This is a genomic window from Paenibacillus sp. GCM10023250, from assembly GCF_042653205.1.
Lineage (GTDB): Bacteria > Bacillota > Bacilli > Paenibacillales > Paenibacillaceae > Paenibacillus_Z.
In genome coordinates this window covers 1-56919 of the sequence record NZ_JBHSHY010000014.1, presented here as the reverse complement: position 1 = coordinate 56919, position 56919 = coordinate 1, and the positions used below count along the sequence as shown (strand labels likewise).

Sequence of the window (56919 nt, the reverse complement as noted above, 5' to 3'; positions counted from 1 at the left end):
CGGACGGTGTAGCAGGCGCGCAGGATGCCCGTTTCGTCCGTTACGATATCGAACTAACCGCGAATCCGTACGGTCGCGAGGCCATCGGCCATATTCCGGATTTGCGCCAGGCCGCAGAGAAGGCCCTCGCAGCCTCCGGCAAGACCGAAGCGGCCGATCACGTGTGGATCGCCGGGCCGACCGCGGAGCAATACGACACGCGCAACGTGACGAATGCCGATGCCAGGCTCATTATTCCGCTCATCGTCGCGCTGATCGCCCTGCTGCTCGTGCTCTATCTGCGCTCGATCGTCGCGATGCTCTATCTCGTCGCGACCGTGCTGCTCTCGTATTTCAGCGCCCTCGGCCTCGGCTGGATCGTGCTTCATTACGGGTTCGGCGCGGACGCGATTCAAGGACTCATTCCGCTCTATTCGTTTGTCTTCATCGTCGCGCTCGGGGAAGATTACAATATCTTCATGGTATCGAGCGTTTGGAAGAACGCCCGTCGCATGCCGCTTCGCCAAGCGGTCAAGGAGGGGGTCTCCAGTACGAGCGCCGTCATTACGTCCGCCGGTCTGATTCTGGCCGGTACCTTTGCCGTGCTCGCCACGCTCCCGATTCAAGTGCTCGTCCAATTCGGCACCGTCACCGCGATCGGCGTATTGCTCGATACGTTCCTGGTCCGGCCGTTTCTCGTCCCCGCGCTGACCGTGCTCTGCGGGCGGTTCGCGTTCTGGCCGTCCAAAGCGGCTCGTGCTGAAACGTCCGCCGACTGAAACGGGGCGGAGGGTGAAAGGATGGATAACCGCTCTCTCCTGACGCTTGAAAAGAAGGATTCCTTACATGAATATAGTAACTTTTAAATGTAAGGAATATTGACGCCTATATGTTAGGTAGGTATACTAAGCTTACTTATGGTTCGATTCGTTAAGCGGCCAATCACCATCACGCCACAACTCCAGCCAATTCGAAACGTACCTGTAAATCATGCCAGTAAGCGAGGGAAGTAAATGTGGGAATTCATTATTCGTAGGACGCTTCAATCTGTGTTGGTGCTGCTGATCGTATCCGGTGTATGCTTTTATGTGAGCCATAAAATGCCGGGCGACATGTGGACGCAGCTTGGAGCGACGCCGGAGCAGAGGCTGGCCGCGGAGGCTCAGAAGCATGCGCTGGGACTCGACCTGCCTATCCATGTGCAATACTGGAATTGGCTTAAGGGTCTCCGTCATGGCGGGTTTGGCCTTGATTACTTCATGCAGCCGATCAGCAACTACATCTGGAAGAATGCGGAGAACAGCCTGATCTTGATCGGCACGGCATGGATTCTGTCGTTCATGATTGCATTCCCGTGGGCGATCTATAGCAGCGTCCGCTCGGGAGGCTTGTCGGACCGGGTGGCGATCATGCTGGCGCTGGTCGGATTTGCCGTGCCCGGCAGCGCCGCCGCGATATGGCTTCAACAAATGTTTGCGTTCAACTTGTATTGGCTTCCCCCAAGCAGCATGCATGAGCCAAGCAAGCAGGACAGCCTGCTGGATCTCATTCAGCATATGATTTTACCCGTGGGAACCTTGATGCTCGGCATCGTCGCCTCGTACCTCAAGTTTATTCGCTCTAGCATGCAGGAGGTGCTTCCGCTGGAATTCCTGCAGACTGCCCGGGCGAAAGGGATATCCGAACGTCGGGTCATCCTCAAGCATGCTCTCAAAAACGCGATGATACCGGTCGTAACCATTGCCGCATTGGATTTGCCGACGCTGATCGGCTCCTCGGCGATCGTCGAGAACGTGTTTAATTGGGGCGGACTCGGATCGTTAATGGTGTTTTCCGCATCACATCGCGACCTTCCGGTACTCATCGCCATCATCATCATTATTACGGCTGCGGTCGTCTTGTTCACTTGGCTGGCCGATATTCTCTCGCTCCTGCTCAACCCGCGGATTCGTTTGGGCAAGAAGGCCGCTTGAACCGCGAGGCTTCTGGTCCTCGAATCCACTATAACTAGGCGAAGATAAATTAGAGGAACAACGCAAAGCGCGGCGCTTTCATCCGGAAAGCGCCGCGCTTCGTTGGCATGCGTTCATTCCTCGTCCGCCTCGATGCGGACGACCGTTTCGGTGGATGCCGCTGCGAACTCGTGCCGCAGGCCGTTCACGTCGTACTCGTACGCGGCGCGGACGCGGAAGCGAATCCGGCTCTGCAGCGGATGGAGGGCGACGCGAAGCGCGTACGCGACCGAGGCCGCGGCTCCCGCGGGGACCGTGCCGACCGGGATGCGGCTGCCGGACGCCGCGCCGACGGCGGGATGGCCGTTGACGAGCACGCTCCCGGGCTCGAGCTCCGTCTCGCGCGGCACGAAGTCGGTCAGGGTCACGTACGCGGGATAATTGCCGTCATTCGTAATGCGAACGCGGGCCAGGATGCTTCCGCCGGCTTCGACGAGCTGCGGAGCGGCGTCCAGCGTCAGGCCGATGTGCGGGTAGACGATCTCCGTCACGGCGCCGTTCGAGAGCAGCGTATCCGTGACGGCAAGGGCGCTCGGCAGCGCGAAGACGTAATCGACGATCGCGCGATTGACGATTTGGGATAGCGCCGGCCGCAGCACCTCCCGCGTGACGGAGGCGGCGAACGTCAGGTCGAAGGTCTGGCCCGGCAACAGCGAGCCGAGCGCGATGCCCGTCGCCGGATCGGCGTTCGGCAGCGAACGGCCGTTCAATGCGGCGGTGCCTGTGAGGAAGGAGGTCCCAACCGGGATCAAATCCTTCACCGTGACGTTCGTCTCCAATGTGCCCGCGTTCGCGACCGTCAAGGTATAGGCGAGCTCGTCGCCGATCGTCGCCAGCACCGGGACAACGGTGAGGACGGCCGTCAGCGACGGGCCGGAGACGATGACCGTGACGCTGTCCGAATGCACGGACTGCTCGAACCGGCCATAGCGGAACGCCAGCCGCGCCCGGTTGGCGAGCCGCGTCTGCACCGGCACTTCGAGCACGACGGCGTTGAACGTGACGAGGCTGGAGGAACCGGGCTCGATCGTGCCGAGCGCGATGCCGGCCCCCGGCGACGACGAAGGGCTGCGGACGCCGTTAATGGTTACGCTCCCGGGCACAAAGGCGGTTCCGTCCGGGAGCGGGTCGTACAGCACGGCTTGCCCGATGCTGGCAGAACCTTCGTTGGCCGCGAGAACGGCGTAAGAGATCATGTCCCCGACGAACGTTACGGCGCTCGATACGCTCTTGGCCAGCGTGACGGCCAGCGCGGCGACGGGCACCGACGCGACGTTCGAGAGCGCCGATCCGGTGATCGTTCGATGGTCCAGCGTCACGAACGCATAGTCGGCGCGCGCTTGATTCTCGATGCGGCCCGATGGGGGAACCGAGGTCAGGATCAGCTGGAACACGATCGTAATCGCCGTGCCCGGGGCGACCTCGCCTAACGGAATGCCGGCTTCCGGCGTAATGCCGGGAACGGGCGCTCCGTTGACGAGGATGCTGTTAGCGACGAAGACGGTGCCGGACGGCGGCGTGTCGGTTACGGTTACGTTCGCGGAGCGGTTGCCCGTATTGGTGACCGAGAGGCGGAACGTCAGCGGAAGCGCCAGTCCCGCCTGCGCCGTAACGGACGTCTTGACAATGCCGATCACGGGTCCGTTCACGACGGTATTGACGACGTTGGAATAGGCGAAGCCTGAAGTCGAGCCGGAGTCGAAGGAAACGACCGACTGGTTGCGGATCGTCATTGGCAGGCTGTGGTACTCGATCATTGCACGAGCACCTGGAACGAAACGGTGGCGGCGGCGCCGGTGGCGATCGTGCCGACTTGAATGCCGGTGTTCGGATTCGCGTTCAGTTGTGTCGCGCCGTTCACGGTCACGCTGCCCGCGATGAACGTGACGTCCGCCGGCACGGGGTCGACGACGATAACGTTATCGACGGGCGAGATGCCGTTGTTCGTGACGACGATCGCGTACGTGATCGTATCGCCGCTGACGGCGTCGATTGCATCGGTCGATTTGACGGCGGATACATTTGGCGAAGAGACCGGGATGACGACGGTGTTCGATTGAACCGAGCCCAACAGCGTTCGGCCGTCCGGCGGCGAGAAGGAATAGTTCGCGGTCGCCGTGTTGGACAGCTGCTGTGGCGATGGCAAGGCGTCGACCGTGACCTGCAGCGTGATGATGACGTGTACCGTCGCGCCCGGCTGCACGGGACCGATCGGGATGCCGGTCGCCGGATCGGCGCCCGGCGTGGGCACGCCGCCGACGGTCACGCTGTTCGGCACGAAGAGCGCTCCCGTCGGAATCGGCTCCACGACGGTGACGTCAGCCGCGAGATTGCCGGTATTCGTGACGTCGAGCGAGTACGTGATCGTGTCGCCGACGGTGGCGTTGGCGGTGCTGGCGCTCTTCAGCACGCCGATAATCGGATTGAAGACCGGCGTCGTGAGGGTGTTCGATTGGCTCGTTCCGGAGAAGGCGCCGGACGTGAAGCTGACCGTCGCGAGGTTGCTGATCAAGCCGCTGGCCGGCAGCGAGTTGACGACGATGTTGAAGTTGACCGTCACGGAGGTATTCGGCGCGATGGCGCCGATCGGGAAGCCGACGCCCGGATCCGCCCCCGGCTGCGGCACGCCGCCGACGGTGACGCTGTTCGGCACGAACGACGTGCCCGCCGGCACGATGGCGCTCAGCACGGCGCTGTTCACGGAGGCGACGCCCACGTTCGTGACTAGGATGGAATACGGGACGATATCGCCGATGACGGCGTCCGTCGCGGTCGTGCTTTTCGCGACCGTCAGGTTCGGCGAGCTGACCGGAATTTGCAGGATGTTGGACAACGACGTCTGCGAGAACGAGCGCGTATCCGGCAAGGTGTAGAGGTAATTGCCCGTCGCCTGGTCGATCAGCTGCTGCGTGGCCGGCAGCGATTCGATCAGGAAATTGAACGTCGCGGTCGTGCTGGTGCCCGGCGCCACGATGCCGATGCTGAAGCCGGCGGACGGATCGGCGCCGGCTTGCGGCGCGCCGTTCACGACGACGCTGTTCGGCACGAACGAGGTGCCGGCTGGCACGTCGTCGGAAAGCGTGACCGTCGCGGGATAATTGCCGGTGTTGCTGGTGACGACGGAATAGGTGATTACGGACCCGACGCTGGCGGTTGCCGTGAGCGTGCTCTTGACGAGCTCGATGACCGGCTGATAGACCGGAGTCGTGACGGTATTCGAGAACGTGACGGCCGAGAACGCGCCGGACGTGAAGCTGACCGACGAGCGGTTGCTGATGGTCAGAGCGTCGGGGACGGACGTGACGGTGACGCTGAAGGCGACCGTGACCGAGCCGCTTGCCGGAATGGAACCAAGCGGAAAGCCGGCAGCGGGGTTGGCCCCTGGCTGCGGGACGCCGTTAATCGTGACGCTGTTCGCCAGGAAGGACGTTCCCTGCGGGATGGGGTCGGAGAAAATAACGTTGTCGACCGGCGCGATGCCGGCGTTGGTGACCGCGGTCGAGTACGACAGTGTGTCGCCGACCGTGAGCGCCGAGCTGCCCGTGCTCTTCGCGACCCGGACGTCCGGGGGCGATACCGGGAAGGACAGCGTGTTCGAGACGGCAGAGCCGGTCAGCGTCCGGTTATCCGGCAGCGTATACGCGTACGACGCGGTCGCCGTGTTGGACAGCTGCTGGCCGGGCGGCAGCGAATTGATGACGACCGAGAACGTAACGACGGTCGTCGAGTCGGGGGCGATGACGTTCAGCGGGATGCCCGCGACGGGATCCGTGCCCGGCCGCGGAACGCCGTTCACGATGACGCTGTTCGGCACGAAAGAGACCGATGGATTGATCGTGTCGGTCAAGGTTGCCAGTGCGGCGTAGTTGCCGGTATTGGAGACGTTGAACGTATAGACGACCGTGTCGCCGACGGTCGCGTTCGCCGTGTTCGCCGACTTCTCGACGGTGATAACCGGCTGGAAGACGGGGATATTCACGGTGTTCGAGAACGCGAGGCCCGAGAACGCGCCGGACGTGAAGGATACCGATGACGTGTTCGTGATCGTCGGCGGCGCCGGCACAGAGATGACGGTCAGCGCATACGCCACCGTCGCGCTGTCGCCGCTCGCGATCGTACCGATGCTGACGCCGGCGGAGGGGTTCCCGCCGGGCACGACGATGCCGTTCACCGTCACGCTGTTCGGCACGAGCGCCGTGCCGGCGGGAGTGCCGTCGATGAAGACGGCGTTCGCGACGGGCGCGATGCCGGTGTTCGTGACCACCGCCGTGTACGGAATGACGTCGGCGATCGAGACGGCCGTCATCGTCGACGATTTCGCGATTTGGACGTTCGGCGACGAGACCGGAATCGACAGCGTGTTGGACAGCTGAGAACGCGTCAGCAGCCTGCCGTCCGGCGGCGTGAACGTGTACGTCGCCGTCGCCTGGTTGACGAGGAACTGAGGCGTCGGCAGCGAGTCGATGACGACGGAGAACATGACGAACGCGGTGTCGCCGGGATTGATCGTCCCGGTATTGATCCCGCCCGTAGGCGTCGCGCCCGGCTGCGGCGTGCCGTCGACGATGACGCTGTTGGCCAAGAAGGTCGTGGTCGGCGGGTCGGCATCCGTCACGGTGACATTCGCAGGCAGATTGCCCGTGTTGCCGACGGCAATCGTGAACGTCACGGTATCGCCGACGGTCGCGTTCGCCGTGTTGGCCGACTTCGCCACGCCGATGACGGGCTGCGTGATCGGCGTCGTCGTCACATTGGACGACGACGTGGCGGCAAAGGTGCCCGACGTGAAGCTGACCGTCGATTGATTGAGAATCTGATCGGAGACAGGCATGTTAATATTCACCTCGTAGGTCACGGTCGCAGAGGCGTCTGGCGCCAAGGAACCGATCAGAATGCCGGCGGCCGGATCCGCCTGGGGCCTTGCCGCTCCGTTCACCGTCACGCTGCCGGGAACGAAGGTGGTGCCTGGAATCGGAGGGTCGACGAAGACGACGTTGTTGACGGTCGCGATGCCGTTGTTCGTCACGATAGCGGCATATGGCACGTTATCGCCGGCGACGGCATCGATGGCGGTCGTGCTGAGCACGACCGGGACGGTGGGCGCGGAGACGGGAATCGTGACGACGTTCGACGGCGAGCTTCCGTTCACGACCCGTCCGCTCGGCAGCGTATACGCGAACGTCGCGCTGCCTTGATTCACGAGCTGCTGCGGGTTCGGCAGCGAGACGACGGCGACCTCGAAGGTGACGACGGCCGAGCCGCCAGGGGAGATGGTAAAGATCGGGATGCCGGTCGGCGGCGAGGTGCCTGGCTGGGGCTGGCCGTTCAGCAGTACAGAATTCTCGGTGAAGACCGCGCCGGCCGGAATATTGTCCATCAGGTTGGCGTCGACGGAGATGTTGCCCGAATTCTCTACCTGCAGCGTGTACACGACGGTATCGCCGAGCGTCACCACTTCCCGGTTCGCGCTCTTCTGGACCGTAATGACGGGCTGGAAGACCGGGATGGTAATCGTGCTCGAGAACGACGATCCCGTGAACGCGCCGGACGTGAACCCGACCGCCCCGCGGTTGCTGAGCGCGCCGTCGTCGGGGACGGAGACGATGGCGGCTTGGAACGACATCGTCGCGGAGGCACCCGGCGCGAGCGTGCCGACGGGGATGCCCGACGCGGGATTCGCGCCCGAGGCAGGCGCGCCGTTGACGAGCACGCTGCCGGCGACGAATTCGGAGCCGGCCGGAATGGGGTCCGACACGATGACCTGAGTGACCGGCTCGAAACCTTCGTTGGCCGCGACTAGCGTGTACGTGACGATGTCCCCGACGGCGGCGTCCGGTTCGCTGGCGGACTTCACGACCGTCACGTTCGGCGCGGAGGCGGGAATCGAGACCGGGTTGGAAGCGGCGCTGCCGTTGAACGTCCGGTTGTCGGGCAGCGTGTAGGCATACGAGGCCGTACCCTGGTTCACGAGATTCGGCGGATTCGGCAGCGACTGGAGCAGCACGGAGAAGTTCACGGCCGCGGAGCTTCCGGCGGCTATGACGCCGACCGAAATGCCGGTCTGCGGTGTCTCGCCCGGCCGCGGCGCGCCGTTGACGGCGATGCTGTCGGCCACGTAGGCCGTGCCTGCGGGCAGCGAATCGGTCAGCGTCAGCAGCGCGGCGTAATTGCCGGTATTCTGGATCGCGAACGCGTACGATATCGTGTCGCCCACGGTCGCCTGCGTGTGGCTGGCTGTCTTTTGCGCGGCGATGGCCGGCGCGGCGGCCGGGACGTTGACCGTGTTCGACAGCGACACGCCGCTGAACGTGCCGGAGTTGTAAGTCGTGGTGGACCGGTTGCTGATTTGGGCCGGATTGGGGATCGATGTGACGAGCACCAGGAAGACCACCGTTACCGAACTTCCCGCGGCGATCGTGCCGAGCGAGATGCCGGCGGCCGGCGACGCGCTCGGCCTGGCGACCCCGCCGACGACGACGGAGCCGGACACGAAGACGGAGCCGCTCGGAATCGGATCGGTGAATACGGCGCTCGTGACGGCCGCGACGCCGGTATTGGACACGATGGTGGTGAAGGCGATCGTATCGCCGATGGTCGTATTCGCGCGGTTCGAGCTCTTCGCCGAGATCAAGTTCGGCAGCGTGACGGGAATCGTCAGCGTATTGGACGCGGCGGAACCGCTCAGCGTTCTGCCGTCCGGCGGACTGTACGTGTAGGCCGCGGTCGCCTGGTCGGTCAGCTGCGGCGGCGACGGCAGGCTGTTCACGAGCACCTGGAACGCGACCGTTCGCGAGCCGCCCGCGGGCACGGAGCCGATATTAACGCCCGTGGCCGGATTGGCGCCGGGCTGCACGACGCCGTCCACGGTGAAGCTGTTCGCCACGAACGCGCTGCCCGCCGGAATATTGTCCGTGAACGTCGTGTTCGCGGCGATGGTACCGGAGTTGGCGACCGCGACCGTATACGTGACCGTGGAGCCGACGGACGCGTTCGCGGTGCTGGCGGTCTTGGTCATGTTCAGAACCGGAGCGTAGACCGGCGTGTTAACCGTGTTCGAAGGGATGACGCCGCTGATCGTGCTGCCGCCTGCGACGCTTTGGAATGTGAACGCGGCTCTCGCCTGGTTCGAGATTTGACCGGGAGCGGGCAGGGTGGCGACGCTGGCGCGATATGTAAGCGTGACGGAGCTGTTAAGCGCCAATGTCCCGATCGCCACGCCGGCCGTGATGTCTGCCTGTGGACGCGGGATGCCTGCGACGGTGACGCTGCCCGCGACGAAGGCGGAACCCGCCGGCAAAATATCGCTGACGACGACATTCGCCGCGTTGGCGGTGCCGGTGTTGCCGACGGTGACGGTGTATACGATCTGGTCGCCGATAACCGTGCCGGTCACGTTCGCGCTTTTCGTCACGCCGACGTTCGGCGAATTGATGTTGACCTGAAAGGCGACGCCGTTGACGACGTACGCGTCTCCGGAGGTCGTCAGTTGGAGGATGGCGGACGACTGGTTGTTGGTGAACCGGGAGGAGACGTCGACGTTCGTGATGTCCCACCCTTGCCGGCCGCCGACGATATTGCTGCCAGGGGCGCCGTTCGTCTGATTGCGCGTGCCGAACGTGCCCGTCGTGTCGAGCAGGCCCGCGTCGTTGTTGATCTGCGAGGCGAAGAAGTTGTTGGCGAAGTTGTTCGGTCCCGACAGCGCGACGAGCGAACCCATGTTCGGGCCGAGCAGCGCCTGGTCGCCCGACCGGTTGGCGTCGCCTTCCTGCGCGCTGAGCAAGGCTCTGGCGCCGAGCGCTCCGGAAGTCGGCGTGGCGAAGCCCGTGATCGTCGTGTTGACCGCTCCCGAATCAGCTTGTATGAGTACAGCCCCCGCGCGCAGCGACATGTTGCGGAATGGGAGCGAAGGGTTCGAGTAAATGACGCCGAGCGTCCAGCCCGCATGGTTGACGGTCGGATCGGTCACCGTGATCGTGCCGACGACGCCGCCGACGGTGTAGGTGCCCGCGCCGCCCTGCTGAATCAGCGAGGTGACGTTGGCGGAGCGCGTATAGCCCAGCGAGCCCGAAGCCAGGTCGAATGTATTGGCGGTGGCGGGATCGGGCGTGACGCTGAAGCCCGTGCCGTTCGGCAGCCTAATCGTAACGGGATTGTTGATGGCGGACGAGAGGTTGACGCCCGGCACCAGGTACGTGCCGCCCCAGATCAGTTCCGCGTAGGCGACGGAGCTGCCCGCGGGCATGACGAGGTTCGCGGACGAATTATTGGCCGCGTAATTGTTCGTCGTTCCGGATGGATAGGTGCCGAACGTGGAGGACGTATTGGTGGTGACGAACGCGCCGATGCTGTCCTGGGTGCCGGGAGCGCCTTCCGTCGCCGAGCGGCTGAGGCCGAGCGTATTGCCGGTAAAGGTGATGGCGCCGGTCATGTTCACGGTAGCCCGAACTACAAGAGGAATGAATCTCACCTCCTATGTGCCAATCTCACGGTTGGAACTATAGGAGCATATGCGGGTCCTCGGCGGCATATGAGGCAGAGGCAGCCGATTCGTGCCGTTCAGTACGGAGCTGCAGGACGGCATGCGGCTCGGAAAGCTCGAGCCGGCAAAGGCGCCGCCACTCGTCGTCGGGCATGTTGCCTTTGACGATGACGAACCGGTACAGGATTTCGTCCACGACGTTCGCCTGCAGCTCCTTGAGCAGCTCGAGCTCATCCGGCTCGTACAGCGGCGGAGAGAAGGCCGCATCGTAGAACAGCTCCATCCGGAGCAGGCGGAAGTCGTAGGGGAGCGGAGGAACGTAGCCGTAGGGCTCGATCGGGGGACAGAGCGGCCCGTCCTCGGGCTGCCTGAAGCGCGGGGTCAAATAACGGGGCGTACGTTCATCGAAGCGGTGTTTCAAATACGGATTGGAGCCGTGACGGAAATGATGCGCGTACGGGCAGAGCAAGGTCAGCACGGTCCCGTGCCGGCCGATCCGGTACAGCTCCGCGAACGCGGCTGTCAAGTCGTCCACGTACGGCAGCATGCGGCAGACCGCGATATCGTCGACGGAATCGTCCGGAAACGGCAGCGGGTCGTTCAAGTCGCCGACCCAGTTGACGCCGGGCATCGCGACCCGGTCGATGCCATAGTAACCGGGGCGCTTGCGCGCGCCGCAGCCAATGTCCAGTTTCATCGCCCATGCCTCCTCCCGGCAGCCGATCGCCGGTTGCTGCTTTAGTGTATGGGAAGGCGTATCGACGGGTCTCTACGCTTGCCCATCCGCGCAAAAAACGCGGAGGCCCTGAGCCCCCGCGCGGTCGAGATCCGCGATGAATTATTATAGAAGCGTTCCGATTAGATAACGCGGCGGGCCGTGACGAAGCGGCGGTCCCACGTGCTGCTCTTGAACGTCGAGACGGTTACGCCGATGCCGACCCGGTAGGTATGCAGCAGCTTGCCGTTGCCGATGTACAGGCTGACGTGGTTGATGACGCCGTCGCCGTTGGTGTCGGAGAAGACGAGATCGCCGGGCTTCAGCGCGCTCTTGGAAACTTTCACGCCGACCTTCGCTTGCTGCTGGGACGAGCGCGGCAGACTGATGCCGTTCTTCTTGAAGATGTACTGCGTGAAGGACGAGCAGTCGAAGGCGCTCGTAATGCCGGATTTCGCGCCGAATTTGTACGGCCTGCCCAAATATTTCATGCCCGTGGCTTCGATTTTGGCGGCCAGCGACGTTTTGGACGCGGACGACGATGTCGCGGCGTGCGTCGTGTGGGGCGTAAGCGTCAGCGCGCCCGTGAGCGCGATGGAGAGGCCCAAGGTCAGCGTTAACGCGCGTTTGGCGAAGCGGGATGGCAAGGTAATCATAGGTAGACTTCCTCCTGGCGGTAAGTTTGTGGTTGTCTTGGCAGTCATGTCCTATACCGACTATACCACGCCCAAACTTTCCACCACTTACCAATGTAAACGGAAGTCCTTGCCTGCGTTGGATTAAAGCCGTTTTCTTAGAAATAAATGAGAAAGTCTTCATAAAACCGGGGTTGACAATTAGAAAAAAACCAACCAGGTTCTGCCTGGTTGGTGATAGCGGTTCCTTTTCTTCTATTATTAGGCTCCATTACCGCTTGATCAGACGGAAATCGTCGTAGTGGAAGCCCGGCGCCACGATGCAGGAGACGAGCACGGGCTCGTCGCCGAGCGGCTTCGCCATCTGCCAGGCCTTAGCCGGAACGAGGGCTTGCGGGCGTTGGCCGTTCGCGATATCGGGTCCGACGACGATCTCCTGCTCGACCGCGGGCTGCTCGCCCGTTCCGCCGAGCGTCAGTAGCAGCGGGCTGCCGGCATGCCAGAGCCACAGCTCGTCCGACAGCACGGTGTGCCATTCGGACATTTCGTCCGGGTGCAGGACGAAATAAATGGAGGACGCCGCGGCGCGATCGCTGGAATACGGTTCGCCGAGCACCTCCCGGGGAATCGTGAAGCCGGCTTTCCACAATTCTTTATACCAGCCGCCCTCCGGATGAGGGGTCAAATCCAGCGCCTTGACCCAGGGGGACAATGGTTTGGTTGTAACGCCGTTGCTCATGTTTCTCGTGCTCCTTCGCCTTCGTAGTTCTCTCTCCATGGAATGAGGATTCGCCTAACGCGACTCTACCAATGTACCGGATTCGGGCGGGCGTGTAAACGAAAGAAACCATGGCGGGAGCTAGTCCCGTCCATGGTTCCGTCGAAGCGCCTTGCTTCTTATTGAATGACTCCGCACGCGATCCGGTCGCCGGAGTTGCCCGACGGGTCGGTGACGTAGTCGTCCGCTTTGTCGTGAATGACGAGCGCGGTGCCCCCGTCCTTCAGGAGCGAATTCGGCTGGCCCTTCGCGAGCGTCACGACCTTGGTCTCGAATTCGGCCTTCGCGTTGCCGGCGGCGTCGACCTTCAGGTTCGGGAGGTCGCCGTTGTGGAAGCCCTTCGGGTTATTGAAGCCGTGCATTCTCGCGGCCGGATTGAAGTGCGCGCCCGCCGTCGTGAAGCCCGGCACCTCGCATTTGCCCGTCTCGTGGAAATGAAGGCCGTGCTCGCCCGGCTTCAGCTTGCTCGCCTCGACGCGCACGAGCACCTGATCGTCCTTCTGCATGAGCGTGGCGGAGCCGATGGACTCGCCCTTCGTGTTAATGAGCTTCACCGTCACCGCCCCGGATTGCGGCTGGTGATGGTCGCTCGCCAGTGCCCGGAGCGGGCTGACGGCTACGAGCCCGGCGAGCAGCGCGACGGCTGCCGTTCCTTTCAACAATCGTGCGTGTTTCATGTCGGTAATCCTCCTCCTGTGTGCGGCTTCGTGCAGCCGGGTTTTCTTGCTTAGCTTTGCCTACATTCCGATTCGCCAAACCTTGCGATTTTTGGATTCGCCCAGCCGCACGGGCGCAGGTTGGCGCGATTTTGGATGTGTGGCCTCCCCGGATGGGCCCTTCGTCCAAATGGCGTTTTGTCCTGTTTTGCAGTAAACTGGCTGTAGAGGAGTGGATGTCTGCACATGAAGCAGGTAACGTTTACGATCGAAGAAGCGAACGCGCTGCTGCCTGAGCTCCAGGAAGACCTGATCAAGCTGCAGCTGCTGACGCAGCAATTCGAAATGAAGTTCGAGCTGCTTCATCAATTAACGAAGCAGCGCAGGGAAGGCACGCTGCCCGAAGATCCCGAATCGGCGGATCCGTTCTTCGAGCTAGAGACCCAGCTGGAGTTCATGCGGATGGAAGTGGAGCTCGCGATCGGCAACTTCGAGCGCAAGGGCGTGCTGCTCAAAAGGATCAATCCCGGGCTGATCGATTTCCCTTCGGTGCTCAATGGTGAGGAAATTCTAATCTGCTGGAAACAAGGCGAGGACCGCGCGGCCTACTACCACGGCTACGAGGACGGCTTCAAAGGCCGAAAACGCTATCCCGACGCGGGTTTGGCGAATTGAAGTATAACCCGATAAAACATTGGAAATTTCTCATTTTTGAAGCCTGAGCAATCAGGCTTCTTTTTATTTCGTCAGAAGAGGCATGTCCGTCGACAAAAGATCATACGTTTCTTACAGACGCTTTGACACGCTTCTCGTTAGACAGCCTTTACAATCAGACTCATATCGGAAAGGCCCCTAAAAATCCAAGGAAGAGGTGCAAGTCATGACCCGGAGTATCCAATGGAATGCAGTGGCTTATTTGATGGTCGCGGCGCTTCTCGCCTCGCTGTTCTTCTCGTATAACCTGTTCGCGAACGCAGGAAACAACCGCTCCGCCGAAATGGCGTACAGCTTCCCGCAATGGCATGGCACAACGCACGCTTCGGCCGCGGCGGCTTCCGGAGTCGCGGCGCCGGTGGCGCCGGATCAGCCCAAATCGCGCTTTCAGCCGGCAACGGTCATCGCTCACGCCCCGAACATCGTACATATACAGACGGCTGCCGCTCCCAAGAAACCGGCTGCACAGACGGCCGCCTCCGCCATTCATACATATCGCGTCACCTCCTACTATCTGAACATTCGCGCGCTGCCTAGCGCCGATGCCGATATTCTCCGCACCGTGAAGCAAGACACGCGCCTCGACGTCGTCGGCGCGACAGCCGCCGACTGGCTCGCCCTGAAGGGCGGAGGCTACGTCAACAGCCGCTATGCCGCCCCGATCAACCCCGCGACAGCCGCCCCGACCGCAGCCGAAGCGCAGACCTCCACCGAAGCGCAGACCGCCGTAATATCCGCTCCCGCGGAGGCGGCGAAGGCCGCGCCGGCCCAGACGCTTGCCAAGCGCAAGTCTGAGGTCGCCGTCCAATCGGCTGCGCCGCTATCCGTATCCTCCGATCCCGTAAAGCCGTCCTCCAAGGTCATGTCCGATTCCGGGCTGACGCGGGCGCATATCGCCGTGCTGCTCAAAGGCACGAAGCTGGCGAACCAAGGCCTCGAGGACGTCATTCTCCACGTGGAGCAGGATTACGGGATTAATGCGTTCTTCACGATCGCGGTCATGAAGCTCGAGAGCGGCAATGGCAAGAGCAGGCTGGCCAGGACGAAGAACAATCTGTTCGGCTTGAACGCCATCACCGGCAACGCCCACGCCAAGGCGTTCAGCTTCGCGACCAAAGGGGACAGCGTCAAGAAGTTCGGCCAGTTAATCAACGATAATTACGTGGAGCGGGGGTACACGACGATCGAGAAGGTCGCGCGGAAGTACTGTCCGGCCAACGGGAAATGGGCGGGGCATGTCCGTACGATCATGCGGAGCGACTTCGGCAAGCTGACTTGAGCCGAGGAAAGGCGAATGAACGGTTGACAGCGGCTCGCATGTCATGTAAGATTTCGATGTTGAGCACGCAGCAGCACGGATCATTCGTATAGCCTCGCAGCAGGGCGAGGGTTTCTACAGGAAGCCGTAACTTCCTAACTACGAATATGGATTCATCCCCGGGATGATTTCATATTTGCGGTTAGGAAGTTTTTTTGTGCGTACGGCTTTCTAATCCGCCGCCGGCTGCCCGGCTCGGAAAGGAGACATCATAATGAAATTCGATATGAAATACGCCATAGCGGTCTTCCTCGGCGCCGTCAGCTACGGCGTCTTGTCCACCATCGTCGTCAAGGCTTACGGGCACGGCTACGAGCTCGGCGAGGTCGTGGGCTCGCAGCTGCTCGTCGGCTTCGTGCTGTCGTGGCTGCTGGCCGCGGCCACGAAATGGAACGTCCTCCGCAAGCGCCGAAGCGCAGGCGGCGCGGGCGCAGGCGGCCGCTCGGCCGCGGCGGCGCCAAAGCGTCCGGCTCTGACGTGGAAGCAGCGGCTGCTGCTGATGGCGGCGGGCATGCCGACGGCGCTGACGGGCTTGCTGTATTACCATTCGCTGCGCTATATTCCGAATTCGCTCGCGATCATCCTGCTGTTCCAATTCACGTGGATGGGCGTGCTCGTCGACGCGGTCCGGAGGCGCAAGCGGCCAAGCAATTTGATGCTGGCCACGCTCGCCGTTCTCTTCGGCGGCACGCTGCTGGCGGCGGGCATTCTGGATCAAGGGTTGGCGAATTTCAACGCGCTCGGCGTCGTGCTTGGTCTCGCGGCGGCCGTCAGCTATACCCTGTTCGTCCTGTTCAGCGGCAAGGCCGTACCGGCCGCGGAGCCGGCATACCGCAGCGCCTGGATGATTACGGGCGGCTTGATCCTCGTCTTCGCGCTGTTTCCGCCGGCGTTCCTGTTTAACGGCCTGATCTTGGGGCAGCTGCTGCTGTTCGGTTTCCTGCTCGGCTTATTCGGCGCCTTCATTCCGCCCGTGCTGTTCGCGGCCGGCGTGCCGCATGTCGGCGAAGGGATGGCCGCGGTGCTCGGCGCATCGGAGCTTCCGGTCGCCGTCATGCTGTCCGCCGTCGTCCTGCACGAATCGGTGAGCGTCCTGCAGTGGGCGGGCGTCGCGCTGGTACTCCTCGGCGTTGCGATGCCGGAGGTCATCCGCCGGCTGCCGCATCCCCGGGCGAAGGGCGCGGTGCATCGGGCGTAACGCAATGCAGCCGTTGTCATCCGGTCTCCAGCCGGGTATAGTGGAGACAGCTTGGACGGATAGGAGGAAGCGGGCATGACGAATTACGCCGCGCTTATTCGCGGCATTAACGTCGGCGGCAAGAACAAGCTGGCCATGGCGGACTTGAAGCGCGAACTGGAAGCGATCGGCCTCGCGAAGGTGCAGACGTATATTCAGAGCGGCAACGTCGTCTGTCAATCGCCGAAGGACCACGGCACGGTTCGAGACGAGATCGAACAGGCCATTACGCGGATCTCGGGCATTCGCGCCAACGTGATGATCCGCACGCAGCAGGAGCTGGACGCCATCGTCGAGGACTGTCCCTATGCGGAAGAGGCCGCGGCGGAGGGCAAGAGCATCCACCTGTCGGTGTTGAACGAACCGCTGACCGGCCGGCAGCTGGAGAAGCTAAGCGCGGGCATCTCGGAGCTGGACCGGTTCCGGGCTGACGGCACGGTCATCTACTGCCACTACGGCCAAAGCATCTTGGATTCCAAGCTGGCGGCCAATATCGCCAAGCTCGGCGACGCCGTGACGACCCGCAACTGGAATACGGTCGCGAAGCTGCAGGCGATGCTGCGCGCGATGGAGTGACGGCGCCGGACTGGCTGCCGTTTCGGATCGGATGACGAACCGAAGACGCAGCAAAGGAAGAAGCCTCCCGGGTTCGGGAGGCTTCTTTTGTCGCGCAAGCGCGATACGGGCGGCGCGGATGCCGCGCCGAACCATTTATGCTTCTTCCTCGTTATGCGCGGAACGGCCCGCGGATGCGCCGGACTGGAACGCTTCGGCCGCTTCTTCGGCCGAGAATTCGGTATCGTCCTGGCCCGGAACCGGCAGCTTGTTCAGCTCGGAGGACTGTACGTCGGCTTTAGTTATTTCGTTTTTCGCGTGTTTCATCTAGGTACACCTCCTTGTGGCATGCGCTTGGATGGCATGGGCATCCAAATGTAGAATGCCCCCGGGGGACGGCATCGTATTCGCGATGCTGAATAACTTCGGGTGCGCCGGCAGCCGGTAATCTGGAAACGGCTTCCATTGGCATCTTCGTTCATGAAAGCGTTATAATAGAGATCAGACTATGTTTGACGAAAGCGGGGTTGAACATTCATGAGAATCGTCATTACCGGCGCCAGCCGAGGATTGGGCTACGAGCTGGCGGTCATTGCCGCGCAGCGCGGCCATCAGGTCGTCGCGGGCGTCCGCGACATCACGGCGGCCGAAGCGCGTTACGGCGCATTGGAGGAAGAGCTGCGGGCGCGGATCGAGCTGTTCGAGCTCGACGTCACGAACGACGCGTCCATCGAGCGGCTCGCCGCCGATTTGAAGGAACGGGAAGCGCCGATCGACGCGCTCGTGAACAACGCCGCGATATTGCTCAGCCGCGAGGCCGGCATCGAATCGCTGGCGTTCGCGGACGTGACGGCCTCGTTCGAGACGAACCTGTTCGGCCCGATCAAGCTGATCCAGGCGCTGCTGCCGTTGCTGCGCAAGGCGAGCCTGCCTTCCATCATGAACATCTCGTCCGAGGCGGGGGCGTTCGCCAATGCGTACGCCGGCGATATTCCGTACGGCTTGACGAAGGCCGCGCTCACGTTCCTGTCCGAGAAGCTGCGCAAGGAGCTGGAGCCGCAGGGCTTCCAGGTGCTGGCGATTCATCCGGGCTGGATGAAGACGGACATGGGCGGCGAGCGGGCGCCGGGCGACCCCGTCGAAGCTGCCCGGCAGCTGGTCGGCATTCTGGAACGCGTGCGCCCGCTCCGGGTAAAGAAGCACGGGTTCGTCGATCCGGCGGGGCGCGAGCTGCCGATTTGAGCTTAGGATTATAAAAGCGTTCCGGCCCCCGGGTCCGGAACGCTTTTTTTCATCCTGCCGTCAGCCCATGTCCGCTGTTAGACTTATCCTGCTCGTATGACTATGGCGGTCAGCGAAAGCCGCCCGTTCCACGTAGCCGGGCAAATAAAAAAGAGGCGTTCCGCCTCTTGCCGCCGCTTAGGCTTCCGGTTCGCCCAGCGCCGTGTCGATCTCGCGGAACGCCTGGTTGTAGCACCGCCTGCAGACCGGCTTGTAATCATCGTTGCCGCCGATCTGGATCTGCTCGCCGGAGTTGCTCGGCTTCCCGTCGCGAAACCGGATGACCATCGTCGCCTTGCGGTCGCAGTACCAGCAGATCGTCTTGATCTCTTCGATCTTGTCCGCCTGGATCAGCAGATTATAGCTGCCCTCGAACAGCTGGTTTTGAAAATCGTTTTTGAGCCCGAACGCCATCACGGGGATGTTCAGCTCGTCCACCACGCGCGTTAGCGCCAGGATATGATGCTTCTTCAGAAACTGGGCTTCGTCGATGAGCACGCAGTAGATTTGCTTCGGGCCCGAGGCGGACAGATGCGACTTGACGTCCGCGTAGAGGTCGGTATCCGCCTCCACCGGAATCGCTTCGCGCTCGAAGCCGACCCGCGAGCCGACCAGCTTCGACGTGCCGCGCGCGCTGAAGGACGGCGAATAGATGAGCACCCGCTTCCCCTGTTCCTCGTAGTTATGGGCGACTTTGATGATTTCGAACGATTTGCCGCTGTTCATCGTCCCGTATTTATAATACAGCTGAGCCATGGCGATCTCTCCTACGCATGATGTCTTTACTGGTGTACCACATTTGAACGACGCTGACAAGGCGCCGCGGACAAAATAAAACAGCCGCCGGATTCCCGGCAGCTGTCGTGAAGACGATTACAATTTGCCTTTCAAATCCATCAAATATTTGACGACGACACCGAATGCGCCGATGTAGAACGCTGTTTCCATAATCCAGCCGGTGCTATCGAAGACGGTCATGTTGGAAAGCATGAACAGCGGAAGTACAAGCATGACGAGATCGGACAGGTACTTCGTGATGAGGTCGCTCGAGAACGCGCCGCCCTTCAGGGATTGGTAGAGGCCGAGCAGGAAGTTCAGGCCCATGGCGCCCATAACGACCCACATCGAGTAGAGCATCCAGTCGGTGAGTGCGAATGTCATTTGAAATCACCTCCCCGTGGAAAGAGTAATGTCATGGTTCATCCTATGTCGGAAGGAGGCAGGTCGTACCGGGGCCGTTGCTGATTTTGCCTGCGGCAGGAGATTCGCCCGCGGGCGGCGAAATAGTAACGAACGGCGAAGGCCGGGTACCGAGCACGACGAATGAATCATTCCCATTAAGGACGAACGGCCGAGCGGCTGTTCGCGTAAGGAGCATGCATATGGATGACAACATGACGCTGAAGCAGGCGTTCGAGCGGTCGGCGTATCCTGTCGGGGGACACGGCCGGCGCAACGCGGAGGTGCTGCTGGAGGCGTTTCGCGGCATAGACGGCGAGACGGAGAGCGATATGTACGGATCGGGCGCCGTCATTGAGCGGTTCCAGGTGGAGCTCGCGGACTTCCTGGGCAAGCCAGCCGCCGTGTTCTTCCCGAGCGGGACGATGGCGCAGCAGATCGCGCTGCGGATCTGGAGCGACCGGCGGGGCAGCGCGAAGGTCGCGTATCACCCGCTGTGCCATCTCGAGATCCATGAGCAGAACGGCCTGCGGGAGCTGCACCGGCTGGAGCCGATCCTGCTGGCGGACAAGACCCGCACGGTGCTGCCGCAGGACGTGGTGGCGCTCGGCGACGACGTCGCCTGCCTGCTGCTCGAGCTGCCGCAGCGCGAAATCGGCGGACAGCTGCCGGATTACGCGGAGCTGGAGGCCATGTCGGCGCTATGCCGCGAACGGGGCATCAAGCTGCATCTCGACGGCGCGCGGCTGTTCGAAATCTTGCCGTACTATGGCAAGACCGCCGCGGAGGTGTGCGCGCTGTTCGACAGTGTCTACATCTCGTTCTACAAGGGCATCGGCGGGATCGCGGGCGCGATCCTCGCGGGGCCTGAGGATTTCGCGGCCGAGTCGAAGATCTGGAAACGCCGGCATGGCGGCGATCTGATCAGCCTGTATCCGTACATTATTCCGGCCGCGCATTATTTTCGGGAGCGGATGCCCAAGATGGAGCAGTACTACCGGGACGCCGTCGAACTGGCCGGGCTGTACAACGGCTGCCGCGGCGCGGCGACGAGGCCGGAAACGCCGGTATCGAACATGTTCCATGTCCATCTGGACGCGCCGAAGGAAACCGCGGAGCGGATCTTCGCCGGCATTGCCGAGCGGACCGGCGTGGGCTTGACGGCGTACGTCAACGCCGGCGCGGAAGGCGGCAGCAATTACGAGGTCAGCCTGGGCGACCGGTATGCCGGCGTGCCGAAGGAGAAACTGCGCGAGGCGTTCCGGCAGCTCGACGAGGCGCTCGCCTCGGCGGCGAAGGAAGAGGCGGGGCCGTAACGGCCAAGGCGTGTCATTGAACATCCGCCGTAGAACGAGCGAGTACGGATAGAAGGGAAGTCCCGCGGCGAGAGCTGCGGGACTTTTTTTGTCTTCGGCCGGCTTCCAGGCCTCTCTAGTCTTCGGGTCCGGAGGCCGCTTCGCCCTAACGCATAAAGCCCGCCGCCGATTGACAAAATGAAGGAACGGAACAAGAAAAAGGAGGGAGCCGCCGGCCGGCTGGCAATGGTCTTCTTCGGCGTCTACGCGACGATCTACGCTTACCTGATCCTGGATCGGATGGCCCTGCTCGTGCAAAGCTGGATCATGCAGCAGACGCCGACATACGTTCTGATTCTGCTCTTCTTCGTTCCCGCGTACATGATCGTCAAGGGCGGGGTTCGCGTCATGGGGCGGTATGCGGAGATTATCGTGTACTCGTCGCTCTGGATGCTGCTGCTCCTGGGCGTGCTGATGCGGGAAGGGAACTGGCTGCATCTGCTTCCGGTGCTGAAGGAAGGCTGGCTGCCCGTGCTGCATACGGTTCCGACGACGATACTTGCGTTCCTCGGATTCGAGATCGTCTATTTCGTCTATCCGAACCTGGAGAAGAAGCAATATGCGCCGCTCGGCGTACTCATCGCGAATACCTATACGCTGCTCATTTATTTGATCGTGACGCTCGTATGCTTCCTGGTCTACAGTCCCGACGAGATCACCCAGTTCAACCAACCCGTCATCTCGATCTTCAAAACGCTCGAAACCCGGTACGTCGAACGGTTCGACATCATCATGCTGACTTGGTACCTGCTGATTATCTCGAAGACATGGATTCCTTCGCTGTACATGGCCATGTATTGTATGAAAACGCTGTTCGTCTTCGGCAAGCCGCAGACGTACGTCGCGCTTCTCCTCGCAGGCATGTTTCTGGCGACCTGGATCTCGGACCCGGACTGGAGAGCAAGTACCAGCATGCTCGAATGGCTCGGTTCCATCGGGTTCGCGACCGCTTACCTGCTGCCCGTTTGTCTCTGGTGCATCCTTTCCGTACTGCAGCGATTCAAGCGGTGGCAGTCATGAGGCGGGTCGTTCTCCTGTTGGCGGCCGTGTCGGCGCTGCTCCTGCTTCCGGCGTGCAAGGACCGCTTGAACCTGGAAGACACCACGCTCGTGCTAATGATGGGCATGGATTTGGATAAGGACAACCGGTTGGTCATCTACTCGTCCAGCCCGGTGTTCAGTAAGGAGGCGAAGCAAAGTAACGAGGTGACGCAGGTGAACGCGCTGACGCTCCGGGATTCGAGGGGGCTGCTGGACAGCCGCGTGTCGGCGCTGATCAGCACGGGCAAGCTGCAAAACATCCTCGTCGGCAAGAAATTGCTGCAGCAGCCCGACTGGGTCCACCTGCTCGATGTCGTCTATCGCGATTCCAAGACGCGGAACAACGCAAGGCTCGTCGCCGTCGACGGCTCGGTCGGGGACATCATGTATTTCGCGCCGCCGGACAAGCGCCGATTGTCCCTGCATATCGCGAAGCTGCTCGATACGACGAATAAACGAAATCTCGTCGAGGCGACGACATTATGGGAGCTGCACCGTCTGCTGTACGAGCGGGGAAGAACGCCCGATATGGGCATCATCCGAAAAACCGAGCGCGAGGTCGTGGTTGACAAAACGGCGCTGCTGAACCACGGCGGCCTCTATGTCGGGTCGATCGATACGTTCGAGACAACGATGCTGCAAATCGTGCAAGACGACAAAAAGTCCAGCCTGTCGGTCACCCTCGTGCTGCCGGAAAAACAGAAGCCGGGCACCGCGATCAACACTGGCGCCGTCAGCTTCTACGTGCTCGACGTCGACCGTAAAGTACGGACGTCCTTCGCAGGCGGCAAGTTTCGCTTCGACATCGAGCTCGAGCTCCCCATCCGGCTGACGGAGCGGCTGTTCGCGTTCGACGTCGGGGACAACGCCGCGGGGCTGCAAGATCAGATCGACGAGCAGCTGAAGAACAAGATGGATGCCTTGGTTGCCAAGCTGCAGCGGTACCAGCTGGATCCGATCGGCCTCGGCTTATTCGCGAGAGCTTACCGATACCGCGAGTGGAAAAAGGTGCAGGACCGCTGGGGAGAAGCGTTCGGACAAGCGGAGGTCAGCCTGCGGGTCCGTACCCGGATCGTCGACATGGGCGAGGTTCGTTAACTGCGTCGCGCCCCGTAATGATCGCCCCGCCGGCCGCATAGGCTAGACGGACGTAATTAAGCGGGAGAGGTGGCGGTCAGGTATGGACGGGAAAGACGCTGTGTTGTTCGAGCATCGGTTCTGGCTGCAAATCTTGGGAGATCATAGCCGGTTCATCCGGAACGCGCTCGCGCCCATGGATACGAAGGATATTGAGCTCGCCAAGCAATTCATTCAGGCATTCGACAACCTGCTGGCCCGCGCGCGGCACGCGCAGACGGACGCGGAGGCCGCGGCCGTGACGGCGGAGGCGTGCCCGCTGACGGAAGAGCTGCGGAATTTCAAGCTGCATCTGCTCGAACGGATGCTGCTCGGGCAGATCGCGTTCGGGCTGACGCCGTCGTTCATCAACCATATGGTCAACGAGCTGGAGGAGTATTCGCGGATTCTCGGCGAGCTGGAGGAAGGCCGCCCAGTCCCGCTGTTTCCCGCGCTGCATCACGATCTGCTGTGGCTGACCGACGCGGCCTTCCACGCCGCGACGATCGTGGGGGATCTCGATCCCGTCGAGAAGCGGCTGCAGCGGCGCGGACGCAAGTTCGAGAAGCATTTCAACGAGCTGTACCTGAAGAGCATCGAGCTCGCGGGCTATATGCGCACGCAGCTGCACGATTTTCCGGCATTCCGGCGGTTCCACAAGGACGTGGATCTCGAGATGAACCTCTTCCGCGGATTCCTCTCGGAAATGGAATCGTGGGAGCTGACCGACGAGGTGCTCGACAGCCTGACGCCGCTCGTGCCCGATCACATGCTGCGCGAGGAATGCTATTATTTGCGCAAATTAGCGGCGCTCGGACTGGTGCCGAGCCCGAACTGCGATCCGGACCGGCCGAGGGCCGGATCTTGACGCGATCGCTTACGCTTGCGAGGGACGGCCGGTATCGGTCGTCTTTTTTTACGGAAAGTCCGCCATGCGGCAGCGAAATTTCATTGAGTTGGGAGAGGCGGAACGCTATAATAGTACGGAGTATAAAGTCTAACAGAAAAGGTGTCATCGATGAGCATATTAAACGTAGAACGGCTCAGCCACGGCTTCGGGGACCGGGCGATTTTCAACGACGTGTCCTTCCGGCTCCTGAAGGGCGAGCATATCGGACTGGTCGGCGCGAACGGCGAAGGCAAGTCCACCTTTATGAACATTATCACTGGCAAGCTTCAGCCGGACGACGGCAAAGTGGAATGGTCGAAGCGCATGCGCGTCGGGTACTTGGATCAGCATGCGGCGCTTCAGCGCGGATTGACGATTCGCGACGTGCTGAAAGGCGCGTTCCAATATTTGTTCGACCTGGAACAGGAAATGAACGACATGTACGGCCGGATGGGCGAGGTCTCTCCGGAAGAGCTGGAGCGGCTGCTCGAGGACGTCGGCACGATCCAGGACACGCTGACGAACCAGGACTTCTACATGATCGACGCCAAGATCGAAGAGACGGCGCGCGGCCTGGGCCTGACCGACATCGGCCTTGACAAGGACGTCACCGACCTGAGCGGCGGTCAGCGCACGAAGGTGCTGCTGGCGAAGCTGCTGCTCGAGAAGCCGGACATCCTGCTGCTCGACGAGCCGACCAACTATCTCGACGAACAGCATATTACGTGGCTGAAACGCTACTTGCAGGAATACGAGAACGCGTTTATTTTGATTTCCCACGACATCCCGTTCCTGAATTCCGTCATCAACCTGATCTACCATATGGAAAACCAGGAGCTGACCCGCTACGTCGGCGATTACGACCATTTCCAGCAGGTCTACGAGATGAAGAAGCAGCAGCTGGAGTCGGCGTTCAAGCGCCAGCAGCAGGAGATCGCCGATCTGAAGGACTTCGTCGCGCGGAACAAAGCGAGCGTTGCAACCCGCAACATGGCGATGTCGCGCCAGAAGAAGCTCGACAAGATGGACGTCATCGAGCTGGCGAAGGAGAAGCCGAAGCCGCAGTTCGGGTTCAAGGAAGGCCGGACGTCCGGCAAGCTGATCTTCGAGACGAACCAGCTCGTCATCGGCTACGATTCCCCGCTGTCCCGGCCGCTCGACCTGCGCATGGAGCGCGGGCAGAAGATCGCCCTCGTCGGCGCAAACGGCATCGGGAAGACGACGCTGCTGCGCAGCATTCTGGGCGAGATTCCCGCGATCTCGGGAACCGTGCAGCGCGGCGAGCATTTGCAGATCGGCTACTTCGAGCAGGAAGTGAAGGATGCCAACTACAACACCTGCATCGAAGAAGTGTGGAAGGAATTCCCGTCCTTCACGCAGTTCGAGGTGCGCGCGGCGCTGGCGCGGTGCGGTCTCACGACGAAGCACATCGAGAGCAAGATCGCGGTGCTGAGCGGCGGCGAGAAGGCGAAGGTCCGGCTCTGCAAGCTGATCAACCGCGAGTCCAACGTGCTCGTCTTCGACGAGCCGACGAACCACTTGGACGTCGACGCGAAGGAAGAGCTGAAGCGGGCGCTGCAGGCGTACAAGGGCAGCATTCTGCTCATCTCCCACGAGCCGGAATTCTACCGCGACGTCGTGACGGAGACGTGGAACTGCGAGTCGTGGACGACGAAGGTATTCTGATCGAACGTACGTTGTTAAATCCGCTTTGCGCGAACGGGCGTCGGCCCGTTCCGCGAAGCGGTTTTTTTGTCGCGGAAATGAGGCGGGGCGGGGGCATGGCGGGCGCGCCGGACCCGCTCCGCCGCGGCCGCGGCCAGGCTAGCGCTTGACGGGCTTCGTCCCGGCGCGCTACATTGGACTATGCATCCAGTATGAGTGGGGAAGGGCGTGTCGATATGAAACTGAACTACGGCAGACCCGCGCGCGTATGGACGGAAGCGCTGCCGGTCGGGAACGGCCGGCTCGGCGCCATGGTCTACGGCGGCGTGGAGAGCGAAGAGATTCAACTGAACGAGGATACGCTATGGTCGGGCCATCCGTCCGACGGCAGCAACCCGCGCGCGAAGGAAGTACTGCCGCAGGTGCGCCGGCTGATCCTGGAGAAGCGGTTCGTCGAGGCGGACTTGCTCTGCAAGGAGATGATGGGCCCGTACACGCAGGCGTACATGCCGCTCGGCCATCTGCGGCTGACATTCGAGCACGGCAGCGTTCACTCCGGCTATGCGCGTTCGCTGGATTTGACGGAAGCGGTTACAACCGTGACGTATAAGATTGGCGGCGTCGTCTACATGCGGGAGCTGTTCGCTTCGCATCCGGACGGCGTCATCGCGCTGCGCCTGCAGGCGAGCCAGGCCGGGAAGCTCAGCTTCCACGCCCGCCTGGACAGCCCGCTGCGCTACAAGACGTTCGCGGCCGACGGGCGGTACGTCATGCACGGCGTCGCGCCGGAGTATGCGGCTCCGAGCTATTACCCGGTGGACGAGCCGCTCGTGTACGGCGACCCGTACACGTCGGAGGCGATCTCGTTCGAGGGCGGACTGACGGTCAAGGTCGAGGACGGCGACGGCTTCTCCTGGGTCGACGGCGACGGCCTGCACGTCATCGGCGCCACGGCGGCCGTGTTGTATTGGAGCGCGGCGACGAGCTTCAACGGCTTCGACCGGATGCCGCGCAGCGAAGGCCGGGAGCCGGGACCGATCGCGGCGGCCGCGCTGGAAGCGGCGGCGGCGCTGCCGTACGAGACGCTCCGCGCCCGCCACGTCGAGGATTACCGCGCGCTGTACGACCGCGTCGAGCTGGAGCTCGGCCCTTCGGCGGCGCCGGATACGATGGACACGGACGCGCGGGTCGCGGCTTACGGGGCGAAGGACCCAGGCCTGGCGGAGCTGATCTTCCACTACGGGCGCTACCTGACGATCGCGAGCTCGCGTCCCGGCACGCGGCCGACGAATTTGCAGGGCATCTGGAACAAGGAAACGCGGGCGCCGTGGAGCAGCAATTATACGATCAACATCAATACGCAGATGAATTACTGGCCGGTCGAGAGCTGCAATCTGGCGGAATGCCACGAGCCGCTGCTCGGCTTCATCGGGGAGCTGGCGGAGCGAGGGAAGCGGACCGCGTCCGTCAACTACGGCACGCGCGGCTGGACGGCGCATCACAATACCGACCTGTGGGCGCATACCGATCCGGTCGGCGATTTCGGCAACGGCGACGCAATATGGGTCAACTGGCCGATGGGCGGCATCTGGCTGTGCCAGCATCTGTGGGAGCACTACGCGTTTGGCCGGGACAAGACGTTCCTGCGGGAGCAGGCGTATCCCGTCATGAAGGAAGCCGCGCTCTTCTGCCTCGACTGGCTGGTCGACGACGGCCAGGGCCGGCTGATCACGATGCCGTCGACGTCGCCGGAGCATAAGTTCCGCACCGCGGACGGGCTGGCCGGCGTGACGAGCGCGTCGTCCATGGACCTCGAGCTGATCTGGGACTTGTTCACGAACCTGATCGAGGCGTCGGAGACGCTCGGCGAGGACGAGGCGTTCGCGGCGGAGCTCGCCGCCGCGCGCGAACGGCTGCTGCCGCTCGCCGTCGGCCGGCACGGGCAGCTGCAGGAATGGGCGAGCGGCGACTACGAGGACGAGGACGTGCACCATCGCCACGTCTCGCATCTGTTCGGCGTCTACCCGGGCCGCCAGCTGACGGCGGACGCGACGCCCGAGCTGTTCGCGGCGGCGAAGACGTCGCTCGAGCGCCGCGGCGACGAAGGCACCGGCTGGAGCCTCGGCTGGAAAGTGTCGCTCTGGGCGCGCTTCGGCGACGGCGACCGCGCGCTCGGCCTGCTCGACAACCTGCTGAAGATCGTGCGCGAGGACGAGCCGGACAACTACCATAAAGGCGGCGTCTACCCGAATCTGTTCGACGCGCATCCGCCGTTCCAGATCGACGGCAATTTCGCGGCCAGCGCCGGCATCGCCGAGATGCTGCTGCAATCGCATCTGAATGAGGTTCGGCTGCTCCCCGCGCTGCCGTCGGCCTGGCCGGAAGGCCGGGCATCGGGTCTTCGCGCCCGCGGCGGCTTCGAGGTCAGCCTGCGCTGGTCGGACGGCAAGCTGACTGAGGCCGAGCTGCTCTCGCACGCCGGCGAAGCGTGCGTGCTGGCGGCGGACGGCCCGGTCGCGGTGGCGGCCGTGACGCCGGGCGGCGCCGCGGCGCCGGTTGAGGTCGAGCGGCTCGAAGGCGGCCGCATCCGGTTCCGGACGGAAGCCGGCGGCCGGTACAAGATCGCGCGGGCGTAGGCGCGCGGTCGCACGGGCGCTGGCCCGCGACGCTTGGCCGCAGGCCGGCGGATGCGCCGCGCGGGTTGTTGAAGGAGGGGACCGCCCCGTTAGCCGTTGGCTGATGGGGCGGTTTTTTGTTGCCGCGAGGCTTGGATGGGGCAGGGGGTGACGGGAACGCCTACATGGTGCGCAGCCTCGGCGGATTTGTCGCTGCGCCGCGTTCGTTCCCGCTTACTCCGCCTCAGGCTCTTGTCGGCCTCCGGGCAGTTCTTCCGGCTTAAACCACAGGTCGCGAAAGCGCACCCATCCCAGCGAATCCAGCGAGATGCCGCGGACCGACGGATGGAAGGCGGTTTTCAGATGTTTGCGGTAGAGGAACAACAAGCGCCGCGACTCACGCAGCTCCGCTTCGATGGACCGGAGCGCCGCGTTGCGCCGTTCTCCGTCCCGAAAGGTCATCAGCTCGCCGATACGGCGCTCCAAGTCCTGTCCGGTTCCCGGCAGCAGATGGTGCAGCATGCTCTTGAACAGCTCGATGAGCCGCAGCTCGCGGTGCTCGTCGAGCATCACGGCGAAGAGCAGCAGGTCCGCCCTTAAACGCGACTCCCCTTTGAACAGCTCGGCGGGAATCAGCTCGAGGGTCACCCGGATGCCTGCCGTCAAGAGTTCGTCCCGTACGAGCTCGGCGTCGTTACGATACTGCGGAATCGTGGCGAGCACGATCGGGGCGCCGGCGCCATCCGCGGCCGCGAGCGGAGAAGGAGGCATCGTTACGAAAGCCGCCGTATTGACAGGGGCGCTACCTATGCCAACCCGGCCGCCTGCGCCGCCGTCCGCGGCCGTCTCGGGCCAGAAGCTGTCCGCGGCTTCGATGACGTCGCCGGACAGCCGTTCGATCAGCCGCGTCCGGTCGAGCGCCGCGTCGAGCGCCGCCCGGGCGGCGGGATCGCGCAGCGGACCGTCGCGCAGCTCGTTGACGGTCAGAAATTTACACGTCATGCCGGATTGCCTGACCTGCTGGAGCCGCTCGGCGGCCGGTCCCGTCAGCCTCACGTTGTGCATGACCTGAAAGGCGGGCGCTTCGGTGCCATCCGCGTCAGCTCCGTCATTTCCGGCCGACTCGTCCTTCACGCCATTCCTTCGCGCGCCATCCTCGTCCGGGCTATCCGCGCCCGCGCCGTCTCCGGCAGAAGCAAGCCGCTCGGGCTCGCTCCACACCTCCACGATATCCAGGAAGCCCCGGCCTTGAAAATACGGCGCGAACGCCTCCAGCGTGAAGATGCCGTGACTGCTTCCGGCGAGCCGGAAAGGTCCGGTCCCGACGGGGTACAGCCCGAACAACGCGCCGCTCTCCAGCTCGGGAAGGGCCGGCACGATCGATGCGCGGTTCGTCGTCAGAAAGGGCAGGAACAGTTCGTTCGGCGACCGCAGGCGGAAGGCGACGGTCCGGTCGTCCGGCGTTTCGATTGCTTCGATATCCCGGTACACCCAGCTGAACAGCCCTTTCGGCGCCAGCCGCAGAAGCCGCTCGAAGGTGAACTTCACATCCGCGGCGGTCAGCTCCCGGCCGTTATGGAACAGGACGCCCTTGCGCAGGTAGAACGTCCACGAGCGCCGAGCCTCGTCCGTCTCCCAGGCATGGGCCAGATGCGGCAGCGGCTCCGTCCCGCCGGGGCTCATGCGGACAAGCCCGTCGAACAGCTGGTTGACGAGATGCGATTCGCCGGCAAAATGCATCGCCGCGGGATCCAGCGAATCGATGCGCTGGGGCAGCGGGAAACGCAGCAGATCGAGCCGGCGCTCGCCCCGCACCTCGGACCGGAAGCCGAACCGGCCCGACAGCCAATCCTGGAACCGGACGCGCAGCCCGCCGGCGGCATCGTCCTCTTCGCCGAGGTAGGCGGCGGCGCGGGCCAGGTCCTGCCGTTCCGCGATTTCCCGCGCTTCCGCGAGGATCAGCTCATCTTTGGCGGCCAGAAACCGCAGGACGGAGCGGTTGCCGCGCCCGCGCTTCGGCTCCCAGCCGAGCCAGCCTTCGCGCTGCATGCGCCGCAGCAGCAGCACCATGTTGCGGTGCGTGCAGTCGAGCGCCTCCGCCAGCTCCCGCGTCGTCACCTCGAGCGGCTCCCGCTCGCGGACCTGCGGATACAGCTTGCGCAGCGACAAGTAGTGCCGCCTGATTTTCATCCCGTCCGCCTCCGTCTCCGTCAAAATAGGAAAAGCCGAAAAAATATCTTTCACTTTTTGTTCTTATTTTATCGGCTACAATAAATGGAAGCAAGATATTCGCGCTACTACGGCGCATTAATCGGAGCGTGATACGATGCGTCACCCGGCCCCGTGGCAGCGGCGGTACGACAACCTCGCCTTACTGGCGCTGCTGTTCGGTATTCTCAGTCAATACGTATTCGTCGGGAACGGCTTCAACGTCTCCGTCCCGATATTCGTCGCCGCGTTCTACGGCTTGTTCTTCTATGCGGTCCGCGGGCGGATCGGCGGGTTCGAGCGGTGGCGCGGCCAGACCAAATCCGGCTGGCTGCTGACCCTGCCCGTCGGGCTGCTGTCGCTGACGTTCGCACTCTTCGCGGACGACGATTTCCGGACGCTCAACCTGTTCATCCTTCCGGCGCTCATCGCCGCCCAAACCGTGCTGCTGACGCGCAACAGCGACAAGCCGTGGTTCCGCCCCCGCTTCTACGGCGACGTGCTGACGCTGGCGCTCGTCCAGCCGTTCGCCTACGTGGCGGTGCCGTTCGGCCTGCTTGCGAACCGGCTGATGCCGAAGCCGGAGGGAGGCGGCCGCCGCACGGCCGGCAAGGCGCGCCGGATCGCGATCGGCCTGCTGCTTGCGGCGCCGCCGCTGCTCGTCGTCACCGTCCTGCTCGCCACCGCCGACCAGATCTTCGGCGATCTCATCTGGCGCGTGCCAAGCCTGCTCCTTCGGGCGGATGCGTTCGAGGGCGCCGCCCGAATCATCGTCGGCGCCTGGTTCGCGCTCTATGCGTTTTGCTACTTGTGGGCGTTGCTGTTTAATCGGAGCGACCCGCAGGCCGCGGAACTCAAACGAACCCTGTGGCTCGAGGCGGAGACGGAGACGTCCGGTGCTGCGGAGAAGCGCGAACCGTTCGGGTTCGATCCGCTGACGGCGAACACGCTGCTGATCAGCTTCAACGCCGTGTATCTCGTCTTCGCAGCCATTCAGTTCTCGTACCTGTTCGGCGCGGCGAACGGACTGCTCCCGGACGGCGCGGCGTATGCCGATTACGCGCGGCAGGGTTTTGCCCAGCTGGTGGCGGTCGCGGTCATCAACCTGCTGCTCCTGCTCGGCGGCCTGCATGCCGTGAGGCAGGGCAGCCCGCTCGAGCGCCGCGCGCGCCGGCTGTCGCTCAGCCTGCTCGTCGGCTTCACCGTCGTCATGCTCGTCTCGGCGTTCAGCCGGCTCTCGCTGTACGAGGACGCCTACGGCTTTACCCGCACCCGGCTGCTCGTGCACGGCTTCATGATCATTCTCTGCTTCGTTCTGGCCGTATCGCTGATCCGCATCTGGCGCGACCGGTTCCCGCTCGCGAAATCGTATATCGCGATCGGACTTGCGGCGTACGTCGCGTTCAACTATGCTAATCTGGACAGAATGATCGCGGCAAAGAACGCCGAACGGTACGAGGCGAGCGGGAACATCGACATGGCCTATATGATGACGCTGTCCGCGGACGCCGTGCCGCCGCTGCTTCAGCTGCGGGACCGCCACCCGGAAGGCGTGGAAGGGCTTGAGGTCGTCTTCGCGAGCATCCGCGAGCGATCGGAAGGCTCGGGCGGCTGGCCGGCGTGGAACCGGTCGAAGTCCCGGGCGCTGCGGGAGCTGCGCTGACGGCGGAGACGCCGCCGGCGCAAGCTTTGCCGGTCTTGGCCGACGCCGTTCGCCATCGAGGCCGACACGTCTCGGCAGAACTCGCAAGCGCGCGATCCGGAACGTAATTGATCGAAAGGAGTCATGCCATGATTGTCGAACGTGAGCCGTTTTTGTCGGATACGAGGGCGTACTGCCTGTCGCTTCCGGGCACGATCGAACGGGAGAGCCACGGGTCGCCCGGCTTCTTCGTCGACGGTAAGAAGGCGTTCGTCCACTACCGGAACGATCATCACGGCGACGGCATCGTCGGCTTATGGTGCGCCGTACCGCCGGGAATGCAGCAGCTGCTCGTCGCGGGCAATCCGGAGCTGTACTATGTGCCGGCATACGTCGGACCGCGCGGCTGGGTCGGCGTTCGTCTGGACCGCGGGGCGGAGTGGGGCGAAATCGCCGCCGTGATCGGCGAAGCTTACCGGCATCGGGCGCCGAAGAAATACGTGAAAGCATTGACCGAGGGTGCGGACAGAGACAGCTAGCGGCCATCGCTTGACACGGGAGCCGGGATTGCTGTAACGTAAAAACCAATCATCGAACGACCGTCATCAAGGACATGCCGATCCGCACTAGCCGCGTTCAGAGAGGGAGCCCGCCGGCTGAGAAGCTCCCCGCGGCCGCGGATCGCGCCCCGCCTTGTAGTTGCTGCAAGGAAGACAGTATTTGCAGCCGGGCTCTTCCCGTTATCCGATCCAGAGCGCCGCTCGGCCATGCGCCGCGCGGCGGAATTTGGGGTGGTACCACGAGCGCGCACTCGTCCCTTAACCGGGAACGGGTGCGCGTTTTTTGGCATGATTGCAATAGCGTCGAAGTCAATAACCATCATATCGGCTCCGTGTGTGCCGAGAACCAATCAAGGGGGTAATGTTCATGCGGCAACAATCAGCGTTCATTCCGACGATGCGGGAGGTACCGGCCGACGCGGAGGCGGTCAGCCATCAATGGCTCGTCAAGGGCGGGTTCATCCGCCAGCTCTCCGCCGGCGTCTATTCGTTCCTGCCGCTCGGACGCCGCGTGCTGCGCAACGCGGAGCGCATCGTCCGCGAGGAGATGGAACGGGCGGGCGCCCAAGAGGTGCTGCTTCCCGCGCTGCAGCCCGCCGAGCTGTGGCGGGAGTCCGGCCGGTACGAGGTGTACGGGCCGGAGCTGGTGCGGCTGCGCGACCGCGGCGAGCGGGAGTTCGTGCTTGGGCCGACGCACGAGGAGGTCGTGACCGCGCTCGTCGGGCAGGAAATCGGCACATACCGCAAGCTGCCGGTGACGTTGTTCCAGATCCAGACGAAGTTCCGCGACGAGCGCCGGCCGCGGTTCGGTCTGCTGCGATGCCGGGAATTCGTCATGAAGGATGCCTATTCGTTCTCGGCCGATTGGGAAAGCCTCGATGCCGCTTACCGAGATATGTACGCGGCGTACGGGCGGATTTTCGAACGCTGCGGCATCCGTTACCTGGCGGTCGAGGCGGATCCGGGCGCCATCGGAGGCGAGGGCGGCACGCACGAATTCATGGCGATCGCGGACTCCGGCGAAGACGACGTCGTCACTTGCGGCCATTGCGGCTATGCCGCCAACCTCGAGAAGGCGGCCGGGCGCATGCCTGCCGCGCGCGATGCCGGCGGAGCCTCTGCTACAGCGGACGTTCCGGCGGCCGAGCGCTTCCATACGCCGGGGCTGCGATCCATCGATGAGCTCGCGACGGGGCTCGGCCTAAGCGAAGACGAACTGATCAAGACGCTGCTCTATGTCGCGGACGGCAAGCCCGTCGCCGTGCTCATCCGCGGCGACCGCACCGTGAACGAGACGAAGCTGAAGAACGCTCTCGGCGTGCTGGACCTGGAGCTGGCGGATAGCGCCGCCGTGAGCGCGATCACGGGAGCGGCGACGGGCTTCGCCGGGCCGGTCGGTCTATCCGTCCCGCTGCTCGCGGACGACGAGGTCGCCGCGATGCGGCAGGGCGTCGCCGGCGCGAACGAGACGGATTACCATCTCCGGCACGTCGTGCCGGGCAGGGATTTCCCGCTCGCGGCGACCGGGGATTTCCGCAACGCAGCCGAGGGCGAGGCTTGCCCGAGCTGCGCGGACGGGGAGCTGCGCATCATCCGCGGCATCGAGATCGGCCACGTGTTCAAGCTCGGGACCAAATACAGCGAGAAGCTCGGCGCCAAGATCGCGGACGCCGGCGGCGAGCTGCGTCCCGTCATCATGGGCTGCTACGGCATCGGCGTCACGCGGCTGCTGTCGGCGGCGATCGAGCAGCATCACGACGAGCACGGCATGGTCTGGCCGGCGGGATTGGCGCCGTTCCACGTCCATATCGTGCCGGTCTCGGACAAGGACGAGGCGCAGACGGAGGCTGCGGAGCGGCTGTACGGGGAACTGCGGGCCGCAGGCGTCGAGACGCTGCTCGACGACCGCGCCGAGCGGTTCGGCGTGAAGCTGAAGGACGCCGACCTGATCGGCATCCCGATTCGGATCGTCGTCGGCAAAGGAGCCGCCGAGGGCGAGGTCGAATGGAAAGAGCGTGGAGGCAGCGGACCTGCCGAGCGCCTGGCACTGGCGGACGTTCCGGCCGCGGTCAAACGGTGGCTGGAGGAGAAACAAAGGAGAATCGAAGGATGAGCCTGGTATGGAGCAAGGTCGAAACGCCGTTTCACGTCACGCTGTATGGCCTTCGCGAGAATTCAACGGCCGGATGAGCTGGTCGGCGCGGTCGCCGGGGAACTGCTCGGACGCCTGCGGGAGGAAATCCGCGGCAAGCACGTGCCGAACCTCGGGCAGAGTCACCTGATCTACGACGCGGACGGTACCGTCTTCTGTCCGCGCCGGCGCAGCCGGACAGCGGACAACGGCAAAAAGCCTCGGACCCTTGGGTCCGAGGCTTTTTGCGCGCGGAAGACCAATCGCCCAGCTACGCTTCCTTCGGCCGGTCGATCGCTTCCGCCATCGTTTTGTCCGTTAGATGCGCGTAGATCTGCGTCGTCTCCGGCGACGCGTGGCCGAGCTGCTCCTGCGTCTTGTACAGGTCGTTGCGCAAGTAATAATCCGTCGCGAACGAATGCCGCAGCTTGTGCACGGACAAGTACGGCTTGCCGAACCGTTTGGCGTACTTGATGACCATCTCCTGGATGGCCCGCTTCGTCATCCGCGAGCCTTCGCGCTTGCCGTTCGGCAGCGCCAGGAAGAGCGCCTTCTCCCGCTTGGGCGCCTTGTATTGCGATTCCCGCCGGGACAAGTAGTGCTGCAGGTCGCGCAGCGCCTCCTGGCGGAAGTAGACCGGCGTCTTGAACGTGTCGTCGTTCTTCCCTTTGCGGTAGACGTAGAGCAGCCGCTTCTTCAGATCGAGATCGTCGACGTTCATATTGTACAGCTCCGATACCCGCAGCCCGGAATTCAAGATGAGGCTGACGATGGAGGTATCGCGCGCGCGGTTGTTCGTATAGGCGTAGAGCGCCTGCTTGTTATCGGCGATCTCCATGCCGTAATCCTCGTTGATGTAGCGGATGAACTCGTCGATCTCCCGCTCCTGCAGCAGCTTGCCCTCCAGCTTGGCAGCGGTGTCCTTCGGCTTCGCCGTGCGCTTGATCGACACCTTCGCCATGACGTTCCGCTTCAGAAGCGGATAGAAGTTCTCGTCCTCCGCGATCTGGCTCAAATAATGAAACAGCGACCGCAGCGAGCTGAGCTTGCGCGAGATCGTGGTCCGGCTGTTGCTCTGCTCGGCGCGCGTCATCAGAAACATCCGGAACGCGTCGATGCTGTCCATGTGCAGCTTCTCGAGCTCCTCGAGCTTCACGTCGCGGATCGCCGGCCCTTCCGCCAGCCCTTCGGCCAGCAGCCAGGACAGGAAGGCATCGTAATCACGGACGTACTCCAGCAGCGAGGAAGGGGAGAGGTCGGGCAGCTTAAAGTTGATGAATTTCTCGATATACCAGGGCATGGACGGCGTTCTGCGGTCCAGCTCCAGCCGGTCTTTCGCCTTGATCAGGTTCATGCCGTTGTCCACCTCCAAGTAGCTTCATTGTAGTGCAGCGCGCGCGTAAAGTAAATCCTGGAAAGGAACGTCCGTTCGCCGCCGGTATGAGCGGAGCGCCGAACCGTGCCGTCCGGAGCGGCCGCGCGACTAGGCGCGAGCGGAAAATTGGCGCTGCGTGTTGACATCGGACCTCATTGCTTATATAGTTAGTTACATGAGTAATTAACCAATATGGTGGTGTAGCGATGGGCAACCAAATCGACGACAGCCGTCCCATCTTCGTGCAAATCGCCGAACGGATCGAGGACGACATTCTCCAGGGCGGACTGCCGGAGGAATCGCAAGTTCCTTCCACGAACCAGTTCGCCGCGTTTTACGGCATCAATCCGGCGACGGCCGCCAAAGGCGTGAATTTGCTGGTGGATCAAGAGATTCTGTACAAGAAGCGAGGGATCGGGATGTTCGTGTCAACCGGGGCGAAGGAGAAGCTGACGGAGAAGCGCAGGGAGCAGTTTTTCGAGCAGTACGTGGTGACGATGATCCGCGAAGCGGAGAAGCTCGGCATTACGAGAGAACAATTGACGGATATGATCCGCGAGAGGGGAGGCCGCGTATGATCAAGGTCGTGGAAGCGAAGGGGCTGACGAAGAGCTACGGCAGCTTCACCGCTGTCGATAACGTCAGCTTCACGGTCGAGGCGAACAAGATTTACGGCCTGCTCGGCCGCAACGGCGCGGGCAAGACGACGATCATGCACATGATTACCGCGCAGCTGTTCGAGACGGGCGGGGAGCTGCTGGTATTCGGCGAGAAGCCGTACGAGAACGGCAAGGTGCTCCGGCAGATCTGCTTCATTAAGGAGAGCCAGAAGTATCCCGAGACGTTCCGGGTCGTCGACGTGCTGGAAACGGCGGCGCTGCTGTTCCCGAACTGGGACCGGGCGTACGCCGAACGGCTGCGGGGAGACTTCAGCCTGCCGCTCAAGCGGCGGGTGAAGAAGCTGTCCCGCGGGATGCTGTCCTCGGTCGGCATTATCATCGGCCTGGCCAGCCGCGCGCCGCTCACGATCTTCGACGAGCCGTACCTCGGGCTCGACGCCGTGGCGCGGAGCATTTTTTACGAGCGGCTCATGGAGGATTATACGGAGCATCCGCGCACGGTCATTCTGTCCACGCATCTGATCGACGAGGTCAGCCGGCTGCTGGAGCACGTCATCGTCCTCGACAAGGGGCGGATTCTCCTCGACGACGAAGCCGATGCCTTGCGCGGGCGGGCGTACACGGTTACCGGTCCCGCAGCGAAGATCGACGCGTTCGCGGCCGGCAAGCGGGTCATTCATCAGGAATCGCTCGGCGGCAGCCGCGCCGTCACGGTCTACGAGTCGCTCGGGGCGAGCGACCAGCGGCGCGCGGAGGAGCTCGGGCTGCAATTCTCGCCGGTCACCATTCAGCAGCTGCTCGTTTATCTGACGAGCAGCGCCCCGGAATCCAAGGAGGCGTTCGCATGAATACCGTTCAAGGCATCGTAAGGATGCATATGCGGGACAAATGGTCCTGGATCTATCTGCCCTGGGTTATCGTCCTGTCCAGCTTCGCCATCAATCTGCTGATCGCCGTTCTGATGGCGGACGATGAGAAGATCGTCACCGGCGGCCTCATGTCGATCTTCATCTACATGCTGGTCAGCGGCATCGTGGCGGTGCATCACACGTTTCCGTTCGCGCTCGGCCTGAGCGTCCGCAGAAAGGATTATTTTGCGGGCACGCTGATCATGATTCTGGCTGTCAGCGCCGCGTCGGCGCTCGTGCTGATGCTGCTCTCTTATATCGAATCCTGGACCGACGGCTGGCACACGGACTTGTTCTTCTTCCATCTTCCTTACGTCAGCGACGGCAACGCGCCGCAGCAGTTCGTCGTGTTCGGCTCGCTCATGCTGTTCATGTACCTGCTTGGCTTCGCCATCTCGTCTATGTTCCGCCGGTTCGGCAAAACGGGACTTTACGCGGCCTCCATTATCGGGCTGCTGCTCGGCACGCTGCTCGTCTACGGCTCGATCTACTGGGGATGGTGGAACGGCATCTACGATTTCTTCCAGGGCCGTTCGGCGTTTAACCTGGCGCTGCTCCTGCTTCCGCTGTCCGCGCTGCTGGCTTTGGGCGGGTACGCGCTCCTTCGGAGAAGCACTGTCTGATGAGGGGGCCGCGAAGGCCGGATGAGAAACATTTAAGTTGATTAAAAATCGCCTTTATTCCGCATAAACGCCCCTCCGGCATGCTATGATCGTCTTCCTGACTTTCGCTTTGGAGGGGATTCGAGCTTCATGAGAAGAAAGAAAGCATTGATTGCCGTTCTGGCGGGCACGGTCGCCGCGGCCGGCGCGGTGTGCGGCTTCGGCGGACCGGCCTCCGCAGCCGCGTCGCCGGTCCTGAGGCCGGGCAGTACCGGCAGCGACGTGGCCGACCTGCAATTCCGGCTGCAGACGCTCGGTTATTTCAAAGGCACGATCACGACGACCTACGGGATGGCGACGCGCAACGCGGTGTCCCGCTTCCAGCGCGCCAACGGGCTGGCGCACGACGGGATCGCGGGGCCGGCCACCTGGGCCAAGCTGAAGAAGCTGTCCGTCAACAAGCCCGAGCTGGCGAAGCTGGCCCGGGTCATCTATTCGGAGGCGCGCGGCGAGATCTATAAGGGCCAAGTCGCCGTCGGCGCCGTGGTCATGAACCGGCTGCGCTCGCCGCAGTTCCCGAAGTCGGTGACGGACGTCATCTTCGAGCCGTACGCCTTCACCGCCGTCGCCGACGGCCAGTATTGGCTTCTGCCGAACAACACGGCGTTTCTGGCGGCGAAGGATGCCGTGCGCGGCTGGGACCCGACGAACAAGGCGCTGTATTACTACAACCCGTCGACGGCCAAGTCCAAATGGATCTTGACGCGCAAAATCACGACGAAGATCGGGAACCACGTGTTCGCCATCTGACGCGCGCGACCGCTCTCAGAGTGAACCGCCTCCGGGCGGTTTTTTTTATGGCTCCCGGCTGCAACAATCGCGCGGCTCGGCGCGTTTGAGAGGATAAGGAGAACGAACGGAACCACGAACGATACATCCAGCCGGCGGCGATCGTTCCCTACGGCGGGCGCTCGGGCCATGGTTATTCCGGCGCGCTTCGCCCATTCCAGGTAGCGGGGAGAGAGGTTCATGAAGAAGTGGCCTATCATCATGCTCGTCTTAGCGCTGTTCGCAAGCGGCGGCACGGCCGCGTACGCGCACGGCGGCGGCTCCGGCGGCCCGAAGGACGCCAAGCGCCAGCAGCAAGCCTGCAACGAAGCGGCAGCCCGGCTGAATCAAGTGCTCGCGAAGACCAAAGACGAACGCGCGCGCTCGCTGCTCAAGTCGATGATCGCCTCGTTCAAGGCGCAGTGCGCGGCCTCCGGTGCCGCGTCCCAGGACGTGAAGAAGGTGAACGCCGACAAGGACGCGCTCGCCATCCAGTATCTCGGCGGCAATAGCGCGACCAACGTCACGCTGCCCGTGATTCTGCCGAGCCGGGGGAAGAACGGCTCCGCCGTCGCGTGGACGTCGAGCAACCCGAACGTCATCTCGCACGACGGGCTGACCGTCCGCCGTTCGGCGCAGGGCGACGTCGCGGTGAACCTGACCGCCTCGCTCCGGTTCCATAACGCGACGGCCACCCGGACGTTCCGCGTGGTCGTGAAGGCGGACTATCCGCAGCTCAACGACAGCGACCGCGTCGCGAAGGACAAAGCCGCGCTCGCGATCGATTACGGCGGCTCGGACAACGCGGGCAGCGTGACCCGTCCGCTGGACGCGCTCCCGGCGAAGGGACCGAACGGCTCGAGCGTGAGATGGATCTCCTCGCTGCCGGCCGTCGTCTCGAACGACGGCAAGACCGTCAACCGGCCCGCGAACGGCAGCGGGGACGCCGTGGTCGTCCTGACCGCCTTCATCCAATCGGGTGCGTACGCGGACGTGAAGGTATTCACGGTAACCGTGAAGCAAAATATCCCGGACGCGCAGCGGGTCGCCGCCGACAAAGCCGCGCTCGCGATCGACTACGGCGGCTCGGACAACGCGGGCAGCGTGACCCGTCCGCTGGACGGCTTGCCGGTCAGAGGCGCGAACGGCTCGGCGATCGTCTGGACGTCCAGCTCGCCGGGCGTGCTGTCCGCCGACGGCAAGACGCTCCGCCGGCCGGCGGCCGGAGCGGGCGACGCGGCTATCGTCCTGACGGCCATCATCACGAGCGGTTCCGCCAGCGACGTGAAGGTGTTCGTCCTGATCGTCAAGGACGACTTCACGAGCCAGGAGCGGGCTGCCGCCGACAAGGCCGATCTCGCGATTGCGTATAAGAACGGCGACGTGGCCTCGAAGGTCACCCAGGCGCTCGGATTGCCGACGAGAGGTTACTACGGCAGCGCGATCGCATGGTACTCCAGCAATCCGTCCGTGGTGACCGCGAACGGAACGGTCTATCGCCCGGCGCGGGGCAAAGGAGACGCGGCGGTCACGCTGACGGCCGTGGTCAGCAGCGGCGGCTCGGCGGAGGTGCGGAGCTTCAACGTCGTCGTGAAGCAGCAATAGCACGAACGGCGCCAGGCGGCCGAACGCCGGAACCGGTTTCGTCCGATATTTGAAGTTGATCTTTGCGCGGCGATGGCGCTATAGTTTAAAGGTAACGTCGCGATGTCATTATCAGCTGATCGGACAAATCGGACAAATGGGTGAAGCGAATGGAAACGAAGTATTGCATGGCATGCGGAGCGCCGCTGGCGCTTCGGGACGTGGACGGCACGATGCGACAAGCCTGCACGGCGGAGGGCTGCAGCTTCGTGCACTGGGGCAACTACAGCATCGGCGTCGGCGCGCTCGTAATGCGGGAAGGCAAGGTGCTGCTGGTGCGGCGGGCCCAGGAGCCGGGCAAAGGCTACTGGACGAATCCGGGCGGCTACATCGAGCAGCTGGAGATGATCCACGATACGATCGTCCGCGAGGTGAAGGAAGAGACCGGCGTGGACGCGTCCGTCCGCGGGATCGTCGCGCTGCGCGACCTGCCGCGGAACATCCACAACGTGTACGTCGCCTTCGCGATGGATTACATCGGCGGCGAGCCGGTACCGGACGGCGTCGAGGTGGACGCGGCGGGCTTCTACGGCATGGAGGAGCTCGAGACGATGAACGTCGCCGGGTTCACGCGCTGGCTGATCGACGTGGCGCTGAAGTCGGGGGGCGAGGGCTTGATCGAAGACCGGGAGCCGCTCGTCAAGCTGGACGGACACGGATTGTTCCGGTTGTAAACGCCGGCCTGCGTAAACGAAGAAGAGCCGGGCAAGCGGAGGAGAGATCCTCGCTTGTCCGGCTCTTTTCACGTAACGGGGTGCTGCTTCACATTTACCGGGCAGCTTCTTCGCGCGTTAGTTCAGCACGCGGCGGGCGGTCACGTATTTGGATGACCAGTATCTCGAGCCCATGTCGGAAATTTCGACGCCGTCGTTCGCGCTGTGCAAAATCTTGTTGTCGCCGGCGTAGATCGCCACGTGGCTAATGCTGTAGCCGTTCGTCTTGAAGAAGACGAGATCGCCCACGCTCAGGTAGCCTTTCGCAACCTTCTTGCCCTTCAAAGACTGGTCGATCGACGTGCGAGGCAGCGTAATGTTGAAGTTGTCGAACACGTACTGCGTGAACGAGGAGCAGTCGAACGCGTTGGTCATGTACGGTACCGCGCCGTACAAGTAAGGCGTGCCTATGTATTTTTCGCCATAGCTGATCAATTCTTTGGATTTTGCCGTTGCCGCGTTCGCGGTAGCCGCCGTTCCGGCGACAATCGCCGTGATGCCGACCGAGGCGCAAAGGCCCACGTTAAGGATGCTTTTGAGTAAGCGTTTATACGAAACTCTCATATCTTTCCCTCCAGCTCTTCAAGGTGTCCGTTGTCTTGTAACACTATAACACACTTGAAAAAGGGGGTTTTCGGCCGATGAGGAGCAAGATGAAGCGTGTTTTTGGCGAAATTCGACTTTATGAGAATTAAGTGAGAAATTTCTCATAGGAGCGCGCTTGTCTTGTCGAAACGGGGAATTTGGAAAGCGAAACCGTCTCTGCTATGATAATCGTACGGAGTCCAATAGGATGTTCCAAGAGGAAGGACGTGCGAAAATATGAGCGAAATGAGTGCAAATACAGCCGGCAGCGCTGGCCAAAAATCGGAAAAAGCAACCTTCGCGGGAGGCTGCTTCTGGTGCATGGTCACGCCGTTCGACGAACAGCCCGGCATCCATGCGGTGGTGTCCGGCTTCATGGGCGGGCATAAGGCGAATCCGTCCTACGAGGAAGTATGCACGGAAACGACGGGTCACGCGGAAGTCGTGCAGATCACGTTCGATCCGGATGTCTATCCGTACGAGAAGCTGCTGCAAACGTATTGGATGCAGATCGATCCGACGGATGCCGGCGGGCAGTTCCACGACCGGGGCGAGTCGTACCGGACGGCGATCTTCTATCATAGCGAAGAGCAGCGCGCCGCGGCGGAGCGTTCCAAGCAAGAGCTGCAGGCGAGCGGCCGCTTCGACAAGCCGATCGTTACGGAGATCGTGCCGGCTTCGGACTTCTACCCGGCGGAAGAGTACCACCAGGACTATCATCGCAAAAATCCGCTTCGCTATAAGATGTACCGCAAAGGTTCGGGACGCGACGCGTTCATCGCCGAGCACTGGAACACGCCGAAGGACCGCGAAGCGCGCCGAAGCAAGCTGACGCCTATCCAATTCGAGGTGACGCAGAACAACGGGACGGAACGCCCGTTCACGGGCGAATATTGGGATTTCAACGGAGAGGGCATCTACGTGGACATCGTGTCGGGCGAGCCGCTGTTCAGCTCGAAGGACAAATTCGATTCGCACTGCGGCTGGCCGAGCTTCACGAAGCCGATCGTCGGCGCGAACGTGAAGGAGCATATCGACCTCACCCACGGCATGGTTCGTACGGAAGTGCGCAGCCGCGACGCGGATTCCCATCTCGGCCATGTCTTCGACGACGGCCCCGGTCCGAACGGACTGCGTTACTGCATCAATTCCGCGTCGTTGCGGTTCATTCCGAAGGCTGACATGGAGAAGGAAGGCTACGGCCACCTGCTGTCGCGCCTTTAATTCGGTGAAGCAGGGCCGGTTCGGGGTGCCGCGACCGCCGCGCAGGAGATCGGCCGGCTGTCGCGGCGCCGGCTTATCCGGTCGAGCGGCACCGCCATGGCGTGCTTGACCGGTCTGTCGCCGAACAGGAACACCCGCTGTCCGGTATGACCGGTCCAATCCACGCCCATCGTCATAACGAATAACCGCTTGTCGAGGGGGGCTTAGAACCCGCATCCGCCGACGAGCGCCATACCAGCAAGCAGCAGAAGAGCAGCAGCGATTCGTCCTCGTGGGACCGCCTGCTCCTTTTTGTGCTTCATGGCAAAGAAGCGCAGCAGCGCGAGCAACCCGAATTCGGCGATGAAGCTTCGATGACGAGGCGCTGCAGGGGTGACCATGGACCGAATGTGAGGCCAGGAACCGAAATCGTGACGTAACCAAAGGAGGCATCGGCATGAAAATCGTAGTGGCGCCGGATTCGTTCAAGGAAAGCATGACCGCTCGCCGGGCGGCCGCCGTCATGCGGGCGGCGATCGAAGCGGCGGCGAAGGAGGCCGGCGCGGAAGCAGACGTCGTCGAGCTCCCGGTCGGGGACGGCGGGGAAGGGACGCTGGAGGTGCTGACGGCCGCCCTGAACGGCCGTCTGATCGAAGCCGGCGCGACCGGACCGCTCGGGGAGCCGGTGAAGGCGGCGTACGGCTTGTCCGGCGACGGCGCAACGGCCGTCGTCGAGATGGCGCAGGCGAGCGGCCTGCAGCTCGTGCCGCCGGAGGCGCGCGATCCGCTGCGGACGACGACCTACGGCACGGGTGAGCTGATCCGGCAGGCGCTCGGGCATGCTTCCGTGAAGCGCCTGATCGTCACGATCGGCGGCAGCGCGACGAACGACTGCGGCGCCGGCATGCTGCAGGCGCTCGGCGCCGCGGTGCTGGACGCGGCCGGTCAGCCGATCGGCTACGGCGGCGGCGCGCTCGCGCATGCGGCGCGCGTCGATCTGGCAGGCCTGGATCGGCGGCTGCGGGAAGTGAGCGTCTCCGTCGCTTGCGACGTGACGAATCCGCTCGTCGGTCCGCGCGGCGCCTCGCGCGTATTCGGGCCGCAGAAGGGCGCGACGCCGGAGATGGCGGACGCGCTGGATGCGGCACTGACGCATTTCGCGGACGTGCTCGAGGCCGCCGGCGGCCAGCGGCTGCACGACGTTCCCGGCGCCGGCGCGGCCGGCGGCATCGGCGCGGCGCTGCTGCTCTGCGGCGGCAAGCTGGTGCCGGGCATCGAGCTCGCGCTGGACGCGATCGGTTTCGACGAGGCGCTGGCCGGCGCGGACTACGTGTTCACGGGGGAAGGCCGCATCGATGGCCAGACCCCGGGCGGCAAAGCGATCGCGGGCATCGCGCGGCGCGCCCGCGCGGCCGGCGTGCCAGTCGTCGCGTTCGCGGGCAGCCTGCAGCCGGGCTACGAGCCGCTGTACGCGGAGGGCCTGCTCGCCGCCTTCAGTATTACGCCGGGGCCGGTCGCGCTGGAGGAGGCGCTGCGGGATGGCGAAGCGAATTTGTACCGGGCCGCGGCGAACGCGGTTCGGCTGCTGGTTGGCGCCGGCGGGCGGGGGTAGGGCCGCGCTGGGGCGATCGTTCATCTGAGCGGCACGGCGATCGCCCGATTGAGCGCGCAGCTTGGGAGAGCCGCGTCCGGCGGCGGGTCCGCCGCCGCTTACGTTTCGCGGTATCGCGCCGCGATCCGCGCGAACGCGGCCTTCGGCTCCCACGGCATACCGGGATACGCGGCGCCGGATCGGCCGGGCGTGGACTTGACGACGCCATAGCTCGCGATGTCGAGGTCCAGTGCCGGTTCTTCGCGATGGGGATAATACGGCATGACGAACGTGAACCAGAACGCGGCGTCCACGCCTTCCTCCTCGAAGATGGTCAACAGGTCGTCCATGTACCGGACCTGCTCGTCTTCGTCGCGCGCGTACTCGCCCTTCAGCCGCGGCGGCGACGGGTTCCGGTCGACGATCGCCCAGCCGTAGCCGCCTTTGTCCGCCGCGCCCGTGTACGTGCAGCAGCCGAACTCCAGAATCGCGACGGGCTTGCCGTGCTTGAAGCAGCCCTGCAGCATCTCGCGGTACTTGTCCGCGTTGCTCCGGTCACGGTATGCATCGACGCCCACGATATCGAACGGCGCCCAGTCGACCTGCTCCCAGGTTCCGGAAGCATAGGTGACCGGCCCGTGGAAACGACGGCGGACGACGGCGGCGGCTTTGGCCAGAAACGCGTTCAGCCGTTTATGGAACGAGCCTCTGCGCACCGTGCTCAGCAGCAGCTTCCACGGATTCATGAACGTACCCATGCGGTCGAACGCGGTCTCGCCGGCGACGAGTCCTTTCATGAAGAGCGTCAGCTCGCAGCCGGCGACGAACACGATCGACGGGTACCGCTGCCGGAGACGTTCCGCGGCTTCCGCGCACGCTTCGAAGTAGGCGAGCGTCCGCGCTTCGTCGGCGTCGACGAACGCCGGCGAAAACCAGACCTCGAGCCCTTGCTCGAGCGCGAAGCCTGCGGCGGCCGTCAGCCGCTCGAGGTCTTGGCCCGAGATGCGGACCGCGTTGCAGTTCAGGTCGTGGCGGATGATCGCCATCTCGCGCCGCACGACATCGGGCTCGAACGCTTCCCGCGAGGACGATGCTTGCCCCCGGGTATGCGTTCCTACGTCGTAGTGGATGCCTTTCCGATTCAATGCGCGCCTTGTCGTCATTATGGCGGCCTCCCGTTCTTGAGTGGATGGCTGGATCTGTGATAAAGTAAATAAAAATGAACTAATTTAAGATGAATGAACTTATTTACTGGGTATAAGATAAACAACTATGAATTTATTGTCAACTTGGAAGAAGGATGGAAGCAGCATGGGGAACGATATCATCGGAACGATCGCCACCGGCTATATGCAGCTCATACCGCTGCTGTACCGGGCGATGGACGATCCGCAGCGCAGCAGCGGGGGATGGAAGGCGCCGGCAGACATTACGCATCTGCAGATCCATATCCTGGAGGAGCTGTACCGGCACGAGGACGGCATCGCGATGACGCCGCTGTCCCGTGTCATCCGGGTATCCAAGCAGCAGCTGACGCCCTTGATCGCGAAGCTGGAAGAAAAGGGCTACGTCGGCAAGCAGGCGGGCGAGACGGATAAGCGGCTCGTGCTGCTGCGGCTCACGGACAAGGGACGGGCGATGGTCCTCGAGCGATGGGGCGGTTTTCACGCCTCGCTGCGCGTCCGGCTGGAGCAGCTCGGCGACGAAGACCGGACCGACTTGGCGTTCGCGATCGACAAACTGGCGCGTATTCTCGGGCGGCTGCCGGATCCGGAAAGCGAAGCTTGATACTAGCCGCGGCATGAGCGGCTGGCGAAGCTGATTCGCATCTCTATGAACGAAGCGTGAGGTCGAACGCGGCCGGCCGGCGGGTCACGGCGAAGTAAGCGTAAAGTCCGCGTCTAGTCGCCTATTCGCGCATCGCGCCGCATATACCTGCTAACGGGAGGCTCGCCGCGCCTGACGATGCGGACAGCCCGAACTTCGAAAGGGGAGAGGCTTACCGTGCATGGTCCGGGGTATGTTGTGCTGTGGATTGTCTTGCTCCTCGTGCTGCTGGCCGCCGGCTGGCGGAGACGGTGGTGGCCGTTCGCCGCGTACGCGGCCGGCTGTCTCGTGTTCTTCGTCGAAATGAACCGAGGCAACGGCGGCTGGGACGATTTGGCCGATTTCGCCACGTTCCTCGTGTTCGTCGTGCCGCTCTATTTCATCGGAACCGTCGTCTGGCTGCTGATGCTGCTCGTGGAGCGCAGACGGAGAACGCGCCGTTAACGGACGGCGTTCCACGGCGGTTTGGAACGATTCGTTAGCTATGAGGGGTAACCGCCGTATGATCTACCAAAGGAGGGTGATGCAACTTGGCAATTGTACAAGTTACGGTCGTGCCGCTCGGCACGGAATCCCCGAGCCTCGGCGCTTATGTCGCGTCCGTCGTTCGGGTGCTGCAGGAAGCGAAGGAGCCGATCTCGTATCAGCTCACGCCGATGAGCACGGTCATCGAGGGCGAGCTGGACGACCTGCTGGCCGTCGTCCGGCGCATGCACGAAGCGCCGTTCGCAAGCGGGGCGGCGCGGGTGTCGACGTCCATCACGATCGACGACCGGCGGGACAAGAAGGGGACGATGGCCCAGAAGCTGCATTCCGTGGAAGAAAAATTGAACTAAACCGGCTTGGCCGGCTGTCGGCTGACGGCAATTGTCAGCGAAGCCGTCGTATACTGGAAGGAAAAGGAGGTGGCGGTATGGATGAACACAGCAAGGAGCTCCCCGTGCTCGGATTTGCCGATGCGGAAGCGTTCGAAGCCTGGCTGTCGGAGCATCACGCCTCGTCGCCCGGCATTTGGCTGCTGATCGGGAAGAAAGGCTCGGACGAGGCATCGGTGACGTACGGCGAAGCGCTGGAGGTCGCGCTCTGCTTCGGCTGGATCGACAGCCGGAAGGAGAAGCGGGACGCATCGCATTGGCTCCAGCGGTTCACGCCGCGCGGTCCGCGAAGCATCTGGTCGAAGGTGAACAAGGAGAAGGCGGAGCGACTCATCGCGGAAGGCCGGATGCAGCCGGCCGGCCTGCGGTCGATCGAAGCGGCGAAGCGCGGCGGCGAATGGGACAAGGCGTATGCCTCCCAGAGCAATGCCGAGGTGCCGGGCGATTTCGCGGAGGCGCTGGCGCGCAATCCGAAGGCGCAGGCGTTCTTCGACGCGCTGGACAGGCAGAACCGCTATGCGATGACGTTCCGGATCCACGGCGCCAAGAAGCCCGAAACCCGGGCGAAGCGGATCGCGCAGTTCGTGGAGATGCTGGAGAAGGGCGAGAAGATTTATAACTAGCTGGCGACCGGCGTCTGTTCGGCGGCCGGCGCGCATGCGAAAGAGGAGGCCGATCGGCCTCCTCTTGTCATTCGCCGGCGGCCGGCGCGGCCGGAATCATGGCCGTGAAGGCGGTCAGCGCGCTGCTCGCGAACGCGTCCTTGCGCGTAATGAACATCGTCGTCATCGTGCGCTGCCCTTCGAGGCGAAAGACGCGGATCAGACCGTCTTCGCGCTGCTTGCGGATGACCGATAACGGCAGCAGCGAGATGCCGAGCCCGGCCGTCACGCCGCCGATAATGGCGTCCAGCGTGCCGAATTCCATGACGGCCGTCTGCGCCGGCGCGTTCTCGCGCATCCAAGCTTCCAGGACGTCGCGGTACGAACAGCCGCGATTAAACACGAGAATCGGCCGCTTGACGGCCTCTTCCAGCGTGCCGACCGACGGATGCGCCCCGATGGCCAGCTCTTCTGCAAAGGCCGGCACGGATTGCAGCTCCGGATGGTTGCAGTCGCCGCCGATGAAGGCGCCGTCCAGCTCGTAGCGCAGCACCCGCTCGACCATTTCCTCCGTATGGCCCGTCATCACCGAGAGGCGGACGTCCGGGAATCGCGCGTAATAGGCCGTGAGCAGCGGGGGCAGCCGCACGGCGGCGGCCGTCTGCGTGGAGCCGATCGCGAGCGGGCCAGCGGGCGTCTCGTTCGAGGTCAGCGCCTGGACCGCTTCTTCGAGCATACCGACGATGCGCTCCGCGTAGGCGAGCAGCGTCGACCCGGCGGAGGTGAGCAGCATGCCGCGGTTATGCCGGTGAAAGAGCGGCGTGCCGAGCTCCGCTTCCAGCTGGCGGATGCGCGCGGTGACGTTGGACTGCACGTAGCCGAGCCGCGCGGCAGCCTTCGTAATGGATCCTTCGCGGGCGACGGCTTGGAACACCCGCAGATCTCCGCTTTCCATCTTCGATACACGCTCCTTTGGAAATCATTTTAAATGATATCTAATATCGTTAACAATCATTATACATAAAACCTAACCTCCTCTACAATAGCATTACACCCGCTCTCATCCAGAAGGAGGTTACAACATGAACAAGATCCGCTATTTCGGCCTCGTCGCGATCACGACGCTGATCATGGGGCTTGCGTTTCCCGTTGGCAAAATCGCGCTGCGCTACGCGCCGCCGTTCTTCATGATGAGCATCCGGTTTATTCTTGCCGGCATCCTGCTCGCCTTCATCGTTCGACTGCTCGGGAGGCAGCAGCCGCGAGGCGGCAAGCAGTGGCTGCAGGCGGCGGTGATCGGGCTCATCCAATCCGGCGCCGTCATGGGCTGCGCGTATTATTCAATGCGCTGGATCACGTCCGGCGAATCCGCGATCATCACGTGCTCGAATCCGCTGATCGTCATCGTGCTCGGCACGCTGTTCGGCGGCGCTTCCTACCGCGCCGTGCAATGGCTCGGCGTCGCGGTCGGCCTCGCCGGCGTTGCGTTCGCGTTCGGCTTTCAGCTCGGCCTCCAGCCGGGGACGTTCATCGGCCTCGCCGGCGCGTTCTGCTTCGCCGTCGCGACGCTGCTCATCAAGCGCTGGGGACCCGGCTTCGATATGACCGTTCTCGCTGCGTATCAGATGCTGGCGGGCGGTCTCGGGCTGCTCGTGCTGAGCCTGTTTACAGAGCAGCCGCATTTCGCGTTCTCTGCCTCGTCGGTCCTGGTTACGCTCTGGCTGTCGCTGATCTGCTCGATTCTCCAGTTCGCGCTGTGGTTCTACCTGCTGCGCACCGGCGACCCGGCCAAGACCAGCTCATTCCTGTTTCTCGTGCCCGTCTTCGGCGTCTTCTCCAGCTGGCTGCTGCTCGGCGAGCAGGTCCATTGGTACGTCGGCGTCGGCGGGGCGTTCATCTGCGCCGGCATCGTGCTCGTCAACCGGGAGCCCCGGAAACGGAAAGCGGCCGTCCCGCTTTCGGCTTGATCCGGGCAGCGGGCCGGGCGAACCGGCCTGCAGCGGAGCTTGCCTAAGCGATTCGTCCGTGCGCCCTCCGCCGAATTGCCAGATCCGCGGGAGGCTGATATACTGGACACATCATTTGGCAAGGGGGCTGGTACGGATGGCAATACGAGATTGCCGGACCGGAGCAACTCATGCAAAGCCCGCATCAGGGGCGATACTTTGCATGGGGCCTGACGGAGCAACGCCGATCGCCCGCATACATGATCGCGTCTAACATGGGCTTTGCACCTTATTGAACGACCAATCCAAAATAAGGGGCTGACCATCCAATGCCGACGCCATTCATTCGAAACCATCAATTCAATGCCATTCGCAAGCAATCCGAGCTGCTGATCCAAGCGCTCCGCACGGTCGCCGACCGTAATGTGCTAAAGGCCGTCCGCGACAACGCGTCATATAAGCTCGCCGAACTGTTCCCGGGGCTGCCGGACGAGCGGAAACGGGAGCTGGAGGCGATGTCCGAGCTGGATACGGCCGAACAGTTCGAGCAGTATCTCGAAGGGCTGGAGCCGTGGCGCGAAGCCTTTCCGCCGATATCGAACCATCAGCTGCTGAAGCTGTTCCCCAAGACCAAGAAGCTGAACGCGCCGGACATGGCGCGTATGGATTTTCGCCGGCTGACCTACCTCGGCTGGACGGATGTCGCCGCGAACCGCATGTACCTCGTCTATCCGAGCGACGGCCGCTACATCGGCATCGCCGGGCGTTTCACGGCCACGAACAAGAAGGGCTACTGCCTGCTCTGCAACGGCTACGAGGAGCTGGCGCTCTTCACGGTCAAGACGCGGCCGGCCAATTCGCCGCCGGACTACTATAAGGCGTTCGGCAATTACATCTGCCTCGACAGCGAGGCGTGCAACCGCCGCATCGCCGACACGGCGGCGCTTGAGCAGTTCGTCCAGACGATTCGCGAAGGCAAAGCGGCCGACGTCTAACGGCGCGCCGCAGCCGGAACGCGGACGCGAAAAGCCCGGGAGCGGGCATCGGAAACGCAAGTTTCCCCGATGCCCGCCCGGGCTTTTTTTTGCGCGCGGATGGGCGCCGGCGGGATGATCCTTTTTCAAAACTAACGTTAACGTAACCTGAAATTTCTGCTATGATAACAGAAGCAAAATCGAAACCCATGAGAGGAGGGAACGGCGCATGCCGGCTCCGGCCAGATTAACTATGGAAGAAGTGACGGAGCGCCTCGGGATCACCTCGCGGACGCTCCATTATTATGAGGAGATCGGCTTGCTGCCGGACGTCGCGCGGACGGAGGGCCGCCATCGGGTGTACGACGAAGCGACGGTGGACCGGATCGCGCATATTTTGCGGCTGAAGCAGGTGCTCGGCGCCTCGCTTCAAGAGATTCGCGCCATTTTGCAGGCGGAGGAGGAGCTGGAGCGCATCAAGGCGAGCTATCGCGGCGAATCCCGGGTCGAGGAGCGCGACCGGCTGCTGGACGAAGCGTCGGAGCGGCTGCGGTCGATCATCGCCCATATCGACGAGAAGATGGAGAAGCTTCAGGCTATGCGGCAAGGATTCTACGCGCGGCTGGAACGGGCGCACCGGCTTAAGGGCGGCCGGTCTGAGTAGGCCGAAGAGAGGAAGAAGACCGAAATGAACGATTCCCGAAAATGGTGGATTTTATCGGTGACGAGCCTCGGCTCGCTGCTGTCGGCGCTGAACTTCAGCACGCTGATCATCGCGCTGCCCGACTTGCTGAAGGGACTTCAAGCTTCGCTGCTGCAGGCGATGTGGGTCATGCTGTCCTACATGGTGGCGCAGACGGTCATGGTGCTCATGGCCGGCTCCCTCGCGGACCGGTTCGGGCGCAAGCGCATTTATGTCGGCGGCATGCTGCTGTTCACCGTCGTCTCGCTGATCGCCGGCTTCGCCGGCAGCGCTCCGCTGCTCATCGTGCTGCGGATCTTGCAGGGTGTCGGCGGCGCGATGATCATGGCCAACAGCACGGCGATCGTCGCGGACGCGTTTCCGAAGGAGGAGCTCGGGCGCGCGCTCGGCGTCAACATCATGGTCGTCGCCGTCGGCCAAATCATCGGCCCGGTGCTCGGCGGCTGGCTGACCGAGTCGTTCGGCTGGGAATGGAACTTCTGGTTCAACGTGCCGTTCGGCCTGGTCGGCGTCGTCTGGGGCTTGAAGGTGCTGGGCTTGAAGGACGACAAGCTCGCCGCGCCCAAATCGGGCGGCCTGGACCGCGGCGGCGCCGCGGCGTACGTGCTGTCCATCACCGGTCTGCTGATCGCCCTCACCTGGGGACCGATCCAGAGCTGGACGTCGCCCGTCGTCTGGATTTCCGCGCTCGTCTTCGTGCTGCTGTTCCCGGCGTTCCTGCGCTGCGAACAGCGCCATCCGAACGCGCTGCTGCATCTGCCGCTGTTCGCGAACCGCACGTTCTCGTGAGGCATTATCTCGGCGACGCTGAACGCGCTCGCCCGGATGGGCATCATGTTCATGCTCATCTTCTATTTCCAGGGCGCGCTCGAGAAAGACGCGTTGATCGCCGGCATCATGACGATTCCGCTCGCGGCCGGCATGCTGGTCGTCTCGCCGCTTGCCGGCTATCTCGGCGACAAGTACGGCGAGACGATGCCCGCGACACTCGGCCTGTTCCTGAACATCTTCGGCATGGCGGGGCTCGCGCTCGACACGGCGATGACGACGCCGTTCTGGCACCTGGCGCTGTACATGACGATCATCAGCGTCGGCGCGGGGCTGTTCAATTCGCCGAACTCCAGCAGCATCATGAACGCAGCCGGTCCGAGATACCGCGGCGAAGCGTCCGGCATCCGGTCGCTGACGACGAACATGGGCATGATGCTCAGCATCGCCTTCTCCATGCCGATCGTCACGCACAGCATACCGCATGAAGTGATGCTGGCGATCTTCTCCGGCACGCAGGTCGGGATGGACGACAAGTCGTCGCTGCATGGGTTCATTACCGGCCTGCATGGCGTATTCTGGTTTATGGCTGCATTGATGGCCGTCGCCACCGTCATGTCCTATCTGCGCTCGCACCGGGGCTCGCGCGCGTCCGCATAAGCAACGCATTCGAACGACCAAGGAGACCTTACCAAAGATGCCTGACCGGTCCGTATTAAGCAAACTATGGGGCGTATCGCTCCTCTGGGGCGGCAATTACGTCGCGAGCGCTTATCTGCTGCGCGAGTTTTCGCCGATCCTCTTATCGTTCTCCCGGCTTGTCGTCATGTCGCTGTTCCTCATCGCCGTCGCATTCGTGAACCGCTCGATGCGCCGGCCGACGAAGCGGGAATGGCTGCTGCTCCTCTACGCCGGCATCACCGGCACGCTGATCAATCAGCTGTTCTACTTCACGGGCTTGCAGGATTCGACGGCGGGCAACGCCGCGCTTATCGTGGCCCTGTCGCCCATCATGACGACGATGCTCGCGCGCGTGTTCCTGAAGGAAGTCATTACCGGCCGCAAGCTGACCGGCTCGGTCGTCGCGCTCGCTGGCGTCGTCTGCATCGTGCTCTATGGCGGCAAGTCGCTCGGCATCTCGATCGGCGACATCTACCTGTTCCTCGCGACGCTCGGCATGTCCGTCAGCCTGCTGTTCATCCGCAAGCTGACGACCGGCATGACCTCCTACGAGGTGACAATCTACGCGACGGTCATCGGCACGATTCTCATGACGCCGGCCGTAGGCTACGAATCGCTGGGAGGGCAGGCGCAGTGGAGTCATCACGCGGCCAGCTGGCTGCTGCTTGCCGGCGTCGCCGTGATCGGGCAGGGGCTTGCGGGGTTCTGGTGGAACAAAGGCATCGCTGTCGCCGGTCCTTCCGTCAGCGCGATGTTCATGAACATTCCGCCGTTCGTGGCGATCGTCGTCAGCCACTTCGTGCTCGGGGACCCGATTCGCGCCGCCCAGATCGGCGGCGGCGTCTTGATCTTGGCCGGCGTCGCGCTGGCCAATTGGAGGCCGCGTCCGCGGACCAAAGCGAAAGGGCGGGAAGCCGTCGGGTTATAGCCGCCCACGATGCGGTGATTTTCATTTTTCTTTCAACATGTCACCTTGCCGAACATATGGTGGAGCAAGGTGGTGATGAACAATGCATTACGGACTCGCGCTCGGGGATTGGGTCATCTATACGATGTGGGGCATATTTGCCTTCATGATCCTGGACTTCGCGGTCGCTTTCGTCCGCTCGTTCTGGTCGGGCTCCTTCGATACGACGTTTCTCGGGTATCTGAAGGATATCTTGTTCTATGTCGTGCCACTGAATCTCATCCTCTCCATGACTTCGATCGACCCTACGCATTACACGCTGATCGTGCTTTACTTTATCGGCGGCGCGTCGGTCATCCTCAAATACGCCGCAGACATCGTCAAACGGTTCCGCGCGCCGCAGAGCGACTAGCGCCGGAAGGTCCGCGGCAGCACAATAAAAGCACCCTGCATCCGAAGCGCGTTTCCCTGTAAGGGGATGACCGCGGGCGGATCCAGGGTGCTTTTGTCATGCACGGGCGGCGCTTCGCGCTACGCCACTTCTTGCTTGTTCGCTTCCTTCGGCGCCTGCACGCGCTTGATGAAGAAGCCGAGCACCAGCGCGACGAGGCCGATGAAGAAGCCGATGAGGAACGCGTCCCGCAAGCCGGCGACCAAGCCTTCGGCCGGCGTCGCGTTCGGCGTCTTGGTCATGAAGTCCTTCGTGCCGGACGACATGATGCTGATGAACAGCGCCGTGCCGATCGCGCCGGCGACCTGCTGCAGCGTGTTCAGAATCGCGGTGCCGTGCGGGTAGAGCTGGCGCGGCAGCTGATTCAGCCCCGTCGTCTGTGCCGGCATCATGACGAGCGAGATGCCGACCAGCAGAATGATATGGAGCGTGATGACGTAGCCCGCCGTCGTGTCGACCGAGATGTCGGTGAACAGCCAGACCGCGAGCAGCACGAGAATGAGGCCGGGCACGACGAGCACGCGCGGTCCGAACTTGTCGAACAACTTGCCGGAGATCGGCGCCATGACGCCGTTGATGATGCCGCCCGGCATGAGCGTGAGGCCCGCCTTGAACGCCGTCATCAGCAGCGCCGTCTGCAGGAACAGCGGCAGCAGGATCATCGTTGAGAACAGCGTCATCATGAGGACGAGCATCATGACCGTGACGAGCGAGAACATCGGGAACTTGAACGCCCGCAGATCCATGATGGGCTCGCGCACGAGCAGCTGGCGGATGACGAAGAGCAAGACACCGGCGGCGCCGACGGTGATCGTCCAGACGACGACCGGATCCGTCCAGGACCCTTCGCCGGCTTTGCTGAAGCCATAGACGATGCCGCCGAAGCCGACGGTCGAGAGCAGGATGGACAAGACGTCCACCTTCGGCTTGGTAATGTCGGAGACATTGCGCAGGTACACTGCCGCGAAGCCGACGGAGAACGCCGCGAGCGGAATGACCAGGTAGAACAGCCAGCGCCAGTCCAGCTGGTCGATGATGAGGCCGGCCAGCGTCGGGCCGATCGCCGGTCCGAACATGATGACGAGGCCGATCATGCCCATGGCGCCGCCGCGCTTCTCGGGCGGGAAAATGACGAGAATCGTGTTCATCATGACGGGCAGCATAAGCCCCGTTCCGAGCGCCTGCACGACCCGGCCGACGAGCAGCATGCCGAAGACCGGCGACACGCCGCAGATGATCGTCCCGGCCAGGAACAGAATCATCGCGCTCAGGAACATCTGCCTCGTGGTGAACCATTGCTGCAGCAGCGCGGTGACCGGCACGAGAATGCCTATGACGAGCATATACGCCGTCGTCAGCCATTGGATCGTGGCCGGCGAGATCTTGAATTCGAGCATGAGGTCGGGAAACGCGATGTTCAGAAGCGTTTCGTTCAGAATCGCCACGAACGCGCCGATGATCAGCGCGGCGACGATCGGTCCTCGCTTGATGCCGCTCAAGTCGGTTGAAGCGTGTTCCGCTTCGGTGGAAACGTTCACTTGTTTTGCTCCTCCTTTAAGTAGGCGAATGTACAACTGGAAAATTGCCTGATCTTTTCCATCTTAGCATCTAATGCGTATTCGAACAACTGTTCGTTTCATCAAATTAAAGTTAAGGATTGCCAATTCCGCGAGGCATGGCTTATCGTATTGGGTAAGAACGGATAGAACGGAAAACCCGTCGGGGGAGGGACCTCATGTACAGCGTCATGATCGTCGAAGACGAAATGCTCGTTCGGCTGGGCTTCAAAAACGCGGTCGCATGGGAAATGTACGGCAAGACGCGCATCGTCATCTGAACGAAGTGCCGACCGCGCGTTTCACGAAGGACATCGCAGAGATCCAACGCTACAGCGCGGCCGTGTTCCTGCAGTCGCTCATCCTGATCGTGGCGTTCGCGTTGCTGTGGATGAACCGGATCATGAAATCGCTGCATTTACTGGTCAAGTGGATGAAGTGCGTGGGCCGGGGGCGGGCGATCCGTCGCCGTTCTGGACGATCCGGGAGGAGCTGGCGATCATCAGGCATTACGCGAACGTGATGAATTTCCGCTACGGGGAAGAGATCCGCGTCGAATTCGACTTACCGGAGCGGCTGCTCGACTGCCGGACGGTCTGCTTCAGGATCCAGCCTTCGGTAAGCCATCTCCTGTTTTTCGGCGAAAACCTATAAACACGGGATCATTTTTATTGGGGTCTGTCAATAATTTTGTGTAAACGAATTTTAAGGGTGTTGCGATGGAGGGGGACTCCGCCCCCTACCTCAGGTGCTGACCAACGCGATCGGGGAAGAAAACGGATAGCTGTAGCAGCATTTGTC

Annotated in this window: 51 protein-coding genes, 1 pseudogene and 1 riboswitch (1 of these 53 only partly in view); of the genes and pseudogenes, 36 read left to right on the top strand and 16 right to left on the bottom strand. The window is 62.9% G+C overall.

Going from position 1 to position 56919, the window contains the following annotated elements; all coding sequences use genetic code 11:
• Positions 1-758 (top strand): annotated as a pseudogene (locus ACFPB1_RS13440) (MMPL family transporter) (it extends 1461 nt beyond the left edge of the window).
• Positions 759-992: 234 nt separating this feature from the next.
• Positions 993-1952: an ABC transporter permease gene (locus ACFPB1_RS13435; RefSeq protein WP_379226014.1), complete on the top strand. Its 960-nt coding sequence runs from the start codon at positions 993-995 to the stop codon at positions 1950-1952.
• A 113-nt stretch (positions 1953-2065) separates the two neighbouring features.
• Here the strand turns inward: ACFPB1_RS13435 and ACFPB1_RS13430 are convergent, their stop codons facing one another.
• The 6 genes from ACFPB1_RS13430 to ACFPB1_RS13405 all read right to left on the bottom strand — a co-directional run bounded on the left by ACFPB1_RS13430 (position 2066) and on the right by ACFPB1_RS13405 (position 13275).
• Complete coding sequence (locus tag ACFPB1_RS13430) at positions 2066-3748, bottom strand: hypothetical protein (protein WP_379226012.1); 1683 nt, start codon at positions 3746-3748, stop codon at positions 2066-2068.
• A complete protein-coding gene (locus ACFPB1_RS13425) occupies positions 3745-10419 on the bottom strand; it encodes a DUF7507 domain-containing protein (RefSeq protein WP_379226010.1) in 6675 nt (2224 codons plus the stop codon). Before ACFPB1_RS13425 ends, ACFPB1_RS13430 begins: the two co-directional genes overlap by 4 nt.
• 67 nt (positions 10420-10486) lie before the next feature.
• On the bottom strand, positions 10487-11167 hold the full coding sequence (locus tag ACFPB1_RS13420) for a methyltransferase domain-containing protein (RefSeq protein ID WP_379226008.1): 681 nt from the start codon (positions 11165-11167) through the stop codon (positions 10487-10489).
• 161 nt (positions 11168-11328) lie between these two features.
• Positions 11329-11841: a C40 family peptidase gene (locus tag ACFPB1_RS13415; protein WP_379226006.1), complete on the bottom strand. Its 513-nt coding sequence runs from the start codon at positions 11839-11841 to the stop codon at positions 11329-11331.
• Between the two features lie 250 nt (positions 11842-12091).
• Positions 12092-12559 carry a cupin domain-containing protein gene (locus ACFPB1_RS13410; RefSeq protein ID WP_379226003.1) on the bottom strand — a complete coding sequence of 156 codons (468 nt, stop codon included), beginning with the start codon at positions 12557-12559 and terminating at the stop codon, positions 12092-12094.
• Positions 12560-12717: 158 nt separating this feature from the next.
• Positions 12718-13275: a superoxide dismutase family protein gene (locus ACFPB1_RS13405; protein ID WP_379226001.1), complete on the bottom strand. Its 558-nt coding sequence runs from the start codon at positions 13273-13275 to the stop codon at positions 12718-12720.
• Between the two features lie 225 nt (positions 13276-13500).
• Between ACFPB1_RS13405 and ACFPB1_RS13400 the strand changes: the two genes are divergently transcribed.
• From ACFPB1_RS13400 to ACFPB1_RS13385, 4 genes are all read left to right on the top strand, one after another.
• Complete coding sequence (locus tag ACFPB1_RS13400; protein ID WP_379225999.1) at positions 13501-13929, top strand: DUF2203 domain-containing protein; 429 nt, start codon at positions 13501-13503, stop codon at positions 13927-13929.
• A gap of 205 nt (positions 13930-14134) precedes the next feature.
• Positions 14135-15247 carry a glucosaminidase domain-containing protein gene (locus ACFPB1_RS13395; RefSeq protein WP_379225997.1) on the top strand — a complete coding sequence of 371 codons (1113 nt, stop codon included), beginning with the start codon at positions 14135-14137 and terminating at the stop codon, positions 15245-15247.
• Between the two features lie 64 nt (positions 15248-15311).
• Positions 15312-15408, top strand: a riboswitch (purine riboswitch).
• A gap of 104 nt (positions 15409-15512) precedes the next feature.
• Positions 15513-16484: an EamA family transporter gene (locus ACFPB1_RS13390; protein WP_379226165.1), complete on the top strand. Its 972-nt coding sequence runs from the start codon at positions 15513-15515 to the stop codon at positions 16482-16484.
• A 75-nt stretch (positions 16485-16559) separates the two neighbouring features.
• Positions 16560-17099 (top strand): DUF1697 domain-containing protein, encoded by a 540-nt coding sequence (locus ACFPB1_RS13385; protein ID WP_379225995.1) that lies wholly within the window; start codon positions 16560-16562, stop codon positions 17097-17099.
• 135 nt (positions 17100-17234) lie between these two features.
• Here the strand turns inward: ACFPB1_RS13385 and ACFPB1_RS13380 are convergent, their stop codons facing one another.
• Positions 17235-17405 (bottom strand): hypothetical protein, encoded by a 171-nt coding sequence (locus tag ACFPB1_RS13380; protein WP_379225993.1) that lies wholly within the window; start codon positions 17403-17405, stop codon positions 17235-17237.
• Positions 17406-17615: 210 nt separating this feature from the next.
• Between ACFPB1_RS13380 and ACFPB1_RS13375 the strand changes: the two genes are divergently transcribed.
• Positions 17616-18320 carry an SDR family NAD(P)-dependent oxidoreductase gene (locus ACFPB1_RS13375; protein ID WP_379225991.1) on the top strand — a complete coding sequence of 235 codons (705 nt, stop codon included), beginning with the start codon at positions 17616-17618 and terminating at the stop codon, positions 18318-18320.
• A gap of 177 nt (positions 18321-18497) precedes the next feature.
• On the opposite strand, the gene ACFPB1_RS13370 is transcribed toward ACFPB1_RS13375, so the two are convergent.
• Both ACFPB1_RS13370 and ACFPB1_RS13365 read right to left on the bottom strand, forming a co-directional pair.
• Positions 18498-19115, bottom strand: a complete 618-nt coding sequence (locus tag ACFPB1_RS13370) for a thymidine kinase (RefSeq protein ID WP_379225989.1) — start codon at positions 19113-19115, stop codon at positions 18498-18500.
• A 117-nt stretch (positions 19116-19232) separates the two neighbouring features.
• Complete coding sequence (locus ACFPB1_RS13365) at positions 19233-19520, bottom strand: hypothetical protein (protein ID WP_379225987.1); 288 nt, start codon at positions 19518-19520, stop codon at positions 19233-19235.
• Positions 19521-19741: 221 nt separating this feature from the next.
• On the opposite strand from ACFPB1_RS13365, the gene ACFPB1_RS13360 reads away from it, so the two are divergent.
• From ACFPB1_RS13360 to ACFPB1_RS13335, 6 genes are all read left to right on the top strand, one after another.
• Positions 19742-20854, top strand: coding sequence for a threonine aldolase family protein (locus ACFPB1_RS13360; RefSeq protein ID WP_379225985.1), 1113 nt, complete (start codon positions 19742-19744; stop codon positions 20852-20854).
• A gap of 177 nt (positions 20855-21031) precedes the next feature.
• On the top strand, positions 21032-21913 hold the full coding sequence (locus ACFPB1_RS13355; RefSeq protein ID WP_379225983.1) for a GerAB/ArcD/ProY family transporter: 882 nt from the start codon (positions 21032-21034) through the stop codon (positions 21911-21913).
• On the top strand, positions 21910-23031 hold the full coding sequence (locus ACFPB1_RS13350) for a Ger(x)C family spore germination protein (RefSeq protein ID WP_379225981.1): 1122 nt from the start codon (positions 21910-21912) through the stop codon (positions 23029-23031). The genes ACFPB1_RS13355 and ACFPB1_RS13350 overlap by 4 nt, the downstream gene beginning before the upstream one ends.
• Before the next feature lie 82 nt (positions 23032-23113).
• Positions 23114-23917: a DUF2935 domain-containing protein gene (locus tag ACFPB1_RS13345; protein ID WP_379225979.1), complete on the top strand. Its 804-nt coding sequence runs from the start codon at positions 23114-23116 to the stop codon at positions 23915-23917.
• A 150-nt stretch (positions 23918-24067) separates the two neighbouring features.
• Positions 24068-25624 (top strand): ABC-F family ATP-binding cassette domain-containing protein, encoded by a 1557-nt coding sequence (locus ACFPB1_RS13340; RefSeq protein ID WP_379225977.1) that lies wholly within the window; start codon positions 24068-24070, stop codon positions 25622-25624.
• 215 nt (positions 25625-25839) lie between these two features.
• Positions 25840-28239: a glycosyl hydrolase family 95 catalytic domain-containing protein gene (locus ACFPB1_RS13335; RefSeq protein WP_379225975.1), complete on the top strand. Its 2400-nt coding sequence runs from the start codon at positions 25840-25842 to the stop codon at positions 28237-28239.
• Positions 28240-28452: 213 nt separating this feature from the next.
• Here the strand turns inward: ACFPB1_RS13335 and ACFPB1_RS13330 are convergent, their stop codons facing one another.
• On the bottom strand, positions 28453-30408 hold the full coding sequence (locus ACFPB1_RS13330; RefSeq protein ID WP_379225973.1) for an ABC transporter substrate-binding protein: 1956 nt from the start codon (positions 30406-30408) through the stop codon (positions 28453-28455).
• Between the two features lie 136 nt (positions 30409-30544).
• Here ACFPB1_RS13330 and ACFPB1_RS13325 point away from each other — a divergent pair, with 136 nt between their 5' ends.
• The 3 genes from ACFPB1_RS13325 to ACFPB1_RS13315 all read left to right on the top strand — a co-directional run bounded on the left by ACFPB1_RS13325 (position 30545) and on the right by ACFPB1_RS13315 (position 34741).
• Positions 30545-32089: a DUF4153 domain-containing protein gene (locus ACFPB1_RS13325; RefSeq protein WP_379225971.1), complete on the top strand. Its 1545-nt coding sequence runs from the start codon at positions 30545-30547 to the stop codon at positions 32087-32089.
• Between the two features lie 128 nt (positions 32090-32217).
• Entirely contained in the window at positions 32218-32607 is a 390-nt protein-coding gene (locus ACFPB1_RS13320; RefSeq protein WP_379225969.1) for an MmcQ/YjbR family DNA-binding protein, read from the top strand.
• 388 nt (positions 32608-32995) lie between these two features.
• A complete protein-coding gene (locus ACFPB1_RS13315) occupies positions 32996-34741 on the top strand; it encodes a proline--tRNA ligase (protein ID WP_379225967.1) in 1746 nt (581 codons plus the stop codon).
• 289 nt (positions 34742-35030) lie between these two features.
• On the opposite strand, the gene xerS is transcribed toward ACFPB1_RS13315, so the two are convergent.
• Complete coding sequence (gene xerS / locus ACFPB1_RS13310) at positions 35031-36113, bottom strand: tyrosine recombinase XerS (protein ID WP_379225965.1); 1083 nt, start codon at positions 36111-36113, stop codon at positions 35031-35033.
• Between the two features lie 227 nt (positions 36114-36340).
• On the opposite strand from xerS, the gene ACFPB1_RS13305 reads away from it, so the two are divergent.
• The 6 genes from ACFPB1_RS13305 to ACFPB1_RS13280 all read left to right on the top strand — a co-directional run bounded on the left by ACFPB1_RS13305 (position 36341) and on the right by ACFPB1_RS13280 (position 41410).
• The gene (locus tag ACFPB1_RS13305) at positions 36341-36712 is read left to right on the top strand and encodes a GntR family transcriptional regulator (protein WP_379225963.1); all 372 of its coding nucleotides are present in this window, start codon (positions 36341-36343) and stop codon (positions 36710-36712) included.
• Positions 36709-37602, top strand: coding sequence for an ABC transporter ATP-binding protein (locus ACFPB1_RS13300; protein ID WP_379225961.1), 894 nt, complete (start codon positions 36709-36711; stop codon positions 37600-37602). Before ACFPB1_RS13305 ends, ACFPB1_RS13300 begins: the two co-directional genes overlap by 4 nt.
• Positions 37599-38285: a hypothetical protein gene (locus ACFPB1_RS13295; RefSeq protein ID WP_379225959.1), complete on the top strand. Its 687-nt coding sequence runs from the start codon at positions 37599-37601 to the stop codon at positions 38283-38285. The genes ACFPB1_RS13300 and ACFPB1_RS13295 overlap by 4 nt, the downstream gene beginning before the upstream one ends.
• 129 nt (positions 38286-38414) lie before the next feature.
• On the top strand, positions 38415-39074 hold the full coding sequence (locus ACFPB1_RS13290; RefSeq protein WP_379225956.1) for a cell wall hydrolase: 660 nt from the start codon (positions 38415-38417) through the stop codon (positions 39072-39074).
• A gap of 219 nt (positions 39075-39293) precedes the next feature.
• A complete protein-coding gene (locus ACFPB1_RS13285) occupies positions 39294-40697 on the top strand; it encodes an immunoglobulin-like domain-containing protein (RefSeq protein ID WP_379225954.1) in 1404 nt (467 codons plus the stop codon).
• 149 nt (positions 40698-40846) lie between these two features.
• Positions 40847-41410: an NUDIX domain-containing protein gene (locus tag ACFPB1_RS13280; RefSeq protein ID WP_379225952.1), complete on the top strand. Its 564-nt coding sequence runs from the start codon at positions 40847-40849 to the stop codon at positions 41408-41410.
• Between the two features lie 117 nt (positions 41411-41527).
• Here ACFPB1_RS13280 and ACFPB1_RS13275 read toward each other — a convergent pair whose 3' ends face one another.
• Positions 41528-42013 (bottom strand): C40 family peptidase, encoded by a 486-nt coding sequence (locus tag ACFPB1_RS13275; RefSeq protein WP_379225950.1) that lies wholly within the window; start codon positions 42011-42013, stop codon positions 41528-41530.
• A 258-nt stretch (positions 42014-42271) separates the two neighbouring features.
• Here ACFPB1_RS13275 and msrA point away from each other — a divergent pair, with 258 nt between their 5' ends.
• A complete protein-coding gene (gene msrA / locus ACFPB1_RS13270; RefSeq protein WP_379225948.1) occupies positions 42272-43258 on the top strand; it encodes a peptide-methionine (S)-S-oxide reductase MsrA in 987 nt (328 codons plus the stop codon).
• Here the strand turns inward: msrA and ACFPB1_RS13265 are convergent.
• The gene (locus tag ACFPB1_RS13265) at positions 43255-43434 is read right to left on the bottom strand and encodes a hypothetical protein (RefSeq protein WP_379225946.1); all 180 of its coding nucleotides are present in this window, start codon (positions 43432-43434) and stop codon (positions 43255-43257) included. The genes msrA and ACFPB1_RS13265 overlap by 4 nt on opposite strands.
• Positions 43435-43694: 260 nt before the next feature.
• Between ACFPB1_RS13265 and ACFPB1_RS13260 the strand changes: the two genes are divergently transcribed.
• Positions 43695-44849, top strand: coding sequence for a glycerate kinase (locus ACFPB1_RS13260; RefSeq protein WP_379225944.1), 1155 nt, complete (start codon positions 43695-43697; stop codon positions 44847-44849).
• 98 nt (positions 44850-44947) lie between these two features.
• On the opposite strand, the gene ACFPB1_RS13255 is transcribed toward ACFPB1_RS13260, so the two are convergent.
• On the bottom strand, positions 44948-45991 hold the full coding sequence (locus ACFPB1_RS13255; RefSeq protein WP_379225942.1) for a hypothetical protein: 1044 nt from the start codon (positions 45989-45991) through the stop codon (positions 44948-44950).
• 148 nt (positions 45992-46139) lie between these two features.
• Between ACFPB1_RS13255 and ACFPB1_RS13250 the strand changes: the two genes are divergently transcribed.
• From ACFPB1_RS13250 to ACFPB1_RS13235, 4 genes are all read left to right on the top strand, one after another.
• Positions 46140-46616 (top strand): MarR family winged helix-turn-helix transcriptional regulator, encoded by a 477-nt coding sequence (locus ACFPB1_RS13250; RefSeq protein ID WP_379225939.1) that lies wholly within the window; start codon positions 46140-46142, stop codon positions 46614-46616.
• Positions 46617-46832: 216 nt separating this feature from the next.
• Positions 46833-47099, top strand: a complete 267-nt coding sequence (locus tag ACFPB1_RS13245) for a hypothetical protein (protein ID WP_379225937.1) — start codon at positions 46833-46835, stop codon at positions 47097-47099.
• An 86-nt stretch (positions 47100-47185) separates the two neighbouring features.
• The gene (locus tag ACFPB1_RS13240) at positions 47186-47491 is read left to right on the top strand and encodes an MTH1187 family thiamine-binding protein (RefSeq protein WP_379225935.1); all 306 of its coding nucleotides are present in this window, start codon (positions 47186-47188) and stop codon (positions 47489-47491) included.
• Between the two features lie 77 nt (positions 47492-47568).
• Complete coding sequence (locus tag ACFPB1_RS13235) at positions 47569-48153, top strand: YdeI/OmpD-associated family protein (RefSeq protein WP_379225933.1); 585 nt, start codon at positions 47569-47571, stop codon at positions 48151-48153.
• Positions 48154-48220: 67 nt separating this feature from the next.
• On the opposite strand, the gene ACFPB1_RS13230 is transcribed toward ACFPB1_RS13235, so the two are convergent.
• On the bottom strand, positions 48221-49087 hold the full coding sequence (locus ACFPB1_RS13230; RefSeq protein ID WP_379225931.1) for a LysR family transcriptional regulator: 867 nt from the start codon (positions 49085-49087) through the stop codon (positions 48221-48223).
• 127 nt (positions 49088-49214) lie between these two features.
• On the opposite strand from ACFPB1_RS13230, the gene ACFPB1_RS13225 reads away from it, so the two are divergent.
• From ACFPB1_RS13225 to ACFPB1_RS13195, 7 genes are all read left to right on the top strand, one after another.
• Complete coding sequence (locus ACFPB1_RS13225) at positions 49215-50099, top strand: DMT family transporter (RefSeq protein ID WP_379225929.1); 885 nt, start codon at positions 49215-49217, stop codon at positions 50097-50099.
• 308 nt (positions 50100-50407) lie between these two features.
• The gene (locus ACFPB1_RS13220; protein ID WP_379225927.1) at positions 50408-51073 is read left to right on the top strand and encodes a FusB/FusC family EF-G-binding protein; all 666 of its coding nucleotides are present in this window, start codon (positions 50408-50410) and stop codon (positions 51071-51073) included.
• Between the two features lie 208 nt (positions 51074-51281).
• Positions 51282-51716 carry a MerR family transcriptional regulator gene (locus ACFPB1_RS13215; RefSeq protein WP_379225925.1) on the top strand — a complete coding sequence of 145 codons (435 nt, stop codon included), beginning with the start codon at positions 51282-51284 and terminating at the stop codon, positions 51714-51716.
• Positions 51717-51740: 24 nt separating this feature from the next.
• On the top strand, positions 51741-52544 hold the full coding sequence (locus ACFPB1_RS13210) for an MFS transporter (protein ID WP_379225923.1): 804 nt from the start codon (positions 51741-51743) through the stop codon (positions 52542-52544).
• Positions 52545-52547: 3 nt separating this feature from the next.
• Positions 52548-53183 (top strand): MFS transporter, encoded by a 636-nt coding sequence (locus tag ACFPB1_RS13205; protein WP_379226163.1) that lies wholly within the window; start codon positions 52548-52550, stop codon positions 53181-53183.
• Positions 53184-53220: 37 nt separating this feature from the next.
• Entirely contained in the window at positions 53221-54132 is a 912-nt protein-coding gene (locus tag ACFPB1_RS13200) for a DMT family transporter (RefSeq protein WP_379225921.1), read from the top strand.
• A gap of 82 nt (positions 54133-54214) precedes the next feature.
• Positions 54215-54523: a hypothetical protein gene (locus tag ACFPB1_RS13195; protein ID WP_379225919.1), complete on the top strand. Its 309-nt coding sequence runs from the start codon at positions 54215-54217 to the stop codon at positions 54521-54523.
• Between the two features lie 119 nt (positions 54524-54642).
• On the opposite strand, the gene ACFPB1_RS13190 is transcribed toward ACFPB1_RS13195, so the two are convergent.
• Positions 54643-56061, bottom strand: coding sequence for a DHA2 family efflux MFS transporter permease subunit (locus tag ACFPB1_RS13190; protein WP_379226161.1), 1419 nt, complete (start codon positions 56059-56061; stop codon positions 54643-54645).
• A gap of 444 nt (positions 56062-56505) precedes the next feature.
• Between ACFPB1_RS13190 and ACFPB1_RS13185 the strand changes: the two genes are divergently transcribed.
• The gene (locus ACFPB1_RS13185; RefSeq protein WP_379225917.1) at positions 56506-56772 is read left to right on the top strand and encodes a sensor histidine kinase; all 267 of its coding nucleotides are present in this window, start codon (positions 56506-56508) and stop codon (positions 56770-56772) included.
• The last annotated feature ends 147 nt before the right edge of the window (positions 56773-56919 follow it).

Coding starts and splice junctions, on each gene's coding strand:
- ACFPB1_RS13400 (WP_379225999.1), top strand. CDS start 13,501: ATGAAGCAGGTAACGTTTACGATCGAAGAAGCGAACGCGCTGCTGCCT.
- ACFPB1_RS13315 (WP_379225967.1), top strand. CDS start 32,996: ATGCGGCAACAATCAGCGTTCATTCCGACGATGCGGGAGGTACCGGCC.
- ACFPB1_RS13330 (WP_379225973.1), bottom strand. CDS start 30,408: ATGAAAATCAGGCGGCACTACTTGTCGCTGCGCAAGCTGTATCCGCAG.
- ACFPB1_RS13275 (WP_379225950.1), bottom strand. CDS start 42,013: ATGAGAGTTTCGTATAAACGCTTACTCAAAAGCATCCTTAACGTGGGC.
- ACFPB1_RS13375 (WP_379225991.1), top strand. CDS start 17,616: ATGAGAATCGTCATTACCGGCGCCAGCCGAGGATTGGGCTACGAGCTG.
- ACFPB1_RS13365 (WP_379225987.1), bottom strand. CDS start 19,520: ATGACATTCGCACTCACCGACTGGATGCTCTACTCGATGTGGGTCGTT.
- ACFPB1_RS13425 (WP_379226010.1), bottom strand. CDS start 10,419: ATGACCGGCGCCATCACCTTTACCGGCAATACGCTCGGCCTCAGCCGC.
- ACFPB1_RS13420 (WP_379226008.1), bottom strand. CDS start 11,167: ATGAAACTGGACATTGGCTGCGGCGCGCGCAAGCGCCCCGGTTACTAT.
- ACFPB1_RS13345 (WP_379225979.1), top strand. CDS start 23,114: ATGGACGGGAAAGACGCTGTGTTGTTCGAGCATCGGTTCTGGCTGCAA.
- ACFPB1_RS13435 (WP_379226014.1), top strand. CDS start 993: ATGTGGGAATTCATTATTCGTAGGACGCTTCAATCTGTGTTGGTGCTG.
- ACFPB1_RS13390 (WP_379226165.1), top strand. CDS start 15,513: ATGAAATACGCCATAGCGGTCTTCCTCGGCGCCGTCAGCTACGGCGTC.
- ACFPB1_RS13360 (WP_379225985.1), top strand. CDS start 19,742: ATGGATGACAACATGACGCTGAAGCAGGCGTTCGAGCGGTCGGCGTAT.
- ACFPB1_RS13335 (WP_379225975.1), top strand. CDS start 25,840: ATGAAACTGAACTACGGCAGACCCGCGCGCGTATGGACGGAAGCGCTG.
- ACFPB1_RS13225 (WP_379225929.1), top strand. CDS start 49,215: ATGAACAAGATCCGCTATTTCGGCCTCGTCGCGATCACGACGCTGATC.
- ACFPB1_RS13215 (WP_379225925.1), top strand. CDS start 51,282: ATGCCGGCTCCGGCCAGATTAACTATGGAAGAAGTGACGGAGCGCCTC.
- ACFPB1_RS13280 (WP_379225952.1), top strand. CDS start 40,847: ATGGAAACGAAGTATTGCATGGCATGCGGAGCGCCGCTGGCGCTTCGG.
- ACFPB1_RS13305 (WP_379225963.1), top strand. CDS start 36,341: ATGGGCAACCAAATCGACGACAGCCGTCCCATCTTCGTGCAAATCGCC.
- ACFPB1_RS13430 (WP_379226012.1), bottom strand. CDS start 3,748: ATGATCGAGTACCACAGCCTGCCAATGACGATCCGCAACCAGTCGGTC.
- ACFPB1_RS13255 (WP_379225942.1), bottom strand. CDS start 45,991: ATGACGACAAGGCGCGCATTGAATCGGAAAGGCATCCACTACGACGTA.
- ACFPB1_RS13195 (WP_379225919.1), top strand. CDS start 54,215: ATGCATTACGGACTCGCGCTCGGGGATTGGGTCATCTATACGATGTGG.
- ACFPB1_RS13230 (WP_379225931.1), bottom strand. CDS start 49,087: ATGGAAAGCGGAGATCTGCGGGTGTTCCAAGCCGTCGCCCGCGAAGGA.
- ACFPB1_RS13265 (WP_379225946.1), bottom strand. CDS start 43,434: ATGACGATGGGCGTGGATTGGACCGGTCATACCGGACAGCGGGTGTTC.
- ACFPB1_RS13260 (WP_379225944.1), top strand. CDS start 43,695: ATGAAAATCGTAGTGGCGCCGGATTCGTTCAAGGAAAGCATGACCGCT.
- ACFPB1_RS13235 (WP_379225933.1), top strand. CDS start 47,569: ATGGATGAACACAGCAAGGAGCTCCCCGTGCTCGGATTTGCCGATGCG.
- ACFPB1_RS13340 (WP_379225977.1), top strand. CDS start 24,068: ATGAGCATATTAAACGTAGAACGGCTCAGCCACGGCTTCGGGGACCGG.
- ACFPB1_RS13220 (WP_379225927.1), top strand. CDS start 50,408: ATGCCGACGCCATTCATTCGAAACCATCAATTCAATGCCATTCGCAAG.
- ACFPB1_RS13210 (WP_379225923.1), top strand. CDS start 51,741: ATGAACGATTCCCGAAAATGGTGGATTTTATCGGTGACGAGCCTCGGC.
- ACFPB1_RS13355 (WP_379225983.1), top strand. CDS start 21,032: ATGAAGGAACGGAACAAGAAAAAGGAGGGAGCCGCCGGCCGGCTGGCA.
- ACFPB1_RS13325 (WP_379225971.1), top strand. CDS start 30,545: ATGCGTCACCCGGCCCCGTGGCAGCGGCGGTACGACAACCTCGCCTTA.
- xerS (WP_379225965.1), bottom strand. CDS start 36,113: ATGAACCTGATCAAGGCGAAAGACCGGCTGGAGCTGGACCGCAGAACG.
- ACFPB1_RS13370 (WP_379225989.1), bottom strand. CDS start 19,115: ATGGCTCAGCTGTATTATAAATACGGGACGATGAACAGCGGCAAATCG.
- ACFPB1_RS13395 (WP_379225997.1), top strand. CDS start 14,135: ATGACCCGGAGTATCCAATGGAATGCAGTGGCTTATTTGATGGTCGCG.
- ACFPB1_RS13200 (WP_379225921.1), top strand. CDS start 53,221: ATGCCTGACCGGTCCGTATTAAGCAAACTATGGGGCGTATCGCTCCTC.
- ACFPB1_RS13290 (WP_379225956.1), top strand. CDS start 38,415: ATGAGAAGAAAGAAAGCATTGATTGCCGTTCTGGCGGGCACGGTCGCC.
- msrA (WP_379225948.1), top strand. CDS start 42,272: ATGAGCGAAATGAGTGCAAATACAGCCGGCAGCGCTGGCCAAAAATCG.
- ACFPB1_RS13410 (WP_379226003.1), bottom strand. CDS start 12,559: ATGAGCAACGGCGTTACAACCAAACCATTGTCCCCCTGGGTCAAGGCG.
- ACFPB1_RS13350 (WP_379225981.1), top strand. CDS start 21,910: ATGAGGCGGGTCGTTCTCCTGTTGGCGGCCGTGTCGGCGCTGCTCCTG.
- ACFPB1_RS13320 (WP_379225969.1), top strand. CDS start 32,218: ATGATTGTCGAACGTGAGCCGTTTTTGTCGGATACGAGGGCGTACTGC.
- ACFPB1_RS13380 (WP_379225993.1), bottom strand. CDS start 17,405: ATGAAACACGCGAAAAACGAAATAACTAAAGCCGACGTACAGTCCTCC.
- ACFPB1_RS13250 (WP_379225939.1), top strand. CDS start 46,140: ATGGGGAACGATATCATCGGAACGATCGCCACCGGCTATATGCAGCTC.
- ACFPB1_RS13285 (WP_379225954.1), top strand. CDS start 39,294: ATGAAGAAGTGGCCTATCATCATGCTCGTCTTAGCGCTGTTCGCAAGC.
- ACFPB1_RS13385 (WP_379225995.1), top strand. CDS start 16,560: ATGACGAATTACGCCGCGCTTATTCGCGGCATTAACGTCGGCGGCAAG.
- ACFPB1_RS13300 (WP_379225961.1), top strand. CDS start 36,709: ATGATCAAGGTCGTGGAAGCGAAGGGGCTGACGAAGAGCTACGGCAGC.
- ACFPB1_RS13405 (WP_379226001.1), bottom strand. CDS start 13,275: ATGAAACACGCACGATTGTTGAAAGGAACGGCAGCCGTCGCGCTGCTC.
- ACFPB1_RS13415 (WP_379226006.1), bottom strand. CDS start 11,841: ATGATTACCTTGCCATCCCGCTTCGCCAAACGCGCGTTAACGCTGACC.
- ACFPB1_RS13295 (WP_379225959.1), top strand. CDS start 37,599: ATGAATACCGTTCAAGGCATCGTAAGGATGCATATGCGGGACAAATGG.